Raw genomic sequence first — 53,959 nt, forward strand, 5'->3', positions numbered from 1 at the left:
GCTCGAAGAACCGCGAGGTAGCTCGTCGGGCCACGGTGGAGCGCCACCGGGCCGACCTGTGAGCTACCTCGCGGTCTTCCGAGCTACCTCGCGGATCTCTGGACTACCTCGCGGGGACGACGCGCGGGGCGTCCGGCCCGGCGAGGACGGCGGCGAGGATCGCCTCGATCGCGAACGCGGTCTCCTCCGCGAGGTCGACGGCGTCCGGGTCCAGGAGCCACTGCACCTGGAGGCCGTCCATGACGCCGATGACGGCGCTGGCGGCGCTGCGGGCGCGTGCCTCCTCGAGCGCCACGCCGCGCTCCTGCGCCACCTGCCGCAGCGCCGTGGTGATCTCGCCGCGCAGCACCGTGAAGCGCTCGGTGACCCAGGCGGCCGCCGGGTGGCCGTCGGTGACGGACTCGCCCGTGAGCACCGAGTAGGCCTGCACGATGCCGCGCCGGTCGGCGTTGATCCGCGCGGTCGTCATGAGGTGGCGGAACAGGTCGAGTCCGCCGGGGATGTGCTGCCCCTCGAGGTGCTCGACGTCGACCCGGTCGCGGTACTCCAGCACGGCCCACAGCAGCTTGTCCTTGCTGCCGAAGTGGTGCAGCACGCCCGCGTGCGTGATGCCCACCTGCTCGGCGACGTCGACCAGCGACCCCGCGTGATAGCCCTTCGAGCCGAACACGCGCGTCGCCGCGCCGAGGATCTCCTCGCGCCGCTCGGCCTTCGAGGGGCGGGTCCGTCGCGGGGTGCTGCCGTCTGCCATGGCGTCACCATACTGTGACCTTCGTCTACTTACTTACCTGTCAGTAACTGTGCTTCACTGGGCGCCAGTCGACGCCGACCAGGACGAGGGAGTACCGCCGCGTGTCATCGCAGACCGCTGTCAACAGCACCGACGCCAGCACCGACGCCAGCACCGAGATCGAGATCGACGCGCTCGTCGACCTCCTCGGGGTCGACGAGAAGGCCGCCCTCGTGGTCGGCGCGTCCATGTGGGCGACCCGCGCCGTCGAGCGGATCGGGCTCGAGCCCGTCGTCATGTCGGACGGCCCGGTGGGGGTGCGCGACCCGCAGGGCCACGGCACCTCCGCGATGCTGCCCGCGCCGTCGGCGCTCGCCGCCACGTGGGACGTCGAGCTGGCCCGGCGCACGGGACGGCTCTTCGCGGCGGAGGCCCGCCGGCACGGGGTGGACGTGGTCCTGGCGCCGCAGGTCAACCTCCAGCGCACGCCCGTCGGCGGGCGGCACTTCGAGTGCTACTCGGAGGACCCGCACCTCACGGCCGAGGTCGCCGTCGCCCTCGTCACGGCGGCGCAGGAGCGCGGGGTCGGGATGTGCGTGAAGCACTACGTGGCCAACGACTCCGAGACGGACCGCACGCGCTACCTCGCCCGCGTCGACGAGCGGACGCTGCGGGAGGTGTACCTCGCGCCGTTCGACCGCCTCGTCGCCGCCGGTGCGTGGAGCGTCATGGGCGCGTACAGCGGGGTCGACGACGGCACCGTCGCCGCGCCCGCCCTCGAGCACCGCCCGCTGCTCACCGGCGTCCTCAAGGAGGAGTGGGGCTTCGACGGCCTCGTCGTGAGCGACTGGGTCGCCACGCAGTCCGTCGCGCCCGCCGTGCGCGGCGGCCTCGACCTGCAGATGCCCGGGCCCGACGGGCCGTGGGGCGACGGCCTGCTCGCCGCCGTCCGGTCCGGGGAGGTGGCCGTCGCCGACCTCGACGACAAGGTGCGCCGCCTGCTGCGGCTCGCGCACCGCGTCGGGCGGCTCGCGCTGCCGGGCGGACCTGTCGTCGACGGCGGGCCCGTCCCGGCCGAGGACCCGGTGCCGCTGCTGCGCGAGCTCGTCGGACGCTCCGTCGTCGTGCTCAAGAACGACGGCCTGGTCCCGGTCGCGGACGGGCCCGACGGCGCGCCCCTGCGCGTGGCGCTGCTCGGGGCGCACGCCGTGGAGCCGTTCTTCCAGGGCGGTGGCTCGTCGTTCGTCGTGCCGGACCGCCTCACGTACCCCGCCGAGGCGCTGCGCGCCGCGCTCCCGGCGGGCTCGGTCGTCGATCTCGTCGCCGGCTCGCGCGTGCTGCGCAACCCGCCGGCGCTCGACCCGGCCCGCTGCACCGACCCCGTCACCGGCGCGCCGGGCGTGCGCCTGGAGTGGCTCGCCGCCGACGGCACCGTCCGCCGCGTCGAGACCCGCGGTGCCTGGGACGGCTGGTGCGCCGACGTCGGCCCCGACGACGCGACCCTGCGCCTCAGCGCACGGGTCCGCACCGACGAGCCGGGCACCCACGAGCTCGGGGTGGGCACGGTGGGGGCGCACCAGGTCACGGTGGACGGCAGGACGGCCTCCGCCGGCGACGTCGTCGTGGACGAGGACGTCATCCTCGCCTCGGGCCACAACCACCCGATCGCCTCGACCCTCGCCGTCGAGGGCGGCGCCGACGGCACCCTGCTGGAGGCGGAGCTGCAGGTGGTGCACCCCGTCGGCTACGACCGGTTCGTGCGCGGCGCGCTGGTGCACCGGCTGCCCGGGCCGACGGCCGAGGACGAGCTCGAGGCGGCGGCCGCCGCGGCCAGGGAGGCCGACGTCGCCGTCGTCGTCGTGGGCACCACGCACGAGGTCGAGTCCGAGGGCTACGACCGCGCCGACCTGGCGCTGCCCGGCACGCAGGACGAGCTGGTGCGGCGCGTGCTCGCCGCCAACCCGCGCACCGTGGTGGTCGTCAACGCCGGTGCGCCGGTGCTGCTGCCCTGGTACGACGAGGCGCCGGCCGTGCTGTGGGGCTGGCTGCCCGGCCAGGAGGCCGGGACCGGCCTCGCGGACGTGCTCACCGGAGTCACCGAGCCGTCCGGCCGCCTGCCGTGGACCCTGCCCGCCCGGGCCGCGGACGTGCCCGTGCCGCACGCGATCCCCGCCGGCGGCGTCGTCGACTACGCCGAGCGGCTCGACGTCGGCTACCGCGCCTGGGAGCGCCGCCTCGACGCCGGGCCGGGGGCGGGAGGCCACGAGCCCGCCGCCCCGTTCGGGCACGGGCTCGGCTGGACGACGTGGGAGTACGAGGCCGCCGACGCCGTACCTGCCAGCGCAGGGGAGGACGTCGTCGTGCGCGTCGCCGTGCGCAACACCGGCACGCGCCCGGGGCGCGAGGTCGTGCAGGTCTACGTGACCCCGCCCGCCGGCACGGTCGCCACCGATCCCGAGCGCCCCGTGCGCTGGCTCGGCGGCTTCGCCGTCGTCGACGCCGCGCCGGGAGAGCGCGCCACCGCCGAGGTGCGCGTCCCCCGGCGCGCCCTCCAGACGTGGGACGCCGCCGCCGGCGGCTGGACCACCCCGCCCGGCACCTACCGGCTCACCGCGAGCCGCTCGGTGCGCGACCCCCGGCTCGACGTCGACCTCGTCGTCGCGCCCGACATCCAGCCCTGACCATCCAGCCCTGACCATCCAGCCCTGACCATCCAGCACCGATCACCTACCCATCGCCCCGCCATCGGCGGCGGGGCTCGTGCAAGGAGGCACACCGTGAGAATCCGCAAGCTCAGCACGGCGGTCGCGAGCGCCGCGGTCGTGGCCCTGCTGGCCGCGGCCTGTGGCGGCGGCGCCGGCGGGAACAGCCCGTCCGCCTCTTCCGGCGGCGTCGGCACGGAGACCCTGACCGTCGGCATGCCCAACGGCGTGCAGACCCAGAACCAGTCGCCGTTCGCGACCGGCTCGTCCGCGCTCTCCCTCGGCTACGCGTTCGTCATCTACGAGCCGCTCATGATGCGCAACCAGGCCAAGCCGTCCGAGGACCCGGAGCCCTGGCTCGCCGAGAAGATCGAGTGGAACGAGGACTACACGCAGGCCGTCATCACGCCGCGGTCGGGCGTGACCTGGTCGGACGGTGAGGACTTCACCGCGGACGACGTCGCGTTCTCGATCCAGCTCCGGATCGACCACGAGGGCCTCAACGCGGCCGCGCTGCCGTACGACAAGGTCGAGACCGACGGCACCACCGTGACCGTGTCGTTCACGGCCCCGCAGTACGTCAACCAGTCCAAGCTGTACGACCTGCTCATGGTGCCGGAGCACCTGTGGAAGGACGTCGACGACCCGACGACGTTCACGAACGAGGAGCCCGTCGGCACCGGCCCCTACACGCTCGAGTCGTGGACGCCGCAGGCGGCCACCGTGAAGGCGCGCGACGACTACTGGGGCGGGCAGCCCAAGGTCCCGGAGATCCGGTACTCGTCGTACAACGACAACAACGCCCTGACGACGGCCCTCACCACGGGCGAGGCGCAGTGGGGCTGGACGTTCATCGCCGACTACGAGAACGTCTACATCGCGCAGGACCCGGAGCACTACCACCAGTACGCCGCCGCCGGCCTCGGCATCGACGCGCTGTTCCTCAACAACGAGAAGAAGCCGTTCGACGACGTCGCCTTCCGGCAGGCGCTCAACATGGTCGTCGACCGGCAGGAGCTGGTGGACGTCGCCACCTCCGGCGTCAACCCGCCGCTGACGAACGCGACCGGCCTGCCGCTGCCCGCGGGAGAGCCGTTCCTCTCCGACGCCTACGCGGACACCGACCTCGCCGTCGACGTCGAGGGGGCCAAGGCGCTGCTCACCGACGCCGGCTACACCTGGGAGGGCGAGAAGCTCGTCGACCCGGACGGCGAGAAGGTGACCTTCGAGCTCACCAACCCGGCGGGCTGGAACGACTACCTCACCGCGCTCGACCTCATCAAGAACGCGGCCGCGACGCTGGGCGCCGACGCCACGGTCAACCCCGTCAACCAGGACGGCTGGTTCGCCGACGTCATCCCGCCGGGCGACTTCCAGGCCACGCTGCACTGGACCGACGGCGGCGCGACGCCGTGGGACATGTACGCCGACCAGTTCGACGGCGCGCAGTACAAGAAGCTCGGCGAGCCGGCCACGTGGAACTTCGGCCGGTTCCAGGACGACGCCGCGACGAAGGCGTTCGCCGACTACGCGGCGGCGACCGACGACGCCACGCGCCAGGCCGCGATGGACACGATCCAGCAGGTCTACGTGGAGCAGGTGCCCGCCATCCCGATCTGGTCGCGCCCCGCCACCGCGCAGTACTCGTCGCTGAACTACGTCGGCTGGCCGTCCGAGGACGACCCGTACAACCAGCCGCAGCCCACGGGGGTCCAGGCCGCCCAGATCGTCATGCACCTGGAGCCCGCGTCCTGATGTCCCTCCACACCACCACCCCCGGGGCGCCTGCCGGCGCCCCGGGGGGCACCCCCAGCACCGACCCCGGCGCGCCCGTGCTCGAGGCCGTCGGGCTCACGAAGCACTACCTGGTCAAGGGCGGCGGCCGAGGCTCCGGGCGCGGCGCCGTCGTGCACGCCGTCGACGGCGTGGACCTCGCGCTGCACGCCGGCCGCGTCGTGGCCCTCGTCGGCGAGTCCGGCTCCGGGAAGTCCACCGTGGCGCGTCTGCTCTCCCAGCTCCAGCCCGCCACCGCGGGCCGGCTGCTGCTCGGCGGCACCGACGCGCGGGCGCGCGGACGCCGCGCGTTCCGCCGCTACGTGAACCGCGTCCAGATGATCTTCCAGGACCCGTTCTCCTCGCTGAACCCGGTGCACCCCGTGCGGTACACGCTCACGCGGGCGCTGCGCATCCACCGCGGCCGCCTGCGCGGGGACGAGCTGGAACGGGCCCTCGCCGAGCTGCTCGAGCGCGTGCACCTCACGCCCGCCGAGCGGTACGTCGACAAGTTCCCGCACGAGCTGTCCGGCGGGCAGCGCCAGCGCATCGCCATCGCGCGGGCGCTCGCGGCCGACCCGGAGGTGCTGCTGGCCGACGAGCCCATCTCGATGCTCGACGTGTCCATCCGGCTCGGCATCCTCAACCTGCTCGCCGACCTGCGCGACCGGCTGCACCTGGCGATCCTCTACATCACGCACGACATCGCCTCGGCGCGGTACTTCGCGGACACCACCCTGGTCATGTATGCGGGGCGGGTCGTGGAGTCGGGGGACAGCGAGTCGGTCACCCAGGACCCGAAGCACCCGTACACGCGGCTGCTCCTGGCGTCGGCCCCCGACCCGGAGAACCTCGCCGAGCGGCCGGCGGGCGCCCCTCGCGGGGAGCCGCCCAGCCTGGTGCGGCCGCCCTCGGGCTGCCGCTTCCACCCGCGCTGCCCGTTCGCCACCGACCTGTGCGCGGCCGAGGCGCCGCCCCTGCTCGACGTCGGCAGTGGGCCGGCGGGCGAGCCCCGGCAGGCCGCCTGCTGGGGGTACGCCGACCGCGCCGACGCCCCGGTGCTGACGCCGACGGGAGGGGACGCATGAGGTTCGTGCTGCGCCGCGCGCTGTTCTACCTGTTCACCGCCTGGGCCGCCATCACCATCAACTTCTTCGTGCCGCGCCTGCTGCCGGGCGACCCGGTCACCGCCCTCATGGGGCGCATGCAGGGCCGGATCGACTCGAACGCCGAGCAGTCGCTGCGCGTGCTGTTCGGGCTCGACCAGGACATGTCGCTGTGGGACCAGTACGTGCACTACTGGCAGATGCTGCTGCACGGCGACCTCGGGCTGAGCTTCACCCACTTCCCGACACCCGTGTCCGACATCGTCACGCAGGCGCTGCCCTGGACGGTCGGCCTGGTCGGCATCGCCACGATCATCGCGTTCCTGCTCGGCACGGCCGTCGGCACCGGCATCGGCTGGCGACGCGGCACCTGGGCGGACTCGCTGCTGCCGATCACGACCTTCTTCTCGGCGGTGCCGTACTTCTGGCTGGGCCTCATCGCCATCGCGGTGTTCGCCGTCAACCTCGGCTGGTTCCCGTCCAACGGCAGCTACGACCGCGGCATGGTGCCGTCGCTGAGCTGGGAGTTCGTCGGCTCGGTGATCTACTACGGCACCCTGCCCGCGCTGACGATCGTCGTGTCGTCGATCTCGGGCTGGATCCTCGGGATGCGCAACATGATGGTCACCGTCTCCAGCGAGGACTACGTCACCGTGGCGCACGCCAAGGGCCTGCCCGCGCGGGCGGTCGTCGTGGGGTACGCGGCGCGCAACGCGATCCTGCCGCAGGTCTCCAGCTTCGCCCTGGCACTCGGCTTCGTCGTCGGCGGCACTCTCGTCATGGAGATGGTCTTCAGCTACCAGGGCATCGGCTACACGCTCTACCAGGCGGTCTCCACCCACGACTACCCGCTGATGCAGGGCTGCTTCCTCGTCATCACGCTGTCCGTGCTGGTCGCCAACCTCGTGGCGGACTTGGCCTACGCGGCGCTCGACCCCCGCACCCGGCAGGAGGGCTGACATGGCCACATCGACCACCGCGATCGAGGTCGCGGCACCCACGGGGCCGGACGACGTCGGGCAGGGCGTCGCGCGCCCGGGCCGGCGCCCCCGGCTGCTGTTCCTGCGCAACTCCAAGGCGCTCGTCGGCATCGCGATCCTCGTGTTCTTCGGGATCCTCGCCGTCGTCGGGCCGTGGATCGCGCCCTACGACCCGAACCAGGTGAGCACCGCCCTGCTGCAGCCGCCGTCCGGCGCGCACTGGCTCGGCACCGACCACACCGGGCGGGACATCCTGTCGCAGATCATCGTCGGGACCCGGGGCGTGCTGGTCGTGGGCCTGGTCGCCGGGCTCGGGGCCACCGTGCTCGGCGTGCTCGTCGGCGTCACGGCCGGGTTTGTCGGCGGGCTGGGCGACGAGGGGCTCTCGGCGCTGTCGAACGTGTTCCTCGTCATCCCGCAGCTGCCGCTCATCATCATCATCGCGGCGCAGCTGCCCAGCGCCGGCGGCATCACCGTGGCGCTCGTCATCGGCGTCACGGGGTGGGCGTGGGGCGCGCGCGTGCTGCGCGCCCAGACGCTGTCCCTGCGGAAGCGGGACTTCGTCGAGGCGGCGCGGGCCACGGGCGAGCGCACGTGGCGCATCGTGCTGGCGGAGGTGCTGCCCAACCTCACGGCGATCATCGCCGCGGGCTTCGTCGGCACCGTGACGTTCGCCGTCCTCAGCCAGGTGACGCTCGCGTTCATCGGCATCACCCCGGTGAGCGAGTGGAACTGGGGCACCATCCTGTTCTGGGCCCAGAACAACCTGGCGCTGCAGCGCGGCGCGTGGTGGTGGTTCGTGCCCGCCGGCCTGTGCATCGCGCTGCTGGGCATGGCGCTCACCCTGATCAACTTCGGCATCGACGAGCTGGTCAACCCGCGCCTGCGCAGCACCGGCATGCACGCCCGCACCCTGCGCCGCCGTGGCATCCGCCCGCGCGTCGGCTTCACCCCGGTGGTGAGGCCGGCGCGCCCCACCGAGCCCACCCAGGAGGAACGATGAGCGAGCCCGTGCTGGAGATCCGCGACCTGCACGTGGACTACGGCTTCGGCGACGACCCGACGCACGTGCTGCGGGGCGTGGACCTGACCCTGCACCGCGGCGAGGTGCTCGGCCTGGCGGGGGAGTCCGGCTGCGGCAAGTCGACGCTCGCGTACGCCGCGACCCGGCTGCTGCCGCCGCCCGGCCTCATCACCGGCGGGGAGGTGTGGCTCACCGACCGCGAGGGCCGGCGCAGCGACGTCCTCGGCCTGACCGACGCGCAGCTGCGCGCCGCCCGCTGGCGCGACGTCGCCATCGTGTTCCAGGGCGCGATGAGCTCCCTCAACCCGGTCTTCCGGATCGGTCGGCAGCTCACCGACGGCATCCGGGCGCACCGGCCCGGGCTGTCACCCCGGGACCTCGAGGCGCGGGCGGCGGAGCTGCTCGAGATGGTCGGCATCTCCGCGGACCGCCTCCGCGCGTACCCGCACCAGCTCTCGGGCGGCATGCGGCAGCGCGTGATGATCGCGATGGCGCTCGCCCTGGAGCCGCAGGTGTTGCTCATGGACGAGCCGACGACGGCGCTCGACGTCGTCATGCAGCGCCAGATCCTCGAGCAGATCATGGAGCTGCGCGACCGGCTGGGGTTCTCCGTCGTCCTGATCACCCACGACGTGTCCCTGCTGGTGGAGGTCGCGGACCGCATCGCCATCATGTACGCGGGCGAGATCGTGGAGGAGGCCACCGCGCAGGAGGTCTACCGCAGGCCGCGGCACCCGTACTCCGCCGGCCTGCTCGGCTCGTTCCCCCCGCTGCGCGGGCCGCGGCGCGAGCTGTCCGGCATCCCCGGCGCCCCGCCCGACCTCCAGCGGCTCGGCGCGGGCTGCCCGTTCGCGCCGCGCTGCCCGCACGCGATGGACGTCTGTCGCGACGTGCGCCCCGTGCTGGGGCCGCCGCGCACGGGCGAGGAGCGGCGCGTCGCGTGCCACCTGCACGACGCCGGGCTCGTCGCCGCGGGCTCGGGCGGCCTGCCGCCGGAGCTCGCCCGCTGACCGGTCGTCGACACCCCCGGGAGGTATGAAGTTTCGTGGTCGGGCAAGGGGCGCCCTCGGAGGTCTGGATCGGCGTCTGACCTGCCGCTATGTTGCACGCGGGCTCGACTGGAGGCGGTGTGCGCGTGGGCGCAGGAGTACGGCGGTGGATGGCGTCGATCGGTGCGGCGGTCGCGCTCGCCCTGGTCGCGACGGGGCTCGTCGTCCCGCCCGCGACGGCGGACGACGCCGGCGGCGACGCCACCGTCGTCGTCCCGACGGAGGAGCGCTGGTGGGTGGGGCAGGACGTCACCCTCGAGGTGACCGTCACCCAGGACGGCGCGCCGGGCATCGGCCAGGTCACCTGGATGGCCGACGGCTACAGCTCGTCCCAGTGGCGGGCCTCCCTGACGGACGGTCGGGCCACGATCGTGGTCCCGACCGTCGACGACGCCGCCGGCCTGCACCGCGTCGTGGTGCGCCACGTCGACACGTCCGCGGCCGTCGACCCGGCCACCGGTCAGTACCCCGTCCGGTCGTGGGGCGCGGCCGATATCGAGCTCGCCGACCCCACGGTCCCGCTGCTGAACGCGACGTCGTGGCACTACGGCGACGCGCACGAGCTCCGCTTCGACCTCACCGGCACGGACGAGCCGAGGGAGGGCGAGGTGACCGTCGACCTCGGCGGCGGGGTGGAGCGGTCGGCGCCGCTGGTGGACGGTGTCGCCGCGTTCGCCCTCGACGGCACGGAGGTGGCCCGCTGGCGGACCCTCCGGTTCGTGCACAGGACCCTCGCGGGGGAACCCGTGTCGAGCTGGGGGGCCCGGGTGCAGGCCACGAGCAAGCCGGTCACGGTGAAGGCCACGGTGCCGTCCTCGGTCCGCTACGGCTCGGACGTCGTCGTGCCGGTGCGCGTCACGTCCACGCTCGGGACGCCCGTGGGGCGCGTGTCCGTCACGCGCAGCGGCGACGGGAAGTCGCTGGCCTCCGCCGCCGTGGTGGGCGGGAAGGCGACGCTGCGGTTCCCGGCGAGCAGGCTCGCGTTCGGCTACTCGTACCTGGCAATCGAGTTCGACGGCGCCCCGGAGTACGAGGAGCACGTCGACCGGTGGCACACGCTCGTCGTCCGCCCCCGGGCGACGTCCGTCGCCGTGTCGACCGGGAGGACGTGGACCTACGGCAAGGGGCGCCGGATCGCCGTGACCGTCTCCTCGCCCGGAGCCACGCCGACGGGCCGGGTCGAGCTGTGGTCGTACGGCAAGAAGCTGCGCACCGGCACGCTCGCGAAGGGGAAGGCGTCGCTGTACGTCCCCGCCACCGGCGTGAAGGCGCAGGGCGGTGAACCGCAGTACATGGTGGTCAAGTACGTCGGGCCGTCCACCTTCGAGCGGTCGCAGCGGGCCTGGAGCCAGAAGGTCGCCGAGGCGCGGCCGAAGGTCACGTTCCGCATGGACCGCACGTCGTTCCCCGCCGACTGGTCGGACCGTCGCTCGGTCCGCGCGACCGTCACGGTCACGACGGCGGGGCTCCCCGAGCGCGGCCGCCTGTGCCTCTGGACGCGCGACCCGCAGTCGTCCCAGTCCCGGTGGGCCGGCTGCTGGACCAACTGGTCGTGGAAGGTCGACGACGGGCGGCGGACCCTCCGTGTGCCCGGGGTGCTGCTGTCGGGCTCGCCCGGGAAGTCCTACATCAAGGTCCAGTACACCCCCAAGGACCAGAGCGTCCGCCAGGTCTTCTCCAACACCGTCACGCTGAGGCACACCCGCCCGTAGCGCGCGGAGAGGTCCCCACGCCGCGCATACGTTTCCGACACACCGGAATGGGTAGCGTGGCCCCGTGCTCACCGAGACGCGCCCCCCGACGCCGCCGACCCCCTCGCAGGGGACGGCGGGCGTCGGCGCGCCGATCCTGCCGGTCGGCGCGTGGCGTGGACGTCGGACCGTCCCGCAGGCGCGGGCGGCGCCGCGCGTCGCCGCCGGGGTCGTGGCCGTCCTCGCCGTGCTCGGGGTGTGGCTCACCTGGCGGTTCTTCGTCGCGACGACCGCGGGCCAGCGCGTCGACGAGCTCGCGTTCGGCGGCGCGACCTACGGCCAGGGGCGCCTGTGGCAGGTCGCCGAGCCCGTGCTCGACGTCGTCTCCGTGGCGTTCGTCGTCGCGGGGGTCGGGGTGGCGATGCTCGTCGCCCTGGTGCGGCGCCGCTGGGTGCTGGCGCTGCAGGTCGCGGTGCTCGTGGCCGGCGCGAACGTCACGACCCAGGTGCTCAAGCACGGCGTCCTCGACCGGCCCGAGCTGCTGCCCGGGTGGACCGGCCCCAACACGCTGCCCAGCGGGCACACCACCGTGGCCGCGTCCGTGTCGGTCGCGCTGCTGCTCGTCACGCCGCGGGCCTGGCGGCCGGTGGTCGCGATCCTCGGTGCCGCCTACACGGCGGCCACCGGCGTCTCGACGCTCGTGGGGCAGTGGCACCGGCCGTCGGACGTCGTCGCCGCGGTGCTCGTCGTCCTGGCGTGGGGGGCCGCGGTCTGCGCGCTCACGCCCGCGTCGTCGACGGACGAGCCGCACCGACGGGGCGGGTCCTCGTCGGCACCGGGGTCGTACGTCGTGGCAGGCCTGCTGCTCGCCGCGTCGGCGGTCGGCGTCGTCGTCTCCGGCGGCACCCTCGTGGGGCTCGTCACGAACGGCGACCCGGTGCCCCTGTCGCCGGACCTCACCGCGTACGCGGCGGGCGTCCTGGGGGTGCTCGCGGTGACCGCGGCGGCGTTCGCGGCGCTCCTCGTGCTCCGGCAGCTCACCGCGCAGCCCCGCCGCACGTCTCGGTAGAGTGCCGCCCGGCGGCCGTGTCGGGGAAGTGACGAGCAGATGTCGTACCGTGACATGACCGGTCGGCCGGCCACCATCACCACCGCAGCAGCACGCCGCCCGCACCGCCGCAGCACCAGGGAAAGCAGGAACGGATGCCCCAGCCACGCAAGCTCGTGATCGTCGAGTCGCCCACCAAGGCCCGCAAGATCCAGGGCTACCTCGGTGACGACTTCGAGGTCGAGGCGAGCGTCGGGCACATCCGCGACCTGCCGCAGCCGCGCGACCTGCCGACGGACATGAAGAAGGGCCCGTACGGCAAGTTCGCCGTCGACGTCGACAACGGCTTCGACCCCTACTACGAGGTGCACGCGGACAAGAAGCAGAAGGTCCGCGAGCTGAAGAAGGCCCTCAAGGAGGCCGACGAGCTCTACCTCGCCACCGACGAGGACCGCGAGGGCGAGGCCATCGCCTGGCACCTCATCCAGGAGCTCAAGCCGAAGGTCCCGGTCAAGCGGATGGTGTTCCACGAGATCACCCGCGAGGCGATCCTGCGGGCGCTGGAGAACACCCGCGAGCTCGACGAGGACCTCGTCGACGCGCAGGAGACCCGCCGCATCCTCGACCGCCTCTACGGCTACGAGGTCTCGCCCGTGCTGTGGCGCAAGGTGCGCCAGGGCCTCTCCGCGGGCCGTGTGCAGTCCGTCGCGACGCGGCTCGTCGTGGAGCGCGAGCGGGAGCGCATGGCGTTCGTCCCCGCCGACTACTGGGACGTCACCGGGCAGTTCGCGCCGACCGAGGGCGACGACTCCGGGCAGGCGTTCCGCGCCCGCCTCACCGGGCTCGGGGCCGACCGCGTGGCGTCCGGCCGCGACTTCGACGACCGCGGCCGCCTCAAGGTGCGCACCGGCGTGGTCCAGCTCGACGAGGCGTCGGCGCGCGCCGTCGTCGCGGGCCTCGCGGACGCCGCCTTCGCCGTCCGGTCGCTCGAGACCAAGCCCTACTCCCGCAAGCCGGCCGCGCCGTTCACCACCTCGACGATGCAGCAGGAGGCCGGTCGCAAGCTCCGCATGAGCGCGCGCCAGGCGATGCGCACCGCGCAGGCGCTGTACGAGAACGGCTACATCACCTACATGCGGACCGACTCGCCGTCGCTGTCCGCGGAGGCCACCGACGCCGCGCGTCGGCAGGCGGCCGAGCTGTACGGCCCCGAGTACGTGCCGGGCGCCCCGCGCCTGTACGCGTCCAAGAGCAAGGGCGCGCAGGAGGCGCACGAGGCGATCCGCCCCGCGGGCGACTCGTTCCGCACCCCCGCCCAGGTGGCCCGCGAGATCTCCGGCGACCAGTTCAAGCTGTACGAGCTGATCTGGAAGCGCACCGTGGCCTCGCAGATGGCCGACGCCAAGGGGTCGACGGCGTCCGTGCGGCTCGCAGCCTCGCTGACTGGCGCCGCGGGCGAGCTCGTGGGCCGCGACGCCGTGTTCTCGGCGTCCGGCACCGTCATCACCTTCCGTGGCTTCCTGGCCGCGTACGAGGAGGGCACGGACGTCGCCGAGGGGGACGGCGCCGGCGCGTCGGGCAAGGACGCGCGGCTGCCGCGCATGGCCGAGGGCGACCCGCTGCGCGGCGACGACCTCGCCGCCGAGGGGCACTCGACCACGCCGCCCGCCCGCTACACGGAGGCGTCGCTGGTCAAGGCGCTGGAGGAGCTCGGCATCGGGCGCCCGTCCACGTACGCGGCGACCATCTCGACGGTCCAGGACCGCGGCTACGTGCGCACCAAGGGCCAGGCGCTGGTGCCCACCTGGCTCGCGTTCGCCGTCGTGAAGCTGCTCGAGGAGCACTTCCGCTGGCTGGTCGACTACGACTTCACGGCCGAGATGGAGGCCGACCTCGACCAGATCGCGTCGGGCAGCCGGGACCGCGTGGCCTGGCTGACGCGGTTCTACTTCGGCGACGGCTCGGGCGACAGCACCGGCTGGGGCCTGCACGAGCTGGTGGAGAACCTCGGCGAGATCGACCCCGTGGCGATCAACTCGGTCGAGATCGGCGAGGGCATCCGGGTGCGCGTCGGCCGGTACGGCCCGTACGTCGAGGACCTGGGCGCCGAGGTCGAGGAGGGGCAGAGCCCGCCGCGCGCGTCCATCCCCGACGACGTCGCGCCCGACGAGCTCACCGTGGCGAAGGCGCGCGAGCTGCTGGCCGCCGGCGCCGAGGACGGCAAGGTGCTCGGCACGGACCCGGTGTCGGGCAACGAGATCATCGCGAAGAACGGCCGCTACGGCCCGTACGTCACCGAGGTGCTCGACCTGCCGGAGATCGACCCGAGCCTCTCGGCGGCGGCGCAGAAGAAGGCGAAGGCCGCGCAGCCGAAGCCGCGCACCGGGTCGCTGCTCAAGTCGATGACGCTCGAGACGGTGACGATCGACGACGCGCTGAAGATCCTGTCGCTGCCGCGCGTCGTGGGCACCGACCCCGAGTCGGGCGACGAGATCACCGCCCAGAACGGCCGCTACGGCCCGTACCTCAAGAAGGGCACGGACTCGCGGACCATCGCGTCGGAGGAGCAGCTCTTCACCATCACGCTGGACGAGGCGCTGAAGATCTACGCCGAGCCGAAGCGCGGGCGGGGCGCCCGCGCGGCCACCCCGCCGCTGCGGGAGCTGGGCGACGACCCGACCAGCGGCAAGCCGATCGTGGTCAAGGACGGCCGCTTCGGCGCGTACGTCACCGACGGCGAGACCAACCGGACGCTGCCGCGCGACCTGACGCCCGAGAGCATCACGCCCGAGCGGGCCGTCGAGCTGCTGGCGGAGAAGCGGGCGGCCGGTCCGGCCAAGAAGCGCACGACGACGCGCAAGCCCGCCGCGAAGAAGCCTGCGACGAAGAAGCCGGCCGCCAAGAAGTAGCGCGACGGCGCTCGCACGACCTGAGGCGGTCAGTCCTCGCGCTCGACGAGGTACACGTGCCCGTCGGGGCGGGTGACGCGCTGCAGCGAGCGGCGCAGCGCGGCGTCGCGGGCGAGGTCCTCCGCGCTGGGCGGGATCGGCGGCGTACGGCGGATCGACGCGGGCCCGAAGAACCTCAGGAGGCTCTCGGTGACCTTCATGCCCCAGGTCCGGTCGTCGTCCTCGCGGCGTGCCATGACACTCCCTCAGCAAAGCTTGGTGGGCCAACCATTGGTGCGCCAACTATATGCCGACTCGTAGGGTGGGCGCATGGACCTGCCCGCCGACCCGCTGCGCCTCGAGGCGCAGGTGTGCTTCTCGCTCTCGGCGGCCGCCCGGGCGATGGTGTCGATCTACCGCCCGATCCTCGAGCCGCTCGGGCTCACCCACCCGCAGTACCTCGTGATGCTCGGGCTGTGGCAGGACGACCGCGCCGGCGCGACGACGACGGTCACCGGGCTGAGCGCGCGGCTCCTGCTCGACCCGGGCACGCTCTCGCCGCTGCTCAAGCGGCTGGAGCGCCAGGGGCTGCTGGAGCGCCGCCGCGGCGCCGGTGACGCGCGCGTCGTCGAGCTGCACCTCACCGCGGCGGGTCGCGCGCTGCGGGACCAGGCGGAGGAGGTGCCCGCGAAGGTGGTCGCGGCGAGCGGGCTGAGCCTGGTGGAGCTGGAGCAGGTGCGGGACGTCGCCAACCGGGTGGTGGCGGCGTCGGGCGGCGTCCCGGCCTGAGACCCGACCCTCCGCGGGTCGCCGTCCGGCGGGTACCGTGTCGGCCATGACCGACGTCACACCCGCCTCGTTCGCGCCCGGCCTCACCACCGACGACCTCGCCGGGACGGTGCCCGACCCGCGGACCGCTCCGGCCGTGCGCTGGGGCGTGCTCGGCGCCGGCAACATCGCCGGGTCCTTCTCCGACGGCGTCCGGCAGCACACGGCGGCGTCGGTCGTCGCGGTGGGCTCGCGCGACGTGGCCAAGGCCGAGGCGTTCGCGGCGGCCCACGCGCCGGGCGCGCGGGCGCACGGCGACTACGACGCGCTGGTGACCGACCCCGACGTCGACGTCGTGTACGTCGCGACGCCGCACTCGCACCACCACGAGCACGCGCTGCTGGCGATCCGGGCGGGCAAGCACGTGCTCGTCGAGAAGGCCTTCACCCAGGACACCGCGCAGGCGCGCGAGGTGCTCGACGCCGCGCGCGCGGCCGGCGTCTTCGTCATGGAGGCGATGTGGACGCGGTTCCTGCCGCACGTCGCGGCGCTGCGCGGCGTGATCGCGCGCGGCGAGATCGGCCGCGTCGTGGGCGTGATCGCGGACCACGGCCAGCAGTTCCCCTTCGACCCCGCCCACCGGCTCTACGCGCCGGGCCTGGCCGGCGGCGCGCTGCTGGACCTCGGCGTCTACCCGGTGTCCTTCGCGCACGACCTGCTCGGCGCGCCCCAGACCGTCACCGCGGTCGGCGCGCTCACCGAGACGGGCGTCGACGGCCAGATCGGCATGGTGCTGGGCTACCCCGGCGGCACGCAGGCCACCCTGTCCACCACGCTGTGGGCGCGCACCGCGAACACGGCCGTGATCTCGGGCACCGAGGGACGGATCGAGGTGGCGCGCACGTTCTACGCGCCGACGTCGTTCACGGTCGAGCGGCACGACGGCGCCACCTGGGCGTACGACGGCTTCCGCGGCGAGGGCAAGCAGTACCAGGCCGCCGAGGTGGCGCGCCGCGTCGCGGCGGGGGACGTCGAGAGCCCGCGCATGTCGTGGGACGGCACGCTCGAGGTCATGCGCACCATGGACGACGTCCGCCGCCAGGTGAGCGTCGTCTACCCGGGGGAGTGACCCGGGCCCTCGGCGGGGACGGTCAGCGCAGGTCGCCCGGCACGAGCCGGCGGCCGGAGACCTCGCTCGGCGCGATGCGGATCCACACCGTCTTGCCGTCCTCGAGGTAGCTGACGAGCCCGGTCGTGCGCGCCTCGGCCAGGTCGTCCTCGTGCTCGAGGATCTGGGCGCGGCCCTTGACCACGACGCTCCACGCCCCGTCGTCGCCGATCTCGTCGGCCTCGAACGCGACCCGAGGGCTGATCGTCACCTCGGCGAGCTTGGTGCCGGGCTTGGTGCGCAGGAAGATGCGCTGGTCGGCGACCGCGAAGCTCACGGGGAAGATCTCCGGCTCGCCGGCCACCGACGTGACCAACCGGCCGATCTTCTGCCCGGCGAGCAGCGACCAGGACTCTTCCTCGGTGAGCACGGTCTGGGACGGCTGCGGCTGGGTGGACATCGAACCTCCTGCGTGTCGAGGGATCACTGCCATCGTGCCCCCGCACGGTGCCCGGCGCTACGGCGGGCGGCGGTGTCGTCGGTCACGGCTAGGGTGTCCGGCGTGAGCAGCGCACCCGGGTACTTCGTCTCGTTCGAGGGCGGCGACGGCGCCGGCAAGTCCACGCACGTGCGCCTGCTGGGCGAGTGGCTGCACGAGGTCACGGGCCGCGAGGTCGTCGTGACGCGGGAGCCCGGCGGCACGGACCTGGGCGCCACGCTGCGCCGGGAGGTGCTGCACGGCGAGGACCTCGACCCCCGCACGGAGGCCCTGCTGTACGCGGCGGACCGCGCCCACCACGTCGCCACGGTGGTGCGGCCGGCGCTCGCGCGCGGGGCCGTGGTCGTCACCGACCGCTACCTCGACTCCTCCGTGGCGTACCAGGCCGGCGGCCGGGAGCTGTCGGAGGAGGAGATCGAGGCGCTCTCCCTGTGGGCCACGGCCGACCTGCTGCCCGACGTCACGGTGCTGCTGGACCTCGACCCGCTGGTCGGGGCCGCCCGGCTGTCGGGCGAGCCGGACCGGCTGGAGCGGGCGGGCGACGAGTTCCACCGCCGCACGCGGGAGACGTTCCTGCGCCGGGCCGCCGCCGACCCCGAGCGCTGGGTCGTCGTGGACGCCTCGGCGAGCCTGGACGACGTACAGGCACAGGTGCGCGTGGACGTCGCCGCCCGGCTCGACCTCACGCCCGTGGTCGAGGAGGCCGCGACCGTGCAGGACACCGAGGGGGACAAGGCCGGGGAGGGTCGCGCGTGAGCGTGTGGGACGACGTCGTCGGCCAGCCGGACGCCGTCGCCACGCTGCGCCGCGCCGCCACCGATCCGGCCGCGATGACGCACGCGTGGCTGCTCACCGGCCCGCCCGGCTCGGGCCGGTCGGTCGCGGCGCGGGCGTTCGCCGCGGCGCTGCAGTGCACCGGCACCGACGGCGAGACCGGTGGCTGCGGGCGGTGCCGCGCGTGCACGACGACGCTGGCCGGCACGCACCCGGACCTCACGGTCGTCGCCACGGACAAGGTCGTCATCACCATCGACGAGGTGCGCGACCTCATCATGACCGCGGCACGCACGCCGTCCTCCGGCCGCTACCGCGTGATCGTCGTCGAGGACGCGGACCGCATGGCCGAGCGCACCACCAACGTGCTGCTCAAGGCCATCGAGGAGCCGCCGCCGCACACCGTCTGGGTGCTGTGCGCCCCGAGCGCGCAGGACGTGCTGCCCACCATCCGGTCCCGATGCCGTGGCGTCGTGCTGCGCGTGCCGCCCGCGCAGGACGTCGCGGACCTGCTGGTGCGCCGCGACGGCATCGACCCGGCGGTCGCGCTCACCGCGGCGCGCGCCGCCCAGTCGCACGTCGGGCTCGCCCGCCGGCTCGCCCGGGACGCCGACGCGCGCGAGCGTCGCGACGCCGTCCTCGAGATCGCGCGGCGCATCCGCGGCGTCGGGGACGCCGTGCTCGCCGCGGGGGAGCTGGTGGACGTCGCGAAGGCCGAGGCCGTGGCGGCCACCATGGAGCGCGACGCCGTCGAGAAGGCGGAGCTGATGCGCGCCCTCGGCGTGCAGGACGGCGACACCCTGCCGCCCCGGCTGCGCTCGCAGCTCAAGCAGCTCGAGGACGACCAGAAGCGGCGCGCCACGCGCCGCCAGCGCGACGTGCTCGACCGGTCGATGGTCGACCTCCTGTCCCTGTACCGGGACGTGCTCGTGGTGCAGCTGGGCGCCGCGGTCGACCTCGTGAACGCCGAGCACGACGGCACCGTGCGCGCGCTCGCCGCGGACTCGACGCCCGAGCAGACCATCCGCCGGATGGACGCGATCGGCGTCGCCCGCGAGCGGCTCGAGGGCAACGTGGCGCCGCTCCTGGCGCTCGAGGCGATGGCCGTCGCGCTCCGCCCCCAGGGGTGACCACCCCGCGCGGGTCTCGCGGGCGACAGTTGCCTCATCACCCCTTCATGCGGTGAGGTGTTCCGCGGCGGGGGCCATGGTGGCCCCATGACCAGACTGGGGGTTGGCATGAGGATCCTGCTGCTCGTCTCGGCGTTCAACGGGCTCACACAACGCGTGTGGGGGCACCTGGCGGACCGGGGCCACGACGTGGGCGTCGAGCTGGCGCCGGCGTTCGGCTCGCCGGAGGAGCTGACGGCGCGGGTGGAGGCGATCGGCCCGGACCTGATCCTCGCGCCGTTCCTCAAGCACCGGGTGCCCGAGGACGTCTGGCGGCGCTGGACCACCGTCGTCGTGCACCCCGGACCGGTGGGCGACCGCGGTCCGTCCTCCCTCGACCACGCGATCCTCGACGGCCGCGACCGGTGGGGCGTGACCGCGCTGTCCACGGTGGAGGAGATGGACGCCGGCCCGGTGTGGGCGACGTCGACGTTCGCGCTCCCCACGGTCCCCGTCGCCAAGAGCGCCCTGTACAACGGGCTCGTGGCCGACGCCGCGCTGGCGTGCGTCGACGAGGTGCTGCGCAAGGTCGCGGCGGGGGAGGACCCGACGCCCGCCGACCGGCTCGAGCGCGAGGTGCCGGGAACCGGCGAGCTGCCGCTGCTGCGCCGGGCGGCGTTCGAGCTCGACCTGTCCCGCCCCGCCGCCGAGCTGGCGCGCACGATCGCGGCGGCCGACGGTGCGCCCGGCGCCCCCGCGACGCTCCAGGGCGCGCGCTACTGCCTGTTCGACGCCGTCGCGGTCCCCGAGCCGGTGGACCCGCTGGCCGCCCCCGGCATGGTGGTGGGGCGCGACGAGGACGCCGTGGCGATCGCCACCGGCGACGGCACCCTGTGGGTCGGGTACGCCGCGACCCTGGCCGAGAAGCGCGGCACCAAGCTGCCCGCGTCGTGGGTGCTCGACGTCGCCGGCGTGCCGTTCCGCCCGGCGCCGGCCGCTCTCGCCGAGTCCGTGTACGAGCGCGACGGCGACGTCGGCTACCTCACGATCCGGTCGTACAGCGGCGCCATGCACACCCAGCAGTGCCGCCGTCTCACGACCGCGGTCGAGAAGGCCCTGACGGAGGACACGCGGGTGCTCGTGGTGCGCGGCACCGAGCACGCGTTCTCGAACGGCATCCACCTGGGCGCGATCGAGGCGGCCGCCGACCCGGCCGCCGAGGCGTGGGCCAACATCCAGGCCATCGACGACCTGTGCGAGGCGATCGCCGCGGCCGACCAGCTCACCGTGGCCGCGTTCACCGCGAACGCGGGCGCGGGCGGCGTGATGGCGGGCCTGTGTGCCGACGTCGTCGTCGCGCGCGACGGCGTCGTGCTCAACCCGTACTACGACATGGGCATCTTCGGCTCCGAGCTGCACACGTGGACCGTCGCGTCCCGCCTCGGCGAGGTCGACGCCGACCGCCTGCTCAGCGCGAAGCTGCCGGTGTCCGTCGCGGAGGCGGCGCGGACCGGCCTGGTGGACGCCGTGGGCCCGCGCGACCCGGAGCGGTTCGCCGGGTGGCTGGCGGACCGGGCCGCCGCGCTGACGACGCCCGAGGGCCGGGCCGAGGCCGCGGCCACGGCCCAGGTGCGCGCGCCCCGCCGTCCGCTGTCGTACTACCGCACGATCGAGCTCGCGGAGATGGCGCGCGACCTCTTCGACGACCGGCGCGGCTTCGCGGCCAAGCGACGCGACTTCCTGCGCAAGGCGGCCCCGCAGGAGACGCCCGAGCGGTTGCGGTTCGCGGACGTCCGCGAGACGGTCGCCCGGTGACGGATCGCACCCTCCGCGCCCTCCGCGGTCCCCTGCTGGCCGGCGCCGTGGCCGCCCTCGCCGTGCTCGTGACGGCCTGCGCGTCCGGTGGTTCACCGGGCAGCGGGTCGACGTCGGGCTCGCCCGCGCCGTCGTCGCCGGCAGCGCCGTCGTCGAGCCCTTCACCGAGCTCGCCGGCCGGCCCCTCATCCAGCCCGGCACCGTCCGACGGCGCGGCCGCACCGGAGCCCGGGGAGCACGTGCGCGGCCTGCCCGACGGCGCCGAGGGGACGTTCGACAGCCCCGCCGGGGCCGCCTGGTCGCCCACCCCCGGTGTGCTGCTGGTGGTGACGTACGGGTCGAGCTCGTGCCCGCGGGTGGCGGAGGCCGAGGCCGCCTGGGACGACGCGCACGAGGTGGTCGTCGTCGGCATGGTGGAGCCGGACCCGGGTCCGTGCACGATGGACTACGCGCCGACGACGAGCGCCGTCGCCGTCCCGTCCGACGCCGACGCGGGGACGCCGGTGACCGTGCGCCTCGGGGACCTGGGCGAGGTCGAGGTGTCGCCGCGCGCGAAGGACGCCACGGCAGGCCCCGTGGCCTGGGTCCCGGCCGCGGGCTGAGCACGTCGGACCGGGGTCCGCGGCGACGGTAGGTTGGGCGGGTGATTTCCGACGAGCGCCGCCCGACCGCCCGCCGCACGACCTCCCTCCGCGCGAGTCTTCGTCGCTCGAGCCTCCGACGCTCGGGCCTGCGCGGCGCCGCCGCCGTCGTCGCCGCGGCCGTGCTGCTCGCCGGGTGCACGTCGCCCGCCAAGGAGCAGTCGCCGGTGGGCCCGGCCTCCGGGCCCGCCGCGTCGCAGGCCCCCGAGGGCTTCGAGCAGTACTACGGGCAGTCGCTCGAGTGGGAGGACTGCGAGGACGGCCTGCAGTGCGCGACGGCGTCGGCGCCGCTGTCCTGGCAGGACGCGGACGCGGGCAGCATCGAGCTGTCCCTGGTGCGCAACCCTGCGGACGGCAAGGACCCGGAGGGCTCGCTGCTGGTGAACCCCGGCGGGCCGGGTGCGTCGGGCGTCGACTTCGTGCGCGGCGACGCGCAGGGCGGTGGCGCGACGTTCGGCAAGCGGCTGCAGGACGCGTTCGACATCGTCGGGTTCGACCCGCGCGGCGTGCAGCGCTCCACCCCGCTCACGTGCTTCGACGACGCCCGCAAGGACGAGTCGCTGGCCAAGGACTTCGACCGCAGCACCGACGCCGGCCTCCAGGCGATGCAGGAGGAGTACGAGGCGTGGAACGCGGCATGCGCCGAGAACTCGGGCGAGGTCCTCGGCCACGTGGACACGCAGAGCGCGGCGCGCGACATGGACATGCTGCGCGCGGTGCTCGGCGACGACGCCCTGAACTACCTCGGCTTCTCCTACGGCACCCAGCTCGGCGCGACCTACGCGGGGCTGTTCCCGGACCGCGCCGGCCGTCTCGTGCTGGACGGCGCGATCGACACCACGCTGAGCTCGGAGGAGATCTCCCACGGGCAGGCGGTCGGCTTCGAGAACGCGCTGCGGGCCTACGTGCAGGACTGCCAGGCGGGCGCGGACTGCCCGCTCACCGGCTCGGTCGACGACGGCATGCGGCAGATCGGGCAGGTGCTGGACCACGCCTTCGAGCGGCCGTACCCCACGTCCAGCTCGGGGCGCACGGTCACGCAGAGCCTCGCCTTCTACGGCATCGCCGTCACCCTCTACAACCAGGGCAGCTGGCCCGCCCTCACCCAGGGCCTGGACGAGGCCATCAACGAGGGCACCGGCGACGTGCTGCTCTACCTGTCCGACCAGTACTTCGACCGGAACGCGGACGGCAGCTACTCGTCCAACTCGGAGGAGGCCCTGCGCGGCGTGAACTGCCTGGACGACCGGGCCACGACCGACGTCGACCAGATGCGGGCCGACGCCGCAGCCATCGAGAAGGACGCGCCGACGATGGGCTCGTTCTTCGGCTACGGCGGGCTGACCTGTGCGGGGGCGGAGTACCCCCAGGTGGAGCAGGAGTTCGACCTGGAGGCGAAGGGCGCGCCGCCCATCGTCGTCGTCGGCACGACCAACGACCCGGCCACGCCGTACGTGTGGGCCGAGGGGCTGGCGAGCACCCTCGACTCCGGCGTGCTGCTCACCTACCAGGGCGAGGGCCACACCGCCTACCAGCCGTCGCGGGGCTGCGTGGCCGACGCCGTCGAGTCCTACCTCGTGGACGGGGACGTGCCGGCGGACGGCACCACCTGCTGACGGCTCGGGCTCAGACCGACACCTCGGCCGGGCGCTTCGCGCGCGCCCAGTGCCGCAGGGCGAGCACGCCCAGCACGGAGATGACGACGAGTCCGAGGACGTAGAACACGGTCGACCACGTCGAGGCGTTGTCGGACGCGACCGGCAGCAGCTGGCCGTAGGCGAGCTCGTAGTGCACGCCGCCCGTGACCTTGAGCGCGAGGTAGGCGGAGATGAAGCCCATCGAGTCCCACAGGGCGTGCAGCGCGACCACCGCGAGGTAGGCGAGCACGACGCCGCCCGTGAAGCGGTACCTCCCGGCCGCCGACGCCGCGCCGAAGATCGCCGCGCCGAGGATCGCCGTCCACAGCACGTGCCCGACCGGCGTGAGCAGGCCGCGCACCGCCTCCGTCTGCAGCAGGGCGTTGAGGTCGATCTGGCCCAGGCGGGTGAGGCTCGCGTTGAACGCGTAGCCCGCGGACTCGAAGGCCGCGAACCCGGCGCCGACCGTCGCGCCGAGGAGAGCGCCCTTGAGCCCCGTCTTCTCGGCGACCCGCGCGCCCACCACGAGGAACACGGCGATCTTCACGGCCTCCTCGATCGCGCCCACGCCCACGTAGATCCACAGCGACGGCGACAGGTGCGACTCCAGGATCGACGCGCCCAGCACGCCGAAGATGCCGCCGAAGAAGAACGCCCCCAGCAGCAGCATGATGTCGATCGAGCCGTGCGCCTTCTCCACGACGAACAGCACCACGCTGAACGGCACGAGGAAGCTGCCCAGCAGGATCACCGTCGGGATGAGGTTCGAGTTCTGGGTGCTGAACGTCACCACGGCGGTGACGGCCCACAGCAGGATGCCGAGGACGAGCGTCTTCCACCACCACCCTCGGCCCGTGGTGATGACCGTGCTCTGCGTCGTCGTGGGCTGCATGGGCACGAGTATGCGGAGGTCAGCACGGCCTGTCGCGCGGAAGCGGCGCGGCCCGGAGCCTGCGGTTTTGGAGACGGCCCCGCGCGTCGGGTACTGTAGGCGCGCCCGTTGATCCGGTCCCGCACCGGTGCACGGCACGCCGCCTTAGCTCAGTCGGTAGAGCGATTCACTCGTAATGAATAGGTCATCAGTTCGATTCTGATAGGCGGCTCAGCACGGAAGGCCCGGAACCTCGCGGTTCCGGGCCTTCGTCGTCCCGCGGTGCTCAGCGCACGGGCGCGCTGCTGCGGCCGTGCGTCCGACCGCTCAGCTCGGCGTCGAGGGTCTCCTGCGCGACGCGCATCTGGTCGGCGAACTCGGGCTGCTGCAGGCGCTGCCACACGAGCTCCTCGGGCACGTCCTCGACGTGGCTCACGACCCACCAGACGTTGCCGAACGGGTCCTTGACGCGTCCGCCGCGCTGACCGAAGGCGCTGTCGGAGAGGTCCGTCACGACCTGCGCGCCCGCCGCGACGGCCTTCGCGAAGGTTGCGTCGGCGTCGGGCACGAAGACGCGCAGCAGGCTGGGCATGGCGGGCCACTCGGGGCGACGGTCGAACCCGAGCAGGACGGTGTCGCCCACGCGGGTCTCGCCGTGGCCGATCGAGCCGTCCTCGGTGGCGACGCGGGCGATCTCCTCGCCGTCGAACACCTCCGTGACGAAGTCGAGGAAGGCGCCGGTGTCGTCCGTGACGACCCACGGGGCCACGGTCGTGTAGCCGTCCGGGGCGGTGCTCTGACGTGCGGTCATGGTGCTCTCCCGTCGTGGTGCGTGCAGCTGATAGCCCCACGCTAGGCACGAAAGAGGACTGTTCCTGTCCGCGATCGGCGAGAGGATGTCGCCATGACGGGACCCACCTCGCGCGTGCTCGCCCTGCTGTCGCTGCTCCAGACCGCCCGCGTGTGGTCGGGCAGCGAGCTGGCGCAGCGGCTCGACGTCACCCCGCGCACCGTGCGCCGCGACGTCGACCGCCTGCGCGAGCTGGGCTACCCCGTCGAGGCCACGCTCGGCGCCCACGGCGGGTACCGCCTGGTGGCCGGCACCTCCATGCCGCCCCTGCTCCTGGAGGACGACGAGGCCGTGGCCGTCGCGCTCGGCCTGCGCACCGTCGCCGTGCACGGCCTCCCGGGCCTCGAGGACGCGGGGGTCCGCGCGCTCACCAAGCTGAGCCGGTCCTTGCCGTCCCGGCTCCGGCACCGCGTCCGGACGCTCGGCGCGAGCGCGATGACCTGGGAGCGGCCGGCCGGGGGAGCCGTGGATCCCGACGTCCTCACCGTGCTGGCCGGTGCGGCGGCGAACCGCGAGCGGGTCCGGCTCACCTACGAGGCCCGGGGCGGCGGTCGCGGGCCACGGCACGTCGAGCCGCAGCAGCTCGTCGTCGTCCGACGGCGCTGGTACCTCGTGGCGTTCGACCTCGACCGCGACGACTGGCGGACCTTCCGTGCCGACCGGGTCAGCGACCCGCGGGCCACCGGGGCGCCGTCGCGTCACGAGCTGCGCGCCGCCGACGTCCCCGCGCACCTGGAGCGGGCCGAAGCGGCGATGGCGCCCACGGTGCGGGCGGACGTCACGCTGCGCCTGCCCCTCGCCGTCGCCCGGGAGCGCCTGGCCGACCACCTCGGCGACGGCACGCTCGCCGCCGACGGCGACGGCACGCGGTGGCGCAGCGCCCCGGACACGGTCGCGTGGCTCGCGCTGCGTCTGCTGGCGGCAGACTGCGGCTTCGTCGTGCACGGGCTGCCCGAGCTGCGCGCGCACCTCGACGACGTCCACGAGCGGACGCGTCCTCCGGGTACGAACGGCACGGACGGCGCGACGGCGCCGTGACCGCGGACCTGCCGCCGGAGTCGGGGGAAGGGTCGGGGTCGTGACCCGCTAGTCGTAGTCCGGGTTGTTGATGGTCGGGATGTCGATGTCGATCGGCTTCGTGGGCTCGAGGTAGAGCAGCGCGACCTTGCGCAGGAGCTCGTCGAACAGCCAGTAGACGGCCGGCGAGCCGGGGACGAGGAGCCCCAGCTCGCGGGCGCGCACGAACGGGATCCAGGCCGCCGAGATCGTCGCGTCGAGCACGGGCCGGCGGGGCAGCTCGAGCATGTCGGTCACCCTGTCGCCGAGCATGTACCGGGTGACGGCCTCGAAGGCGGGCTTGGTGACCAGCGTGAAGTCGAGGTTCTCGCCCAGCTTGACGAGCTTGTCGGCGATGAGCACCCCCTCGTCGGTCCTGGCGAGCAGCGGGACGAGCACCTGCTCGCGCTGCGCCAGCGCCTCGTCCCAGCTCGACGGGATGTACTCGTCGAGCACGCCGAGCATGTGGCCCGTCACCTGCCACAGGTGCAGGTAGGCGTCGGCCTCCGCCGAGGAGATCGGCACCCTCCACTCCACGAGCTTCTGCCAGACGGAGGAGGCGAGGCTGTGCCAGGTGACCATGACGTCGAACTGGCTGATCGGCACCCGCTCGTCGGCGACGGCGGACCAGTGCGGCGACTGCGGCAGCAGGTGGCGCACCGCCGCGTGGACCAGGCGGGTCTTCACGCAGGTGACGATCATCTTCCCGTCGGGCCGGTAGGCGTGGTGGGCGCCGATGTCGTAGCCGAGCTTCGCGGTCTTGGCGATGCGGTCGGTGAGGTCGGCGCCGCCCTTCGAGTACCAGACGGCCCGGGCCTCGCGCGGGATCGCGGCGCTCATCATGCCGCTGTTCATCCCGTACAGCACACCGAGGTAGAGGCCCCGCTTCGTCGTGAAGGTGAACGCCTTGTCGAGCCGCGAGTGGTCGACCCACGAGGGCAGCTCGCGCGCCCGCGTGACGAGCGCCTCGACGTCGGCGGGAAGCCCGGCCGGGATCGCCTGGCCGTTGGTGGTCCAGGAGGCGAGCGCCGCGTTCACCGCGGGCACCCCGCCCGTGTCGAGCAGGTTCGCGAGCACCGGGTCGGCCAGGTCGTCCCACACCTCGCGCGGGTCGCGGCCGGTGCCCGTGCCGGCGACCGACCCGGACGACGACCACGTCCATGCGTGCGCGGGGGCCGCACCGGCGAGCGCACCGAGCGCCCCGATCGTCCCGCCTGCCCTGAGAAGACTCCGTCTGCTGATCTCGCCCACGTCGAACCCCTTCGTCCGCGGATCGTCGACGCCGCCTGTCTCGCCCCCCTGTCCCGCGGCGCCGTCCGAGCCCTCGTGATGTGGTCTCCGATCCACCCCAGCGTGAATCGCGATTAACTTAAGCTCAGACCGCGGCCGCGGGCAACCGGAGGACGCGATGCGGGGCCGCCACCCGGTGGGCAGGTGTGGTCAGGCCGACCGGGATGCGTGCATCGTGGCTCGGAGCCACGGTGGGGGCATGGCCACGGTGAAGTACGTGGCGTCGACCAGGTGCCTGGTGTGCGGTCAGGGGATCGCGGCGGCGGTGGTCCATGCGGAGTCGGGCGCGGAGTCGGGCGCGGAGTCGGCCTCCAGTAGATCCGTCAGCCACACGATCATCGCCAACACCGGGTGGCACCTCCCGTGCCGGGGGCACGAGGACGCGCTGGAGGAGCTCTCCGCGCAGTGCCCCGAGTGCGACGACGGCTGAGGAGGGCGTCCGCGGCCTGATCGACGCGACGGGCGGCACGACGCAGGGGGGTCGTGGCGCGTGGCGCGGCCGTGCCCGGGGCCCGGCGGTCAGGACGTGCCGCGCGACGACGTCGGGCGGTAGGCGGTGCCGAGGCCACCGGAGATGGTGGCGAACAGGCCCGCGACGGCGCCGCCGACGGCGGTCACGGTCTGCGCGGACCCGGGCGCCACGGCGGCGGTGATGGTGGACGCGGCAGTGGCGAGCGCGCCGACGACGAGCGCGACGACGTACGCGTAGGTGCGTAGCCGCGGTGACACGGTGGCGTGCCCGGTGGCGCCCGTGACCACCGGCGGCTCGGCCACGGCAGGGGCGGGAGCCGGGACGGGTGCGGCGGAGGTCGGGGCAGCCGCCGTCGGGGCGGTGACGGATGCGTCGATGGCGGACATCGGGCGTCTCCTCGGTGGTGCGTCGGGTCGGGAGAACCGGCCCCTGCATGGAACGACGGCCGCACGGACCGTCTGATACCGCTGCTCCCGGCGCCGCGTGCCGCGCCCCCGCCTCGACGGACGAACCGGGGCGAAGTGCGTCCTCGCCGCGCGCATCCTCCCGGGTCGTGCGATCTTCCGTACAGCCGCGCGATCTCCGCGCTGCCGGGCGACGCCGACGCGTGCGCCCGTCGCGTCCGGGGGAGGGCCATGGGAGCGGGAGTCGCGCCGGAGCAGCAGAGCGTGCCGCCGGACTGGGTGCCGGTGGAGCGCCGCTGGCTGGGGATGGACCGCGTGACGCTGCTGCCCGCGGCGATCGTGGTCGTGCTGGTCGCGGTGGCGATGTGGGGGCTGCCGGCCCTCGACCGGAGCGTCCCGGTGGACGACCCCGCGAAGGCGGGCGACGTCATCCGGGTCGACGGCGTCGAGTTCGACCCCGCCGCCGGGTGGAGCATCGACTCGGGCGTGCTCGCGTCCGAGCCCCCGGAGTCCGGCGGCTTCCCGAACACGGCCCAGGTGTCGAAGGACGGCTTCACGTTCTCCGTCGTCTCCGACACGTTCGACGGGACGCCCGCCGAGCTGATGGCGCAGCTGCAGAAGAACAACGAGCGGCTGAGCGACGGCGCCACCATCGACATGGGCCAGGTGGAGACGTTCCGGACCGCCCAGGGCGAGCGAGGGGTCGCCGGCCGGTTCACGTTCACCGGCGGGACGGGGCTCGTCGCGGCGTACGTCTTCGACGGCACCGGCGTGGAGGTGGTCCTCACCGGTCCCCACGAGACCGACGACGCGGAGCTCGAGTCCGACGTCGTGGGCATGATCCGCTCGATCCGTCCCGTCACCTCGGTGGAGGCGTCATGACCCGCACGGAGCTGCTCGACCGGCGGGCCCAGGTCGTCGACGAGGTCGGCTGGGGCCGGCGCGTCTCGTGGGTCCAGCCGCGCAACGCGTGCCTGTGGGTGTTCGTGGCCGTGATCGCGTACGGCCTCTGGTTCGCCGTCTCCCAGGTGCGCAGCCAGGGTCCCGCCTACGGCGAGCCGCTGAGCATCTCGGCGGCGATCTTCGCCGCGTACGCGGTGCTGTTCTGGTGGTTCACCACCCACATCGACCGGTACTCCCGCCAGCCGCTGGACCTGCGGGTCGCCGCCTTCCTCTGGGGCGGGTTCGCCGCCACCTGGGCGATCGCGCTGCACGGGAACGCGGCCCTCCTGAGCCTCTACGCCAAGCTGGGCGGCCCGGCGTTCGCCGTGGACTGGGGGGCGGGCCTCGCGGCGCCGCTCATGGAGGAGTGGGGCAAGGGCGCCGGGGTCCTGCTGCTCCTGTTCATCGCGCCGCGCGTGCTGCGCACCGCGTTCGACGGCTTCGTCGTCGGCGCGTTCGTGGGCCTCGGCTTCGAGATCCTCGAGGACATCCTGTACGCGCTGAACTCCGCGCCGGAGGGGTTCGGGGTCGACCCGGTCGGCTCCAGCCTGAACACCGTGGTGCTGCGCCTCGCCACCGGGTTCACGTCGCACATCCTGTACTCCGCGATCTTCGGCGCCGGGGTGGTCTACCTCGTGGGCACGGTCGCGCAGCGTCGGCGCGTCGGGCGCGGGCTGCTGTTCTGCCTCGTCGCGATGGCGCTGCACTGGGCGTGGGACAGCACGGCGGCGCTGGCGGGCGGGGGCCCGCTCATCCCGGTGATCCTGGCGGTGCAGGTCGTCGTCGCGATCGCGGTCGTGCTGGTCGTCTTCCACGTGACGGTCGGCCCGGAGCGGGCGGCCATGCGGGACCTGATGGCGCCCGAGGTCGAGGACGGCACCCTCACCCCGGAGGAGGCCGACGCGCTCGCGGGCGCCTGGAAGCAGCGGCGCGCGTACCGTCGCGGCGGCGGCCTCCGCGACCGTCGCCGCCGGGGGCACCGCCTGGAGGCGGCCAAGGACCTCGCGGACGCGCTGGGCGCGGCCCAGGGGCGCGAGACCGAGCGCGTGGCCTTCGCCCGGGCGGAGCTCGGCCGGTTCCGGGCGGACGACGGGGCGCCGCACCCGGAACCGTGACGCCGGGACCTCACCGCACGAGGCAGGGTCGCTTCGGGTCGAACTCCCAGCCCGGCACGAGGTACCGCATCGCGACGGCGTCGTCCCGCGAGCCCAGCCCGTGCTCGAGGTACAGCGCGTGCGCCTCGGCGAGGCGGTCGGGGTCGAGCTCGACGCCGAGGCCCGGCGCGGTCGGCACCCGGATCTCGCCGCCCGAGATCTCGAGCGGGCGGCGGGTGAGCCCCTGGCCGTCCTGCCAGATCCAGTGCGTGTCGAGCGCGGTGATCTCGCCGGGGGCGGCGGCGCCCACGTGCGTGAACATGGCGAGCGAGACGTCGAAGTGGTTGTTGGAGTGCGAGCCCCAGGTGAGGCCGAGCTCGTGGCACAGCTGCGCGACGCGCACGGAGCCCGCCATCGTCCAGAAGTGCGGGTCGGCGAGCGGGATGTCGACGGCGTCCGACCGGATCGCGTGCCCGAGCTCGCGCCAGTCGGTGGCGATCATGTTGGTCGCCGTCGGCAGCCCGGTGGCGCGGCGGAACTCGGCCATCACCTCGCGGCCGGAGAACCGCCCTTCGGCGCCGCACGGGTCCTCGGCGTAGGCGACGACGCCCCGCATCCGTCGTCCGAGCCGGACGGCGTCGTCCAGGAGCCAGCCGCCGTTCGGGTCGAGCGTGATCCGGGCGTCGGGGAAGCGTTCCTTGAGCGCGACGACGGCGTCGACCTCGGCGTCGCCGGCCTGCACGCCGCCCTTGAGCTTGAAGTCGCGGAAGCCGTACCGCTCCCGCGCGGCCTCGGCGAGGCGGACGACGGCGTCGGGGGCCATGGCGGCCTCGCGGCGCAGCCGGGACCAGGCGTCCGGGCCGTCGGGCTCGCGCAGGTAGGGCAGGTCGGTGGCGTCCGGGTCGCCGACGTAGAACAGGTAGCCGAGCATCGGGACGGCGTCGCGCTGCTGCCCCTCGCCGAGCAGCTCAGCCACCGGGACGCCGAGGGCCTGCCCGTGCAGGTCGAGCAGCGCGGACTCGAGCCCGGTCACGGCGTGCACGGTGGTGCGCAGGTCGAACGTCTGGTTGCCGCGCCCGCCCGCGTCCCGGCCGGCGAACCGGGCCGCGACGCCCCGCAGCACGGACCGGAACCGCGCGACGGGCTGCCCGACGACGAGGGCCGCGGCCTCCTCGACCGTCGCGCGGATCTTCTCCCCGCCCGGCACCTCGCCGAGCCCGGTGCGGCCCTCGGAGTCCTCGACGAGCACGACGTTGCGGGTGAAGAACGGCGCGTGCGCGCCGGAGAGGTTGAGCAGCATGGAGTCGTGCCCCGCGACGGGCACGACCCGCACGCGGGCGACGGTCGGGGCGCTCACCGGGCACCCTCCGCGCCGGCCGCGGGCCGGAGCACGCCGTCCACGCGCCGGGTGAGGTGCCACGGGTTGTCCGGCCGCACCGGCTCGGGCAGCAGGAACTCGGGCAGGTCCTGGTAGGCGACGGGCCGCAGGAACCGCTCGATCGCCAGCGTCCCGACGGACGTCGTGCGCCCGTCCGACGTCGCGGGGAAGGGGCCGCCGTGCACCATCGCGTGGCCCACCTCGACGCCGGTCGGCCAGCCGTTGGCCAGGATGCGGCCGGCCTTGCGCTCCAGCGCGGGCAGCAGGCGGGCGGCCGTGGCGCGGTCGGACTCCCTGAGGTGCAGCGTGGCGGTGAGCTGCCCCTCGAGGCGGCCCACGGCGGCGAGGAGCTCGTCGTCGTCGGCGTAGCGCACCACGAGCGAGGCGGCGCCGAAGATCTCCTCCTCCAGCACCGGGTTGGCGAGGAAGGTGGCGACGTCGGCGACGAAGACCGACGGCGCGGGCGCGTTGCGCGCGGCGCCGGGCGTCCCGGTGCCGGCGAGGGCGACGCCGTCCTGCGCGGCGAGGGCGTCCACGCCGTCGTGCCACGCCCGGGCGATGCCGGCGGTGAGCATGGTCTGCCCGGTGGTGGCCTCGGCGGTGCGGCGGACGGCGTCGACGAACGCGTCGCCGTGCGCCGAGCGCGGCACGAGCACGATCCCCGGGGCGGTGCACAGCTGGCCGGACGACCCGGTCACCGACGCCAGGTACGCCGCGGCGAGCGCGTCGGCGTCGCCCCCGTCGTCCGGGTCCAGGGCGCCCGGCAGCACGATCACCGGGTTGACCGAGCTCATCTCCGCGAACACCGGGATCGGCACGCGGCGGGCGGCGGCCGCGGCCACCAGCGCGAGCCCGCCGGAGCGGGAGCCGGTGAACCCGACCGCCTGGATCACGGGGTCGCCCACCAGCGCCTGCCCGACGCGCGCGCCGGGGCCGTAGACGACGGAGAAGACGCCGGGGTGCAGGCCCTCGGCAGCGACGGCGTCGGCCACGGCGCGGCCCACCAGCTCGCCGGTGCCCGGGTGCGCGCCGTGCGCCTTGACGACCACGGGGCAGCCGGCGGCCAGCGCCGAGGCGGTGTCGCCGCCGGCCACCGAGAACGCGAGCGGGAAGTTGCTGGCGCCGAACACGGCGACGGGGCCGACGGGGACCTTCCGCTGGCGGAGGTCCGCGCGGGGGAGCGGGGTGCGGTCGGGCAGGGCGGGGTCGACACGGACGCCGCGGTGGTCGCCCTGGCGCACGACGGCGGCGAACAGGCGTAGCTGCCCCGTGGTACGGGCGAGCTCGCCCGTCAGCCGGGCCTCGGGCAGGCCGGTCTCCCGCATCGCCCGCGCGACGATCGCGGTCCCGGCGGCCTCGAGGTTCGCGGCGACGCGCTCGAGGAAGCGGGCGTGCGGCTCGGGGGCCAGCGCGGAGAAGGACGCGAAGGCCTCCTCCGCGGCGGCCGTGGCGTGCGCGAGCTGGTCGACGGAGAGGAGCGAGTAGGCGGGCTCGAGCGCCTCGTCGGTGGCGGGGTCGTGGGCGACGGCCGTGCCGGCGGCGCCGACCAGCGGCTCTCCGGCGACGATCGAGTGCCCGGCGAGGACGGCGGTGACGGTCATGGGGTTCCCTCCTGGGTGCGCAGGTCGGTGCGCGGGTGGGTGCGCGGGTGGGTGCGGGTGGCCGGTCCTCGGGTCAGCGGGTGAGGGCGACGTCGGCCGGGCGGACGCCGGCGGCGTCGACGAGGGCGCGCAGGTCGTCGACGTCGCGCTCGGTGAGGTCCTGCAGCGGGGGCCGGACGCCGCCGAGGTCGCGCCCGACGGCCCGCAGACCGCCCTTGACGATCGAGACGCCGTACCCCTTGGCCCGGTCGCGGATGTCGAGGTAGGGCAGCACGAACCGGGTGAGCTTCTCGGTGACGGCGGCGCGGTCGAGGTTCCGCACGTCGCGGTAGAACTCGAGCGCGAACTCGGGCACGAAGTTGTACATCGCCGACGAGTAGGTGCTCATGCCGAGCTGCAGCAGCGGCAGCGCGAACGTCTCCGCGGTGGGCAGGCCGCCGAGGTAGAAAAGACGGTCGCCGTTGGTGGCGACCACGCGCGTGAGCTGCTCGATGTCGCCGAGGGCGTCCTTGAAGCCGATGAAGTTCGGGTGCCGCTCGGCCAGCCGGGCGACCGTCTGCGCGGAGTACACGGCGTTGGCGCGGTTGTAGACGATGACGCCGACGCTCGTCGCGGCGCACACCGCGGAGGCGTGCTCGAGCAGGCCGTCCTGGTCGCAGTCGGTGAGGTACGGGGGCAGCAGCAGGACGCCCTCGGCGCCCGCCACCTCGGCCGCCCGCGCGTTCTCGACAGCCTGGGCCGTGTTGCCGGCGGCGCTGCCGAGCACGGGGGTGGCACCGTCGGCGGCCTCGACGGCGAGCGCCACCACGCGCGCGGTCTCGCCCGGCGTGAGGCTGAAGCCCTCGCCCGTGCCCCCGGCGGCGAAGAGCCCGCCGATCCCGAAGCTCGTCTGCCACGCGATGTGCTCGGCGTACCGGGCGCCGTCGACCTCGCCGTCCGCGGTGAACGGGGTGACGGGGAACGAGAGCAGGCCCTCCTTGAGGGTGGCGGCGAGCTCCGAGGGTGAGTACGTGGCCACGATGGCCCCTCCTGGTGACAGACGTCGGCGGTGACAGTTCGTCGGACAACCTAAGAAGCGCTCATGATGCCTGTCCAAGCCCGGAATGGCATCGGTTCATGCTGTGCGGGTATCGCCCTCCTGGGTGCGGATCAGTCGTGCACCGCGCGGAGGTGGCGCACGAGCTCGTGCAGCGCGGGGTTCTTGGAGCCCCGGTCCCAGAGGGCGTGCAGCTCGACGACGGCGTGCGGCACGTCGGCCAGGTCGCAGAAGCGGACGCCGGTCAGGCCGAGCAGCCGGGCGGACTCGGGCACGAAGGCGACGCCGCGCCCGGCGCCGACCAGCGAGCACATGGTGAGGATCTGGCTCACGACGTGCACCACGTTCGCGTGCTCCACGTCCACGTACCGCACGACCATGTCGTAGAAGTACCGCGCCTTCGTCGGGTGGTGGCCGATGAGCGGGACGTCGCGCAGGTCCGCCGTCCCGACCGGCCTGCGCAGCGTCGCGAGGGGATGTCCCTCGGGCACCACCAGGACGAGGTCCTCCGACAGGAGCAGGTGCGAGTCGAGCCGCGGGTCGTCGAAGGGCGGGCGGCCCAGGGCGAGGTCGAGCTCCCCGCGCCGGATGGCCTCGAGCTGCTCGACCGTCACCAGCTCCTGCAGGTCGAGGTCGACGTCGGGCATGACCTCGGCGATCTCCTGCACCAGCGTGCCGAGCAGGCTGAAGCCCGTCGCCGCGGTGAACCCGAGCCGCAGCACGCCCGCGCGGCCGGCCGCGATCCGGCGGGCGAGGGCGGGCGCGGCGTCGGCAGACGTCAGCAGCCGGCGCGCCTCGACGAGGAAGACCGCGCCGGCGGTGGTGAGCTCCACGTGCCGGTTGTCCCGCTCCAGCAGCGCCACGCCGACGGCGTGCTCGAGCTTCTGCACCTGCCGGCTCAGCGGGGGCTGCGTCATGCTCAGGCGCTCGGCGGCGCGGCCGAAGTGCAGCTCCTCCGCCACGGCCACGAAGCAGCGGACCTGGTCGAGGGTGTACGCGGTGCTCATCCCGGGTCTCCTTGATGCCTTCATTGGATCAAGCCATGCAGATTGAGGCTTAGACAGGCATCGTATGGCTCCCTAGAGTCGTCGCCCGACCGGACTTGACGCGGCGACGACGCTCGCGCCGCTCGATCGAGATCTCAACGAGGAGAGCTGTGATGAGACTTGCCCACCGCCGTGCCGTCGCCGGTGCCACCGCCGCGGTCGCCGCGCTCACCCTCGCCGCCTGCGGCGGCAACGTCGCCGGGGGATCGGGCGGCGCCGGGGGGTCGTCGGACTTCCCCTCCCGCCCCGTGACCCTCACCGTCGGGCAGGACGCCGGCGGCTCCACCGACCTCATCGCCCGGGCGCTCGCGGACGGCATGGCCACCGACCTCGGCGTCTCGGTGCCCGTCGTGAACCGGGCCGGCGCGAACGGCGCCGTCGCCACGCAGGAGGTGGCGGGCAAGCCGGCCGACGGCTCGAACCTCGTGCTGCTCAACGCGTCGCTCATCACCATCACGCCGCTCGCGGTCTCGGAGGACGAGGCCGTCTCGCTCGACGACGTCGACGTCCTCAAGGGGCTCTCGCAGGACGACTACGTGCTGGTCGCGAGCAAGAAGTCGGGCTTCGAGAGCCTGGACGACCTCCAGGCGGCGTCCGGCAAGGTCACCTACGGCACGACGGGCGTCGGCACGGGCTCGCAGCTCGCCCAGGCGGTGCTCTTCGCCCAGGCCGAGATCGAGGGGACGAGCGTGCCGTTCGACTCCGGCTCGCCCGCCCTCACCGCCGTCGTCGGCGACCAGGTGCAGGTCGCGACCATCCAGCTCGGCGAGGCCAAGCCGCAGCTCGACGCCGGGAACGTGGTGCCGCTGCTCGCGTTCTCCGCCGAGCGCAACCAGTTCCTGCCCGACGTGCCCACCGCCGTCGAGGAGGGCTACGACGTGCCCGTGTCGCAGTACCGGGCGCTGGCCGCGCCCAAGGGGCTGCCGGAGGACGTCAAGGCGCGGCTCGTGGAGTCCGTGGACGCCGCCGTGGCCGAGGACGCGTACACGTCGTTCAACGAGAACAACCTGCTCACGCCGCACGAGATCAGCGGCGAGGAGGTCGTCGAGGAGTGGACGGCGCTCGCCGAGAAGTACCAGGACCTGACCGCGGAGTACGACATCTCGCTCGCCGAGTGAGCGGCGAGCCCGCCGGAGGAGACCGATGATGACCGCGCCGCACCCCCCGAACCCTGAGCCCGCCGTCGCCGCCGAGCCCGCCGCCGAGCCCGAGGTGCACGACGACGGCCCGCCCCCGGCCGGCCCGGTCGCCAACCTCGGCGCGGGCCTCGTCACCCTCGCGGTCGGCGTCGGCGGGGTGGTGGTCGCGCTCGCCCTCGGGGTGGGCACGCCCGCCCAGCCCGGCTCGGGCATGTGGCCGCTGGTCGTGAGCGTGGCGCTCGTCGTGCTCGCGCTGGCGCAGCTCGTCGTGGGCCGGGCCGGCGGCGACGGCGAGCGGTTCACGCGCCACTCGTGGATGCCGCTGGTCGGGCTCGCGACGCTGCTCGGCCTCGTCGCGCTGCTGCCCGTGATCGGCTTCGAGATCCCGTCCCTGCTGCTCAGCCTCGTGTGGATGCGGTTCCTCGGCGGCGAGTCGTGGCGCACGTCGGTCGTGTGCTCGCTGGGCGCCGTCGTCGCGCTGTACCTCGTGTTCGTGGCCGCGCTCGGCACCAACGTGCCGCACCTGTTCTGACCCGCCCGACCGTCTGAAGGAGACGTCACGTGGACAACCTGCAGAACGTCATGGCCGGGTTCGAGGTCGTGCTGGAGCCCACGAACCTGCTGTACTGCCTCGTCGGGGTGCTCATCGGGATGCTCATCGGCGTGCTGCCCGGCCTCGGCCCGGCCGCGACGATCGCGATCCTGCTGCCGCTCACCTACGGGATCGAGCCCGTCACCGCGATCATCATGCTCGCCGGCATCTTCTACGGCGCCCAGTACGGCGGCACCATCACCTCCGTGCTGCTGCGGCTGCCCGGCGAGGCGAGCTCGGTGGTCACCGTGCTCGACGGGCACGCGCTGGCGCGGCAGGGGAAGGCCGGCACCGCGCTGGGCATCGCCGCCATCGGGTCGTTCGTCGGCGGCACCGTCGCCATCGTCGGGCTCACCTTCCTGGCGCCGGTCGTCGCGAGCTTCGCCCTCGACTTCGGGCCGCCCGAGTACGCGGCCCTCGCGCTGCTCGGCATCCTGCTCGTCTCGACGATCGCGTCCGGCGCGCGGGTCAAGGCCCTCGTCGCGGCGGCGATCGGGCTGCTGCTCGCGACCGTGGGCCGCGACGCGTTCACCGGCACCGAGCGGTTCACCTTCGGCAGCCTCGACCTCGCCGACGGGATCGACTTCGTGCCCGTCGCGATGGGCCTCTTCGGGCTCGGGGAGATCCTCTACAACCTCGAGGAGCGGCACCGGGCCGTGCACGCCCCGGGCAAGGTGACGAACGTCTGGCCGTCGCGCGCCGACCTGCGCGAGTCCTCCGGCGCCGTGACCCGCGGGTCCGTGCTGGGCTTCTTCCTCGGCATCCTGCCGGGCGGCGGCGCGACCATCGCGTCGATGGCCGCCTACGCGGCCGAGAAGAAGCGGGCCAAGGACCCGTCGCGCTTCGGCAAGGGCGCCATCGAGGGCGTCGCCGGGCCGGAGACGGCGAACAACGCCGCCGCCACCAGCTCGTTCATCCCGCTGCTCACCCTCGGCATCCCCGCCAACGCCACGATGGCGCTGATGTTCGGCGCCCTGCTCATCCAGGGCATCACGCCCGGCCCGCAGCTCGTCGATCAGCACCCCGAGCTGTTCTGGGGCGTCGTGAACTCGATGTACGTCGGCAACATCCTGCTGCTGATCATGTCGATCCCGCTGGTGGGCGTCTTCGTGCGCATCCTGCGGGTGCGGGCCGCGATCCTCGCCCCGATCACCGCCCTCATCACGATGATCGGCGCGTACACGATCAACAACTCCGCCTTCGACGTGCTGCTCGTCGTCGTCTTCGGCGCCGTCGGTTACCTCATGAAGAAGTTCGGCTTCGAGCCCGGCCCGCTGGTGCTGGCCTTCGTGCTCGGCTCCCTGCTGGAGGAGAGCGTGCGGCGCTCGCTGCTGATGTTCGGCGGCGACCCCTCCGGGTTCGTCTCCCGGCCCATCTCCGCCGTGCTGCTCGCCCTGTTCGTCGTCGTCGCGGTCTGGCCCCTCGTGCAGTCCGCCCGTCGCCGTCGGCCCGCGCAGGCGCCGACCCCCGACCGAGAGGAAGCGTCCGTATGAGCATCGTCGTGGGATACGTCCCCACCCCGGTGGGGGAGGCCGCCGCCACGGCGGCCATCACCGAGGCCCGGCTGCGGGGCGAGGACCTGCTCGTCGTGAACTCCGCGCGCGAGGGGTCGCTCGTCGAGACGACGGTCGCGACGGACGACGACCTCGACCGGGTGCTCGCCGCGGCGTCCGATGCCGGCGTCGCCGCCCGGGTGGTGCGCGGCACGCACCGGGACGACTTCAGCGACGAGATCCTCGAGCTCGCCGAGCGGCACGACGCGACCCTCATCGTCATCGGGCTGCGGCGTCGCAGCCCGGTGGGGAAGTTCATCATGGGCTCCGTCGCGCAGCGGATCCTGCTGCAGGCCGAGCACCCCGTGCTGGCGGTCAAGCCGGCGTCGTAGCCGTGCTCACCGCGGGCGCGGGGCCGCGAGCTTGTCGAGGACGACGAGGTAGCGGCACGACGACCGCGTCGCGTTGACGAAGGTGCAGTCGGCCGGGGCGCCGAGCTGGAGGCAGTCGCCGGGGCCGAGGTCGTGCACCTGCTCGCCCTCGACGAACCGCAGCGCGCCGTCGAGCACCCAGATCTGCTGGTCGACGAACCGGTACGACTCGGCGGGGTAGGTCACCTCGGCGCCCGGCGGGAGCTCGACCTCCACGAGCTCCAGCGCGGCGCTCGCCGGCGGGGACACCGCGCGCCGGACGTACCCCGTCCCCGCGTCGGTCCACGTCGGCTGCTCCGCCCGGCGGGCCAGCCGCCTCGTGTCACCCTCGGCGCGGGCCACGAGCTCGGACAGCGTCATGCCGAGCGCCGCCGCGAGCCGGCCGAGCAGCGCGGCGGTGGGCTGGGCGTCCTCGCGCTCGATGCGGGAGATCATCGCGCGCGAGACGCCCGACGCCTCGGCGAGCGCGGCGACGCTCAGCCCGCGGTCGGCCCGGGCGGCCTGCAGGGTGTGGGCGAGGGCGGCGCCGAGGTCGTCGGTCACGCGCCACCCGCGAATACGATAGTCAACACGATGGCTACTATATGCGCATGATCCTGCGCGACGCCGTCCACGCCGACCTCGATGCCCTCCTGGAGATCCACAACGCGGCCATCCGCACGTCGACCGCGATCTGGACGGACGACGAGGTGCCGCGCGCGGAGCGGGAGCGGTGGTTCGGCGCCCAGGCGGCCGCGGGGAACCCGATCCTCGTGGCCGACGACGACGGCGCGGTCGCCGGGTACGCCACCTACGCGCAGTGGCGCGCGAAGTTCGGCTACCGCCACACGGTGGAGGACTCGGTCTACGTGGCCGAGGGGTACCAGGGCCGTGGGCTGGGCCGGGCGCTGCTGGTCGAGCTCGTCGCCCGCGCCCGTGCCGCCGGGCACCACGTCATGCTCGCCGACATCGAGGCGGGCAACGCCGCGTCGGTCCGGCTGCACGAGTCGCTCGGGTTCGCGCACGTCGGGCGCTTGCCCGAGGTCGGCACGAAGTTCGGCCGGTGGCTGGACCTGGCGATCCTCGCCCTGCCGCTGGGCGGTGCGGGGCGCGCGCCCGAGAGCGCCGGCGCGCAGGCGGGCTGAGCCGCCGGTCAGCGGCCGCCCGACTCCGCCAGCAGCCGGCGCCGGGAGCCGGCCAGGTGCACGCGCATCGCTGCCGCGGCGGCGAGCGGGTCCCGGGCGGCCAGGGCGTCGAGGATCGCCTGGTGCTCCTGCGTGACGGTCGCGAACCGCCGCGGCGTGCCGTCCTCCGTGCCCGGGGGAGGCGTGGCGGGCGAGCCCAGGCGGCCGCGCGGCATCGCGATCATCTGGGGGCCGAGCCGGTCCAGCGCCTCCAGGAGGTACCGGTTCTGCGCCGCCTCCGCGACGAGCCGGTGGAACGCGAAGTCGTGCTGCATCGCCGTCGCCGGGTGCCCCTGGGCGCCGTCGAGGTCCCGCAGGCGGGCGGCGAGCGCGTCGAGGTGGGCGTCCGACCGGCGCTCCGCGGCGAGGGCGGCCGCCTGCGTCTCGACGCCCAGGCGGAAGTCGACCAGGTCGAGCCGGTCCTCGAGCGAGCGCGCGAGGGGCACGTCGTCGCCCTCCCCGGCCGGCGGCGCCAGCGCGTAGCTGCCGCTGCCGCGCCGGGTGTGGACGAGTCCCTCGAGGTTCAGGCGGGCGATCGCCTCGCGCACGACGGTGCGGCTGACCTGGTGCTCGGCGGCGAGCGCGGTCTCGCTGGGCAGCTTCTCGCCGGGGGCGATGCCGCCGTCGACGATCCGCGCCCGCAGCGCGGCGACGAGCGCGCCGCTCAGGGTCGGGGGCATGGGCTCATGCTTCCATCCGCCGCACCCCGGCCGTCGCGCCCCGGCCGGCGCTCATCGTGACCCGACCAGCACGCTGTCCGTGGTCCAGGCCCGCGCCTGCTCCGTGAGGGTGACGCCGAGCCCGGGACGGTCCGGCACGAGCATCCGGCCGTCCTTCGTCTCCAGGCGCTCCTCGAACAGCGGGTCGAGCCAGTCGAAGTGCTCCACCCACGGCTCGCGCGGGTACGTGGCCGCCAGGTGCAGGTGGATCTCCATCGCGAAGTGCGGCGCGAGGTCCAGCCCGGCCTGGTCCGCGAGGGTGAGCAGCCGCAGGAACTGCGTGATGCCGCCGACGCGCGGGGCGTCGGGCTGGATGATGTCGCAGGCCCGGGCGGCGATGAGGCGCTCGTGCTCGGCCACCGACGCGAGCATCTCGCCGGTCGCGACCGGCGTGTCCAGGGCGGCGGCGAGGGCCGCGTGGCCTTCGGCGTCGTAGGCGTCCAGGGGCTCCTCGATCCACACCAGGTCGTAGGGCTCGAGCCGGCGGCCCATGCGCAGCGCGGTGGTGCGGTCCCACTGCTGGTTGGCGTCGACCATGAGCGGGACGTCGGCGCCGAGGTGCGCGCGCACCGCCTCGACGCGGGCCAGGTCGGTGCGGGTGTCCGGCAGGCCGACCTTGATCTTGATGCCGCCGATGCCCTCGGCCAGCGACCGCGACGCCCGGTCCTTGACCTCGTCGATGCTCGCGTGCAGGAAGCCGCCGGAGGTGTTGTAGGTGCGCACGGAGTCCCGGTGCGCGCCGAGCAGCTTGGCCAGCGGCAGGCCGGCGCGCTTGGCCTTGAGGTCGTACAGGGCGATGTCGACCGCGGCGAGCGCTTGCGTCGCGACGCCGGAGCGGCCCACGGAGGCGCCGGCCCACAGCAGCTTCGTGTACAGCTTCGCGATGTCGTTGGGGTCCTCGCCGATCGCCGCGTCGGCGACCTCCTTGGCGTGCGCGTACTGGGCCGGCCCGCCCGCGCGCTTGGAGTACGAGAAGCCGAGGCCTGCGTGGCCCTGCTCGGTGGTGATCTCGGCGACGAGGAACACGACCTCGGTCATGGGCTTCTGCCGCCCGGTGAACACCTTGGCGTCGGAGATGGCGGTGGCCAGCGGCAGCGTGAGCGTCGAGAGCTGCACGGACCGGATGGCGTCGGGCTGGTAGGGCATGGCGCTCCCTCGCGTCTGCGGGCCGCCGTCGCGGCCGGGCCGGGCTCGTCCCCGGCGTCAGGTGAGCATACAAGTCGTGAACCTGTATGACTACCTTGCGTCGATCGGGCGCCACCACATGGTGAGCACGGCTTCCGCGGGCGCGTCGTCGAGGGCGCGGTACCCGTGCCGGGAGTCCGCGCGCCACCGCAGCGACTCGCCGGTCGCGAGCTCGGCCGGCGCGTCGAGCGGTCCGACCTCGGCCCGGCCCCGCGTGACCAGCAGGTGCTCGGTGACATGGGCGCCGTGCGCCTCCGAGCGGTGCATGGTGCCCGGGTCGAGCCGCAGGGCGTAGACCTCCACGGTGGCGTCGTCCGCCTGCGTCGCCGCGAGCAGCCGGGTGCGGATGCCGGGGGAGGACACCTCGGCGCCCGCCTGCTCCGCGAGCAGCCACGACATCGGGACGTCGAGGGCGCCGGCGAGGGCGTAGAGCGTGGCGAGGTTCGGGTTGCGCGACCCGGCCTCGATCTCCGACAGCGAGCCCTTGCCGATCCCGGCGGCGCGGGCGAGGGCGCCGAGGGAGAGCCCTCGGACGGCACGGGCGGCGGTGAGGCGCTCGCCGATGAGCGCGGAGAGCTCGGCAGATCGCACGAGGCCACCCTAGCGTTCTGTTTGCGGAACGCCGCCGACGGGGCCTACCGTTCCGTTCGTGGAACGCTCGCTCGCGCAGCCCGTCGGCGTCGGGATCGTCGCCGCCCTGGTCGGCTTCACCAGCTCGTTCGCGGTCGTGGTCGCGGGCCTGGGGGCGGTGGGGGCCACCTCGGACCAGGCGGCGTCCGGCCTCCTCGCCCTGTGCGTCGTCCAGGGGCTCGGGATGATCTGGCTCAGCCGCCGTCACCGCGCCCCCCTGACGCTGGCGTGGTCCACCCCCGGCGCCGCCGTCCTGGTGGGCGCGGGCGGGGTCGCCGGCGGCTGGCCCGCCGCCGTCGGGGCGTTCGTGGTGTGCGGCGCCCTGATCGGGCTCACCGCGGCCTGGCCCGCGCTCGGCCGGCTCGTCGCGGCCATCCCCGTGCCCGTGGCCCAGGCCATGCTCGCGGGGGTGCTGCTCTCCCTGTGCCTGCAGCCGCTGGTCGCCGTCACGGCCGCGCCGCTGCTCGTCGCGCCCGTGATCGTGCTGTGGCTCCTCCTCGCCCGCCTGGCGCCGCGGTGGGCCACCCCGGCGGCGTTCGTGCTCTCCGTCGCCGTCGTCCTGGGGACGGTCGCCGCGGGGGACGGGACGCTCGCGCTGCGGCCGCCGGGCCTCGCCCTGACGGCGCCCGCGCTCACGCTGCCCGCGATCGTGGGGATCGCCCTCCCGCTGTACGTCGTGACGATGGCGTCGCAGAACGTCCCGGGGGTCAGCGTCCTCGCCTCCTTCGGCTACACCGTGCCGTGGCGGGAGACGCTCCTGGTCACGGGCGCCGGCACGGTGGTGGGCGCGTTCGCCGGCGGCCACGCGGTCAATCTCGCCGCCATCACCGCGGCGCTCCCGGCGTCGGCCGAGGCGCACCCCGACCCCCGGCGCCGCTGGGTGGCGACGCAGAGCGCCGGCTGGGCCTACCTGGTGCTCGCCGTCCTGTCGCCGCTGGTCACGGCGCTCGTCGCGGCGGCCCCGGCGGGGGTGTTCGAGACGGTCGCCGGCCTCGCGCTGCTCGCCACCTTCGGCTCCGCCCTGTCCGCCGCCCTCCGCGACGAGCAGCACCGGGTCGCCGCGACGGCCACGTTCCTCACGGCGGCGAGCCCCCTCGTCCTGCTCGGCGTCGGGTCTGCCTTCTGGGCCCTCGTCGTGGGGCTGGCGGTGTGGGCGCTCCTGACCGCGCGGCCGGCACGCCGTGCCCACCGCCGGGCTGCTGGCGGTGGGGGCGCAGGAGCGCGACAGTGGTGGCCATGGCGAGCAACGAGGTGAAGTTCAAGATCGACGTCCCCACCGAGCTGGAGGGAGGCGTCCCGGCGGACTTCGCGTCGCTGTGGCACACGTCGACGTCGTTCGTCATCGACTTCGTCGCGGCCACGAAGCCGCCGCAGCCGGTGACCGACCCCGACACGGGAGCGGTCACCGGCCGCGTGGTGCCGGGGCGGGTGGTCTCGCGCGTGCGCATCCCCCCGCAGCAGGTGTTCGAGCTGGCGCGGGCCCTCACCCAGCAGCTCGACGCGTGGGAGCGCGAGACGGGGAAGAAGACCGACGGCTCCGCCGGCTGACCGGCGGCGTCAGAGCGCGCGCTCGGGCCGGGCGAGGATCCCCGGCACGAGGCGGGCGCTGAGCGCCGCCGCGCCGCGGACGGCGAGGAACCCGAGCGCGAACACGGCCAGCGCGGTGACGATCGCGACCGGCTGGACGAAGATCGCCATCCCGACGAGGGGGAAGAGCAGCACGGCGGCGCACAGCGCCGACCCGCCGGCCACCATCCACAGCGCCGACATCACGGCGCGGCGGGAGGCCTCGCTCATCACGTCCCGCGGCACGCCGAGGCGGTCGAGCGAGACGTGCACCGCCGCGCGGTCGAGGGTCGAGGCGGCCTGGTTGATGCCCACCGAGCAGGCGACCATGAGGAACGAGACCGCCACGGTGACGAGGACGCCGGTCGAGACGTCCTGCATGAGCCACCGCTCGTCGGCGTCCATGCCCTCGGTCGAGGTCATGTCCGCCATCGCGAGGCCCACGGCGCCGAAGACGCCGACGAAGCTGGTCATCGCGACGCCGCTCACCTGCCGCCAGGCAGCCTTCGGGTCCTCGAGCACCATGCGCGCGGCCAGCAGCCGCGGCACCGTCTGCGCCTTGCGCGCCTGGCGTCGCGCCCGCACACGCACGAACCACGGGCCCAGGGCGTCGAGGGCGAGCAGCATGCCGCCGAAGATCGCCGCGAGCGTGCCGACGATCGCGACGATGCCGCCCAGCTCCCCGAGCACCCCCAGCACCTGCATGAGGCCGAGCCCGACGACGAGCACGCCGACGGCGATCACGACCCGGACCCAGTGCGCGGTGCCCGGGCGCTGGCGTGTGCGCACGCCCAGCGGCGTCACGACGACGGCACGCAGCCCGACGACGGCGCTCGCGGCGGCGAGCAGCGCGACGCCGAGCACCGCGAGCGGCAGCCACCACCACGGCACCCACATCTGGGCGCCCAGCGCCTCGCCGCGGAAGTGCAGCAGGCCCACGAGCGGCGCGAGGACCGCGTAGAGCACGACGCCGAGGGCGGCCCCGACCAGCGCCGTCACGGCCGCCTCGAGCACCGTGAGCGCCGTGATCGTGCCGGTGGTCGCGCCGAGCAGGCGCAGGGACGCGAGCCGCTCGTCGCGCCGTCGGGCGGCGAGGCGCGCGGCGGACGCGCCCACCGTGGCGAGGGGCACGAGCAGCAGCACCACGGCGATGACGGCGAGCGTCTCGTAGGTGGAGGCCAGGTCGTCGTCCCAGCCGAAGAAGGCCTGCGCGCCGCCCAGCACCACGAGCAGCAGGGCGGTGACCACCGCGAAGCTCGCCACGGGCAGGGCGGTGGCCAGGCGGTCGTCGTCGCGCCGCCGCCGGAACAGCGGGGCGAGGTGGACGGCGGTGGCGAGCGCGCCCGCGGGGCGCGCGCCCGGGACGGCGGACGGCGCGGGCGCCGGGGCGGTGGCGGTCATCGCGACACCTCGGCGGCGTCGGCGGCCGCCGCGGGGGCGGCGGTGTCCGAGACCACGCGGCCGTCGCGCAGGACGACGGTGCGGGCGCAGCGGCGCGCGACGTCGGCGTCGTGCGTGACGACGACGAGCGTGCGGCCCTGCGTGGTGGCGGAGAGCAGCAGGTCCAGCACCTCGACGGACGTGGCGGAGTCCAGGGCGCCGGTGGGCTCGTCGGCGAAGATCAGCCGGGCACCCGTGACCTGGGCACGAGCGATCGCGACGCGCTGCGCCTGCCCGCCGGACAGCTCGCCGAGCCGCCGCTGCTCGAGCCCGGCGACGCCCAGGTACTGCAGCCACTGCGCGGCCTCCGCCTCGGCCTGCCCGCGCGGCACCCCGCCGAGCATCCGGGCCACGGCGACGTTCTCGAGCGCGGTCAGCTCGTCGAGCAGCAGGCCCTGCTGGAACACGAAGCCGAGCTCCTCGCGCCGCAGCCGCGACCGGGCCGCGTCGTCGAGCGCCTCGACGCGCACCGGCCCCTGCCCCGACGCGAAGGTGACCGACCCGGCCGTGGGACGCAGGATGCCCGCGAGGCAGTGCAGCAGCGTCGTCTTGCCGGAGCCGGACGCGCCCATGATCGCCACCGACTCGCCGGCGGCGATGTCGAGGTCCACGGCGTCCAGGGCGGGCGTGACCCCGCCGGGGTACTGCATCGTCAGTCCACGCGCGCTCAGCAGAGGTGTCATGACACCCAAGGTGCCCGCGTCGGCGGGCCCGCCGCGTCGGACCACGAGCGGATTCCGCGCCGGCGGGGGTCCCCCTGCGGTATGACACGGCTCGGGGAGAACCACGAGACGCCCGCCCCTACGGTGGGGCCATGACGACCGACGCCCACGCGGGGGCCACGGGCCCCGCCGATCTGCGCGCCCACCTCGACGCCCGCCGCGGGGTGTGCCCCGTGGACCACGACGGGCTCGGCACGTGGACGCTGCTGCGGCACGCGGACGTGGTCGCCGCCGCGACCGACCCGGAGACGTTCTCCAGCGCGGCCGGCCGGCACCGGGCGATCCCCAATTCGCTCGACGGCGCGGAGCACGCGGCGTACCGGGCCGTCGTCGACCGCTACCTCACGGACGCCGCCGTCGCCGAGCAGGAGGAGCAGTGCCGCGCGCACGCGGCGGCGATCGTCGCCGCGCTGCCGCGCGGGCGCACGGTCGGCGCCATCGCGGACCTCGGCGCCCCGTTCGCGGTGCGCACCCAGACGACGTGGCTCGGCTGGCCGGCCGAGCTGGAGGGGGCGCTCGTCGCGTGGATGGCGGACAACCACGACGCCACCCGCTCCGGCGACCTGACGCGCACGGCGGCCGTCGCCGCGCGGTTCGACGAGCTCGTGGGGTCGCTGGTGCGCGAGCGGCGCGAGGCCGGGGACGCCGCGCCCGACGACGTCACCACGAGGCTGCTGCACGAGACGGTCGACGGCCGCCCGCTCACGGACGCCGAGGTCGTCTCGATCCTGCGGAACTGGACGGCCGGCGACCTGGGGTCCCTGGCGGCGTGCCTCGGGGTGGTCGTGCACCGGCTCGCCACCCACCCCGACCGGCAGGACGTCACCCGCGAGCGCGTCGCTCGCGGCGAGCACGCCGCGATCGAGGCCGCCATCGAGGAGGTGCTGCGCATCGACGACCCGTTCGTGTCGAACCGGCGGCGCGCCACCCGCGACGTGGAGATCGGCGGCCGCACCGTCCCGGCCGGCGACCGGGTGCTGCTGAGCTGGACGGCCGCGAACCGCGACCCGGAGGTCTTCGGCGACCCGGACGCGTTCCGCCCCGAGGAGAACGCCGCCGCGAACCTCGTGTTCGGCGTCGGGCCGCACGTCTGCCCCGGCAGGGCGCTCACCCTGATGGAGCTGCGCGTCGCGGTCTCCGAGCTGCTGGCCGGCACCGAACGGATCCTGCCCGCCGACGACGAGGCGCCGGTGCGCGAGGCGCCGCCCGTCGGCGGCTGGGCGCGGGTCCCCGTCGTCCTGAAATAGGCTCGGCGCATGGCTTGGAGCTTCGGACGACGTCGGCCCACCACGTACCTGCTGGGGGAGCCCGCCGACCCGTACCCGGCCCAGGCGCCGGAGGCGGCGCGCGGCCGCGTGCTGCGGATCACGGAGATCGGCGAGCCGGTGCTGCACACCCCCGCCGCGACCGTCGAGACGTTCTCCACGCCGGAGCTCGCGCGCCTGGTCGACGACATGTTCGCCACGATGGAGAACGCCGAGGGCGTGGGGCTGGCGGCGCCGCAGGTCGGTGTCGGGATCCGCCTGTTCGTCTACGACGTCACCGACGAGCGCGGCGACCGGCACGTGGGGCACGTCGTCAACCCCGTGCTCGAGATGGACCACGACGCCGAGCCGGAGACCGAGGACGAGGGGTGCCTGTCGGTGCCCGGCGCGTACGAGCCGCTGGAGCGGCCCGGTGCCGCCACCGTGCGGGGCGTCGACCAGCACGGAGGCCCGGTGCAGCTCTCCGGCCGCGGGTTCCTGGCCCGCGCCTTCATCCACGAGGCGCAGCACCTCGACGGCACCCTGTACTGGGACCACCTCTCGCCCGAGCTGCAGGCGGACGCCCTGCGCCAGCGCGACGAGGAGCGGGCCGACATCCTCGCGGGCCGGCACGAGCTCGCCGTCGAGCTGGGCAAGAAGCCCGCCGAGTACCCGGCGACGCCGGCGGGCGGCCGCTGACCGGACGGGTCGAGCGTGCCGACCTGATCCTCAGCACCGCGGTGCGAGGATCGAGCCGGCACGCCCGGTGCGGGTCCGGGGCGTCAGCCCAGCATCCCCGGGGCGATGGAGAAGAACTCCTTGACGCCGTCGTCGAGGCCGGTGGTGCCGAAGCCGATGTCCTGCGCGATGCGGGTGAACTCGACCTCCACGGCGCCGGCGCCCTCGGGCGGCGGCGGGGGAGTGTCGCCGGCCACCTCGGACAGCTGCTCCCAGTACTCGAGGATCTGCTTGTCGAGGCCCTCCGGCTCGAGGGCGTCGAGCGCGGGCTGGGAGATCGGGGCGCCGCGCGAGAGGCCGAACTCCTTGCTCACCTCGGGGTCGTTGGCGATGAAGTCGATGAACTTCGCCGCCTCCTCGGGGTGCTCCGAGTTCGCCGACATGGACAGCTCCAGCGACGGCTTGAGGTACAGGCCCCGGTTGCCGGGATCGTCGGCCGGCGGCAGCGTCATCGCGAACTCGCCGCCCGCGCTGCCCTCCGAGAAGCGCACCAGGAAGTTGTAGAAGCTCAGCTCGCTCGCCGTGACGCCCGACCCCAGCACGTCCGCGCCGTTGAGCTGCTCCTGCCGCTTGGGGTCGATGAACCCGTCGTCGTCGAACAGCGGCGTCGCGCGCTCCCACCACGCGGTGAGGTCGGCCTCCGTGAAGCCGAGCGCGCCGTCCGCGGTGTAGAGCGACTTGCCCTGCTGCGCGAGCCAGATCTCGAAGACCGTCCAGATCTGCGTGTACTGCGTCGACCCGCTCACCTTCGGGTCGTGGTCCGCGCCGGCCTTGCCGACCTGGGACAGGACGGCGTCGTACGCGTCCCAGGTGAGGTCGCCGTCGGGCACGTCGACCCCGAGGTCCTTCAGGAGACCCGTGCTGAAGAAGTTCGCGATGCCGCCCGTGCTGGTCGGGATGCCGACCAGCCTGCCGTCCACCTTCGCGGCCGGCATGACGTTCTCCGGGAACGTCGAGATGTCGATCGTGCCGTCCGCGGCGAACTCGTCGAGCGCGGCGATCTGCCCGGTGCCGCCGTACTGCGACAGGTACGAGACGTCCATCTGGAACACGTCGGGCAGGCTGCCGCTCGCGGCCTCCGTGTTCCGGGACGTCCAGTAGTCGGCGAACGACGCGTAGGACGACTGGATGGTGACGTGCGGGTTCTTCTCCTCGTACAGGTCGATCGCCTTCTCGTACCGCTCGGCGCGCGACGCGTCGCCCCACCACGCGAACGTGAGGGTGACGTCCTCGTCGCCGCCGCCCGAGGCGTCGCCGCCGCTGCAGGCGCCGAGCGCGGCGACGGCGCCGACGGCGAGGAACGCGACGCCGGAGCGTCGGAGCTTTCTCGTGGACATGAGGGCCTCCTTGCACACATGTGCCGTCGGACGACGGTCGTGACGGGACAGATGCTGGCAGGCGGACGGTCGTGCCGAGCGCGAGCGGACAAAAGCGCGCATCGGTGGACATGCGGGCGCGCGGGAGAGGTCAGAGCGTGCGCGCCCAGTCCGCGACGGCGGCCGCGACGTCGTCGTCCTTGCCGCGCACGTCGTGCGCGCCGGGCAGCGTGATCGTCGTGACCGGGCCGGGGATCGACGCCGCGTGCTCGGCCAGTTCGTCCGGGCTGCCGAAGGGGTCACGGTCGCCCGAGACGAACAGCACGGGGACGTCGAGCTGCGGGAAGTGCTCGACCCGCAGCCTCTCGGGCTTGCCCGGCGGGTGCAGCGGGTAGCTGAGCAGCACCAGGCCCGCCGCGGGCAGGCCCTCGGCCACCGCCATCGAGCACATCCGTCCGCCGTACGACCGGCCGCCCAGCAGCAGCGCGTCGGTCCCGACGCCGAGCGACCCGGCGAACCGCGCCGCCTCGTCGCGCAGGTGCGCGACGGCGACCGGCGGCCGGTCGGGCATCCGCTTGCCCGCCAGCCGGTACGGGAAGTCCACGCGTTCGGTGGGCAGCGGCGGGTCGAGCGCGGCCAGCCGCCGCTCCACCGCCACGAGCGTGTGGTGGTCGCGGCTCGCGCCCGCGCCGGGCGTCAGGATCAGCCCTCGGGGCGTCGTCGTGTCGGGCACGGGTCCAGTGTCACCCGCTCCGCCGAGGTCGTGCCCGACCTGCCGAGGTAGCGCGAGATCCCGCGAGGTAGTCCGGACCAGGCCGAGGTAGCGCGAGATCCCGCGAGGTAGTCCGCGTGACAGAGCGATGCCCGGGATGTCGCCATCTGTCCGCGGTCGGGTTACGCCTCGGCGTGGGCGCGGGGCGCCGCACCGAGGGCGGGGCCGGTGTCGTCGGGTCGGGCTAGCGTTCGGGGATGAGCGACGTCGAGCGGAGGACCGTCCCGGACACGATCGAACCGGGGAGCACCGTGCGGGGTGAGGACTGGTACGGCCGGGACCTCTCCGGCCGCACGTTCGAGCGGGTGGAGCTCGTGGAGGTCGACCTCACGGAGGTGACGGCCACCGGCGCCACCTTCGAGGAGTGCACGTTCCGCGGGGCGCGGTTCAACGCGTCGGCGTGGCGGGAGTCCGCGTTCACGGGGTGCACGTTCGGCCGCACCAACCTGTTCGACGCGTCGTTCGAGGGCTGCAAGCTCGTGGGCTCCCGCTTCGACGACTGCCGCTTCGACCTGCTGCGGGCGGAGCGCGGGGACTGGTCCTTCGTCACGCTGCGCCGGGCGGCGATGGACGGCGTCCACCTCGAGGGCCTGCGGATGCGCGAGGCCGACCTCGACGGGGCGCGGCTGTCCGGGGCCACGGTGATCGGCGTGGACCTGTCGGGCGCGGAGCTGGCCGACGTCGACCTGCGCGGGGCGGTGCTGCGCGGCACCGACCTGTCGGCGCTGGACCCGCGCGCGGCCCGGCTGACCGGCGCCGTCGTCGACCCGGCCCAGGCGGTCGTCCTCGCCGAGTCGCTGGGGCTCGTCGTCACGCCCTGAGGCTCCCGCCGTCCTGCTCCGTGGGCGGCTCCGGGGTGGGCCTCGTCACATCGCGGGCACCTTCGCGCAGGTCATGGCGCGGCTCTCGGGAAAGGCGTCTCCGAGGTCACAGCGCGGGTCGGTTTACATCGTTTACATTCTCCCGTGGAGCAGCACCGCTGCGCGCTGCCGGACCAGAGCAGGACACCGGAGGACGAGACACCATGCAGGCCGAACTGACGGACCAGGTCACGGTCAACCCGATCGTGCTGCAGCGCGCCGACCCGTGCGTGCTCCGGCACGAGGGCACCTACTACTTCACCGGCTCGCACCCCCGGTACGACCGCATCGTGCTGCGCCGCGCCGACCGCCTCGAGGACCTGCAGAAGGCCGAGGAGGTGACGATCTGGGAGCGGCACGCCACCGGCCCGCAGTCGCAGCTCATCTGGGCCCCCGAGATCCACCGGGTGCACGGCGCCTGGTACATCTACTACGCCGCCGCCCCCGTGGACCACGGCACCGTGGACGCCCCGAGCGAGAACGAGACGTTCAACCACCGCATCTTCGTGCTGGAGAACACCGCCGACGACCCCTTCGAGGGGGAGTGGATCGAGCGCGGCCAGGTGGACACCGGGTGGGAGTCGTTCGCGCTGGACGCCACGAGCTTCGTGACGGACGGCGAGCAGTACCTCGTCTGGGCGCAGCAGGACCTCACGGTCCGCGGCCACTCCAACCTGTACATCGCCCGCATGGCGAACCCGTGGACGCTCGCCACCCCGGCGGTCGAGCTGACGCGCCCCGAGTTCGACTGGGAGACCAAGGGCTTCTGGGTCAACGAGGGCCCGTCCGTCCTCGTCCGGAACGGCCGCGTCTTCCTCACCTACTCCGGCGCCGCCACCGGCATCGACTATGCGATGGGCCTCCTCACCGCGGACTCGGGCGCCGACCTCCTCGACCCGGCGTCGTGGACCAAGGGCACCGAGCCCGTGTTCGTCAGCGACCCGTCCGTGGGCCAGTACGGCCCCGGCCACAACTCGTTCACCGAGACGCCCGACGGCGACGCCGTCCTCGTCTACCACGCGCGCACCTACACCGAGATCTCCGGCGACCCGCTGTGGGACCCGAACCGCCACGCCCGCGCGCAGGTGCTGCCCTTCGACGCCGACGGCAACCCCGTGTGGGGCACGCCGGTGCCCGACACCCGCCCCACCCCGACCTCGACCGAGGTCCTCCCCGCCGACGGAGCCTTCTGATGAGCACCACCACCGCGACCCCCGACGGCGCCACCAAGCCCCGCGCCCGGGACTCGCTGCGCAAGCCCGCGTTCTGGAACTTCGGCGGACTGTTCTTCTTCTACTTCGCGATCTGGCAGCTCGCCTTCACGTTCCTCAGCCGCTGGCTGGAGACCGAGGCCGGGATGTCGCACGGCAACATCGGTCTGCTGAACTCGGTGATGGCGTTCACGGCGTTCTGCCTGCAGCCGTTCTACGGCTTCATCCAGGACAAGCTCGGCTTCCGCAAGAACCTCTTCGCCTTCGTCGTCCTGGTCGGCGCGATGATGGGGCCGTTCTTCGCGTTCGTGTTCACGCCGATCGTCAACGCGAACCAGGTGCTCGGCGCCGTCGTCGGCGGCATCTTCCTGTCGCTGACGCTCAACGCGGGCGTCGGCATCGTCGAGACCTTCAACGAGCGCAACGCGCGGGCTAACGGCTTCGAGTACGGGCACGTGCGCCTGTTCGGGTCGGTCGCCGGCGCCACCGCGTCCCTCGTCGGCGGGTTCATCTGGGCCTCGAACCCCGACAACATCTGGTGGGCCGGGACCTTCTCCGCGATCGTCCTCGGGGTGCTCCTCTTCGTGGCGCGCACCCCCAAGCCGGGTGAGCCCGGGTACGCGGCGGTGAGCGGCGACGCCGACGGAGGCGCCCGCACCAAGGTCTCCCTCGCCACCGTCAGGGAGCTCCTCACGAACCGGTCGTTCGTCGGCTTCATGGTGCTGATGTTCGGTACGGCGGCCCTCTACGACGTGTTCGACCAGCAGTTCCCCAACTACTTCGCGCAGTTCGTCACCGGCGGCATCGACTCGCAGGTGCTGTTCTCCCGCGTGGTGTTCGTGCAGATCCTGCTCGAGGCGGTCGTCATGATCGCGACGCCGTTCCTCATCAACCGGATCGGCGCCAAGAACGGCCTCCTCCTGTTCGGCCTGGTCCTCGTCGTGCGCGTGCTCGGCTCGGCGTTCTTCACCTCCACCGAGATGCTGGTCGTCTGGCGGCTGCTCGCCGCGATCGAGATGCCGCTCATGCTGATCTCGGTGATGAAGTACCTGACTCGCATGTTCGACGTCCGGATCTCGGCCACGGCCTACATGCTCGGCTTCAACATGGCCAAGCAGATCGGCATCGTCATCTTCTCGTGGGCGTTCGGCGCCGCGTACGACACGATCGGCTTCGGCCACTCGTACATCGTCATGGGCGTCGTCGTGGTCGTGGTGACGATCGTCGCGAGCGTCCTCATGCGTGACGACCGCCGGCACGCCCTGCCCGACGGCACACCGGCGCCGGAGGGCGCCTCCGCCTGACCGTCCCGCCCGGCCGAACATGCGGTTGCGCACGTTCTGACGCGTCAGAACG

51 protein-coding genes and 1 tRNA gene are annotated in these 53,959 nt (G+C 74.0%); 33 read left to right on the forward strand and 19 right to left on the reverse strand.

Translation table 11 applies throughout. The features are described from left to right. Positions 1-103: 103 nt before the first annotated feature. Complete coding sequence (locus ACFQ80_RS13265) at positions 104-751, reverse strand: TetR/AcrR family transcriptional regulator (RefSeq protein ID WP_430552402.1); 648 nt, start codon at positions 749-751, stop codon at positions 104-106. Between the two features lie 101 nt (positions 752-852). Between ACFQ80_RS13265 and ACFQ80_RS13270 the strand changes: the two genes are divergently transcribed. The 9 genes from ACFQ80_RS13270 (at position 853) to topA (ending at position 15,012) form a co-directional block, all read left to right on the forward strand. Continuing rightward, positions 853-3,411, forward strand: a complete 2,559-nt coding sequence (locus ACFQ80_RS13270; RefSeq protein ID WP_430563972.1) for a beta-glucosidase — start codon at positions 853-855, stop codon at positions 3,409-3,411. 96 nt (positions 3,412-3,507) lie between these two features. Further along, positions 3,508-5,187 (forward strand): ABC transporter substrate-binding protein, encoded by a 1,680-nt coding sequence (locus ACFQ80_RS13275; RefSeq protein ID WP_430563973.1) that lies wholly within the window; start codon positions 3,508-3,510, stop codon positions 5,185-5,187. Beyond that, entirely contained in the window at positions 5,187-6,293 is a 1,107-nt protein-coding gene (locus tag ACFQ80_RS13280) for an ABC transporter ATP-binding protein (RefSeq protein ID WP_430563974.1), read from the forward strand. The genes ACFQ80_RS13275 and ACFQ80_RS13280 overlap by 1 nt, the downstream gene beginning before the upstream one ends. After that, a complete protein-coding gene (locus ACFQ80_RS13285; protein ID WP_430552406.1) occupies positions 6,290-7,270 on the forward strand; it encodes an ABC transporter permease in 981 nt (326 codons plus the stop codon). Before ACFQ80_RS13280 ends, ACFQ80_RS13285 begins: the two co-directional genes overlap by 4 nt. Before the next feature lies 1 nt (position 7,271). Next, complete coding sequence (locus tag ACFQ80_RS13290) at positions 7,272-8,294, forward strand: ABC transporter permease (protein WP_430563975.1); 1,023 nt, start codon at positions 7,272-7,274, stop codon at positions 8,292-8,294. Next, a complete protein-coding gene (locus ACFQ80_RS13295) occupies positions 8,291-9,325 on the forward strand; it encodes an ABC transporter ATP-binding protein (RefSeq protein ID WP_430563976.1) in 1,035 nt (344 codons plus the stop codon). The genes ACFQ80_RS13290 and ACFQ80_RS13295 overlap by 4 nt, the downstream gene beginning before the upstream one ends. Positions 9,326-9,474: 149 nt before the next feature. Continuing rightward, a complete protein-coding gene (locus ACFQ80_RS13300; RefSeq protein ID WP_430563977.1) occupies positions 9,475-11,076 on the forward strand; it encodes a hypothetical protein in 1,602 nt (533 codons plus the stop codon). Between the two features lie 64 nt (positions 11,077-11,140). Further along, the gene (locus ACFQ80_RS13305; protein ID WP_430563978.1) at positions 11,141-12,124 is read left to right on the forward strand and encodes a phosphatase PAP2 family protein; all 984 of its coding nucleotides are present in this window, start codon (positions 11,141-11,143) and stop codon (positions 12,122-12,124) included. A 134-nt stretch (positions 12,125-12,258) separates the two neighbouring features. After that, positions 12,259-15,012 (forward strand): type I DNA topoisomerase, encoded by a 2,754-nt coding sequence (topA, locus tag ACFQ80_RS13310; protein WP_430563979.1) that lies wholly within the window; start codon positions 12,259-12,261, stop codon positions 15,010-15,012. Positions 15,013-15,041: 29 nt separating this feature from the next. On the opposite strand, the gene ACFQ80_RS13315 is transcribed toward topA, so the two are convergent. Further along, entirely contained in the window at positions 15,042-15,248 is a 207-nt protein-coding gene (locus ACFQ80_RS13315) for a hypothetical protein (protein WP_430552412.1), read from the reverse strand. A gap of 73 nt (positions 15,249-15,321) precedes the next feature. Here ACFQ80_RS13315 and ACFQ80_RS13320 point away from each other — a divergent pair, with 73 nt between their 5' ends. Both ACFQ80_RS13320 and ACFQ80_RS13325 read left to right on the forward strand, forming a co-directional pair. Beyond that, entirely contained in the window at positions 15,322-15,780 is a 459-nt protein-coding gene (locus tag ACFQ80_RS13320) for a MarR family winged helix-turn-helix transcriptional regulator (protein WP_430563980.1), read from the forward strand. A gap of 46 nt (positions 15,781-15,826) precedes the next feature. Beyond that, positions 15,827-16,888: a Gfo/Idh/MocA family protein gene (locus ACFQ80_RS13325; protein WP_430563981.1), complete on the forward strand. Its 1,062-nt coding sequence runs from the start codon at positions 15,827-15,829 to the stop codon at positions 16,886-16,888. Positions 16,889-16,910: 22 nt separating this feature from the next. Here ACFQ80_RS13325 and ACFQ80_RS13330 read toward each other — a convergent pair whose 3' ends face one another. Further along, complete coding sequence (locus ACFQ80_RS13330) at positions 16,911-17,327, reverse strand: pyridoxamine 5'-phosphate oxidase family protein (RefSeq protein ID WP_430563982.1); 417 nt, start codon at positions 17,325-17,327, stop codon at positions 16,911-16,913. A gap of 102 nt (positions 17,328-17,429) precedes the next feature. Between ACFQ80_RS13330 and tmk the strand changes: the two genes are divergently transcribed. From tmk to ACFQ80_RS13355, 5 genes are all read left to right on the forward strand, one after another. Beyond that, positions 17,430-18,122 (forward strand): dTMP kinase, encoded by a 693-nt coding sequence (tmk, locus tag ACFQ80_RS13335; protein WP_430563983.1) that lies wholly within the window; start codon positions 17,430-17,432, stop codon positions 18,120-18,122. Beyond that, positions 18,119-19,270, forward strand: coding sequence for a DNA polymerase III subunit delta' (locus ACFQ80_RS13340; RefSeq protein ID WP_430563984.1), 1,152 nt, complete (start codon positions 18,119-18,121; stop codon positions 19,268-19,270). The genes tmk and ACFQ80_RS13340 overlap by 4 nt, the downstream gene beginning before the upstream one ends. 108 nt (positions 19,271-19,378) lie before the next feature. Continuing rightward, on the forward strand, positions 19,379-21,064 hold the full coding sequence (locus ACFQ80_RS13345) for an enoyl-CoA hydratase-related protein (RefSeq protein ID WP_430563985.1): 1,686 nt from the start codon (positions 19,379-19,381) through the stop codon (positions 21,062-21,064). Continuing rightward, on the forward strand, positions 21,061-21,666 hold the full coding sequence (locus tag ACFQ80_RS13350; protein ID WP_430563986.1) for a hypothetical protein: 606 nt from the start codon (positions 21,061-21,063) through the stop codon (positions 21,664-21,666). Before ACFQ80_RS13345 ends, ACFQ80_RS13350 begins: the two co-directional genes overlap by 4 nt. Positions 21,667-21,707: 41 nt before the next feature. After that, positions 21,708-23,321: an alpha/beta hydrolase gene (locus ACFQ80_RS13355; RefSeq protein WP_430563987.1), complete on the forward strand. Its 1,614-nt coding sequence runs from the start codon at positions 21,708-21,710 to the stop codon at positions 23,319-23,321. A 10-nt stretch (positions 23,322-23,331) separates the two neighbouring features. On the opposite strand, the gene ACFQ80_RS13360 is transcribed toward ACFQ80_RS13355, so the two are convergent. Beyond that, a complete protein-coding gene (locus tag ACFQ80_RS13360; protein WP_430552421.1) occupies positions 23,332-24,234 on the reverse strand; it encodes a PrsW family glutamic-type intramembrane protease in 903 nt (300 codons plus the stop codon). A 138-nt stretch (positions 24,235-24,372) separates the two neighbouring features. On the opposite strand from ACFQ80_RS13360, the gene ACFQ80_RS13365 reads away from it, so the two are divergent. Continuing rightward, positions 24,373-24,445: transfer RNA gene (locus tag ACFQ80_RS13365), tRNA-Thr, on the forward strand. Between the two features lie 54 nt (positions 24,446-24,499). On the opposite strand, the gene ACFQ80_RS13370 is transcribed toward ACFQ80_RS13365, so the two are convergent. After that, complete coding sequence (locus ACFQ80_RS13370; RefSeq protein WP_430563988.1) at positions 24,500-25,024, reverse strand: VOC family protein; 525 nt, start codon at positions 25,022-25,024, stop codon at positions 24,500-24,502. 93 nt (positions 25,025-25,117) lie between these two features. Here ACFQ80_RS13370 and ACFQ80_RS13375 point away from each other — a divergent pair, with 93 nt between their 5' ends. Continuing rightward, the gene (locus ACFQ80_RS13375) at positions 25,118-26,101 is read left to right on the forward strand and encodes a helix-turn-helix transcriptional regulator (protein ID WP_430563989.1); all 984 of its coding nucleotides are present in this window, start codon (positions 25,118-25,120) and stop codon (positions 26,099-26,101) included. 48 nt (positions 26,102-26,149) lie between these two features. Here ACFQ80_RS13375 and ACFQ80_RS13380 read toward each other — a convergent pair whose 3' ends face one another. After that, positions 26,150-27,370: an oxygenase MpaB family protein gene (locus tag ACFQ80_RS13380; RefSeq protein ID WP_430563990.1), complete on the reverse strand. Its 1,221-nt coding sequence runs from the start codon at positions 27,368-27,370 to the stop codon at positions 26,150-26,152. A 238-nt stretch (positions 27,371-27,608) separates the two neighbouring features. Between ACFQ80_RS13380 and ACFQ80_RS13385 the strand changes: the two genes are divergently transcribed. After that, positions 27,609-27,839: a hypothetical protein gene (locus tag ACFQ80_RS13385; protein ID WP_430563991.1), complete on the forward strand. Its 231-nt coding sequence runs from the start codon at positions 27,609-27,611 to the stop codon at positions 27,837-27,839. Between the two features lie 89 nt (positions 27,840-27,928). Here the strand turns inward: ACFQ80_RS13385 and ACFQ80_RS13390 are convergent, their stop codons facing one another. Continuing rightward, positions 27,929-28,267: a hypothetical protein gene (locus ACFQ80_RS13390; protein ID WP_430552426.1), complete on the reverse strand. Its 339-nt coding sequence runs from the start codon at positions 28,265-28,267 to the stop codon at positions 27,929-27,931. 249 nt (positions 28,268-28,516) lie between these two features. On the opposite strand from ACFQ80_RS13390, the gene ACFQ80_RS13395 reads away from it, so the two are divergent. Both ACFQ80_RS13395 and ACFQ80_RS13400 read left to right on the forward strand, forming a co-directional pair. Further along, positions 28,517-29,167 (forward strand): hypothetical protein, encoded by a 651-nt coding sequence (locus ACFQ80_RS13395; protein ID WP_430563992.1) that lies wholly within the window; start codon positions 28,517-28,519, stop codon positions 29,165-29,167. Beyond that, complete coding sequence (locus ACFQ80_RS13400) at positions 29,164-30,342, forward strand: PrsW family intramembrane metalloprotease (RefSeq protein WP_430563993.1); 1,179 nt, start codon at positions 29,164-29,166, stop codon at positions 30,340-30,342. Before ACFQ80_RS13395 ends, ACFQ80_RS13400 begins: the two co-directional genes overlap by 4 nt. A 10-nt stretch (positions 30,343-30,352) precedes the next feature. Here ACFQ80_RS13400 and ACFQ80_RS13405 read toward each other — a convergent pair whose 3' ends face one another. The 4 genes from ACFQ80_RS13405 to ACFQ80_RS13420 form a co-directional block, all read right to left on the reverse strand. Further along, on the reverse strand, positions 30,353-31,621 hold the full coding sequence (locus ACFQ80_RS13405; RefSeq protein WP_430564010.1) for an enolase C-terminal domain-like protein: 1,269 nt from the start codon (positions 31,619-31,621) through the stop codon (positions 30,353-30,355). Positions 31,622-31,674: 53 nt separating this feature from the next. Beyond that, the gene (locus tag ACFQ80_RS13410; RefSeq protein WP_430563994.1) at positions 31,675-33,300 is read right to left on the reverse strand and encodes an aldehyde dehydrogenase (NADP(+)); all 1,626 of its coding nucleotides are present in this window, start codon (positions 33,298-33,300) and stop codon (positions 31,675-31,677) included. A gap of 73 nt (positions 33,301-33,373) precedes the next feature. Continuing rightward, positions 33,374-34,318, reverse strand: coding sequence for a 5-dehydro-4-deoxyglucarate dehydratase (locus tag ACFQ80_RS13415; protein WP_430563995.1), 945 nt, complete (start codon positions 34,316-34,318; stop codon positions 33,374-33,376). A 131-nt stretch (positions 34,319-34,449) separates the two neighbouring features. Next, positions 34,450-35,343: a LysR family transcriptional regulator gene (locus tag ACFQ80_RS13420; protein ID WP_430552431.1), complete on the reverse strand. Its 894-nt coding sequence runs from the start codon at positions 35,341-35,343 to the stop codon at positions 34,450-34,452. 149 nt (positions 35,344-35,492) lie between these two features. Between ACFQ80_RS13420 and ACFQ80_RS13425 the strand changes: the two genes are divergently transcribed. The 4 genes from ACFQ80_RS13425 to ACFQ80_RS13440 are packed head-to-tail and all read left to right on the forward strand — an operon-like array spanning position 35,493 to position 38,998. Further along, on the forward strand, positions 35,493-36,500 hold the full coding sequence (locus ACFQ80_RS13425; RefSeq protein WP_430552432.1) for a tripartite tricarboxylate transporter substrate binding protein: 1,008 nt from the start codon (positions 35,493-35,495) through the stop codon (positions 36,498-36,500). 28 nt (positions 36,501-36,528) lie between these two features. After that, positions 36,529-37,053: a tripartite tricarboxylate transporter TctB family protein gene (locus tag ACFQ80_RS13430; RefSeq protein ID WP_430563996.1), complete on the forward strand. Its 525-nt coding sequence runs from the start codon at positions 36,529-36,531 to the stop codon at positions 37,051-37,053. A gap of 50 nt (positions 37,054-37,103) precedes the next feature. Continuing rightward, positions 37,104-38,606, forward strand: a complete 1,503-nt coding sequence (locus ACFQ80_RS13435; RefSeq protein ID WP_430552452.1) for a tripartite tricarboxylate transporter permease — start codon at positions 37,104-37,106, stop codon at positions 38,604-38,606. Then, on the forward strand, positions 38,603-38,998 hold the full coding sequence (locus ACFQ80_RS13440; protein ID WP_430552434.1) for a universal stress protein: 396 nt from the start codon (positions 38,603-38,605) through the stop codon (positions 38,996-38,998). Before ACFQ80_RS13435 ends, ACFQ80_RS13440 begins: the two co-directional genes overlap by 4 nt. 6 nt (positions 38,999-39,004) lie before the next feature. Here the strand turns inward: ACFQ80_RS13440 and ACFQ80_RS13445 are convergent, their stop codons facing one another. Next, entirely contained in the window at positions 39,005-39,580 is a 576-nt protein-coding gene (locus tag ACFQ80_RS13445) for a helix-turn-helix domain-containing protein (protein ID WP_430552435.1), read from the reverse strand. A gap of 47 nt (positions 39,581-39,627) precedes the next feature. Here ACFQ80_RS13445 and ACFQ80_RS13450 point away from each other — a divergent pair, with 47 nt between their 5' ends. Next, positions 39,628-40,161, forward strand: coding sequence for a GNAT family N-acetyltransferase (locus ACFQ80_RS13450; protein ID WP_430563997.1), 534 nt, complete (start codon positions 39,628-39,630; stop codon positions 40,159-40,161). A gap of 8 nt (positions 40,162-40,169) precedes the next feature. On the opposite strand, the gene ACFQ80_RS13455 is transcribed toward ACFQ80_RS13450, so the two are convergent. The 3 genes from ACFQ80_RS13455 to ACFQ80_RS13465 form a co-directional block, all read right to left on the reverse strand. After that, positions 40,170-40,880, reverse strand: a complete 711-nt coding sequence (locus ACFQ80_RS13455; protein WP_430563998.1) for a FadR/GntR family transcriptional regulator — start codon at positions 40,878-40,880, stop codon at positions 40,170-40,172. Between the two features lie 51 nt (positions 40,881-40,931). Next, positions 40,932-42,065, reverse strand: a complete 1,134-nt coding sequence (locus ACFQ80_RS13460; RefSeq protein WP_430563999.1) for a mandelate racemase/muconate lactonizing enzyme family protein — start codon at positions 42,063-42,065, stop codon at positions 40,932-40,934. Positions 42,066-42,155: 90 nt separating this feature from the next. Beyond that, positions 42,156-42,695 (reverse strand): helix-turn-helix domain-containing protein, encoded by a 540-nt coding sequence (locus tag ACFQ80_RS13465; protein WP_430564000.1) that lies wholly within the window; start codon positions 42,693-42,695, stop codon positions 42,156-42,158. Between the two features lie 58 nt (positions 42,696-42,753). On the opposite strand from ACFQ80_RS13465, the gene ACFQ80_RS13470 reads away from it, so the two are divergent. After that, positions 42,754-43,989 (forward strand): benzoate/H(+) symporter BenE family transporter, encoded by a 1,236-nt coding sequence (locus ACFQ80_RS13470; protein ID WP_430564001.1) that lies wholly within the window; start codon positions 42,754-42,756, stop codon positions 43,987-43,989. Further along, positions 43,971-44,282: a DUF3467 domain-containing protein gene (locus tag ACFQ80_RS13475; RefSeq protein WP_430552441.1), complete on the forward strand. Its 312-nt coding sequence runs from the start codon at positions 43,971-43,973 to the stop codon at positions 44,280-44,282. The genes ACFQ80_RS13470 and ACFQ80_RS13475 overlap by 19 nt, the downstream gene beginning before the upstream one ends. A gap of 9 nt (positions 44,283-44,291) precedes the next feature. Here ACFQ80_RS13475 and ACFQ80_RS13480 read toward each other — a convergent pair whose 3' ends face one another. Both ACFQ80_RS13480 and ACFQ80_RS13485 read right to left on the reverse strand, forming a co-directional pair. Next, positions 44,292-45,701, reverse strand: a complete 1,410-nt coding sequence (locus ACFQ80_RS13480) for an FtsX-like permease family protein (RefSeq protein WP_430564002.1) — start codon at positions 45,699-45,701, stop codon at positions 44,292-44,294. Further along, complete coding sequence (locus tag ACFQ80_RS13485; protein ID WP_430564003.1) at positions 45,698-46,423, reverse strand: ABC transporter ATP-binding protein; 726 nt, start codon at positions 46,421-46,423, stop codon at positions 45,698-45,700. The genes ACFQ80_RS13480 and ACFQ80_RS13485 overlap by 4 nt, the downstream gene beginning before the upstream one ends. 131 nt (positions 46,424-46,554) lie before the next feature. Here ACFQ80_RS13485 and ACFQ80_RS13490 point away from each other — a divergent pair, with 131 nt between their 5' ends. Together ACFQ80_RS13490 and def are read left to right on the forward strand one after the other, a co-directional pair. Beyond that, complete coding sequence (locus tag ACFQ80_RS13490) at positions 46,555-47,709, forward strand: cytochrome P450 (protein ID WP_430564004.1); 1,155 nt, start codon at positions 46,555-46,557, stop codon at positions 47,707-47,709. A 9-nt stretch (positions 47,710-47,718) separates the two neighbouring features. Beyond that, entirely contained in the window at positions 47,719-48,405 is a 687-nt protein-coding gene (gene def, locus ACFQ80_RS13495) for a peptide deformylase (RefSeq protein ID WP_430552445.1), read from the forward strand. A gap of 83 nt (positions 48,406-48,488) precedes the next feature. Here def and ACFQ80_RS13500 read toward each other — a convergent pair whose 3' ends face one another. Together ACFQ80_RS13500 and ACFQ80_RS13505 are read right to left on the reverse strand one after the other, a co-directional pair. Then, positions 48,489-49,781: an ABC transporter substrate-binding protein gene (locus tag ACFQ80_RS13500; RefSeq protein ID WP_430564005.1), complete on the reverse strand. Its 1,293-nt coding sequence runs from the start codon at positions 49,779-49,781 to the stop codon at positions 48,489-48,491. A 130-nt stretch (positions 49,782-49,911) separates the two neighbouring features. Next, the gene (locus tag ACFQ80_RS13505) at positions 49,912-50,493 is read right to left on the reverse strand and encodes an alpha/beta family hydrolase (protein ID WP_430564006.1); all 582 of its coding nucleotides are present in this window, start codon (positions 50,491-50,493) and stop codon (positions 49,912-49,914) included. Between the two features lie 236 nt (positions 50,494-50,729). Here ACFQ80_RS13505 and ACFQ80_RS13510 point away from each other — a divergent pair, with 236 nt between their 5' ends. The 3 genes from ACFQ80_RS13510 (at position 50,730) to ACFQ80_RS13520 (ending at position 53,907) form a co-directional block, all read left to right on the forward strand. Further along, positions 50,730-51,353 (forward strand): pentapeptide repeat-containing protein, encoded by a 624-nt coding sequence (locus ACFQ80_RS13510; RefSeq protein WP_430564007.1) that lies wholly within the window; start codon positions 50,730-50,732, stop codon positions 51,351-51,353. A gap of 203 nt (positions 51,354-51,556) precedes the next feature. Beyond that, positions 51,557-52,585 (forward strand): family 43 glycosylhydrolase, encoded by a 1,029-nt coding sequence (locus ACFQ80_RS13515; protein ID WP_430564008.1) that lies wholly within the window; start codon positions 51,557-51,559, stop codon positions 52,583-52,585. Beyond that, positions 52,585-53,907 (forward strand): oligosaccharide MFS transporter, encoded by a 1,323-nt coding sequence (locus ACFQ80_RS13520; protein WP_430564009.1) that lies wholly within the window; start codon positions 52,585-52,587, stop codon positions 53,905-53,907. Before ACFQ80_RS13515 ends, ACFQ80_RS13520 begins: the two co-directional genes overlap by 1 nt. Positions 53,908-53,959 lie beyond the last annotated feature (52 nt).

The sequence above is a fragment of the Isoptericola sp. NPDC056578 genome (assembly GCF_042793275.1).
Taxonomy (GTDB): Bacteria; Actinomycetota; Actinomycetes; order Actinomycetales; family Cellulomonadaceae; genus Isoptericola.

Bases quoted from the DNA above. Each gene is read 5' to 3' on its own strand.
- ACFQ80_RS13265 (WP_430552402.1), bottom strand. From the start codon at position 751: ATGGCAGACGGCAGCACCCCGCGACGGACCCGCCCCTCGAAGGCCGAG.
- ACFQ80_RS13280 (WP_430563974.1), top strand. From the start codon at position 5,187: ATGTCCCTCCACACCACCACCCCCGGGGCGCCTGCCGGCGCCCCGGGG.
- ACFQ80_RS13285 (WP_430552406.1), top strand. From the start codon at position 6,290: ATGAGGTTCGTGCTGCGCCGCGCGCTGTTCTACCTGTTCACCGCCTGG.
- ACFQ80_RS13290 (WP_430563975.1), top strand. From the start codon at position 7,272: ATGGCCACATCGACCACCGCGATCGAGGTCGCGGCACCCACGGGGCCG.
- ACFQ80_RS13295 (WP_430563976.1), top strand. From the start codon at position 8,291: ATGAGCGAGCCCGTGCTGGAGATCCGCGACCTGCACGTGGACTACGGC.
- ACFQ80_RS13300 (WP_430563977.1), top strand. From the start codon at position 9,475: ATGGCGTCGATCGGTGCGGCGGTCGCGCTCGCCCTGGTCGCGACGGGG.
- topA (WP_430563979.1), top strand. From the start codon at position 12,259: ATGCCCCAGCCACGCAAGCTCGTGATCGTCGAGTCGCCCACCAAGGCC.
- ACFQ80_RS13315 (WP_430552412.1), bottom strand. From the start codon at position 15,248: ATGGCACGCCGCGAGGACGACGACCGGACCTGGGGCATGAAGGTCACC.
- ACFQ80_RS13320 (WP_430563980.1), top strand. From the start codon at position 15,322: ATGGACCTGCCCGCCGACCCGCTGCGCCTCGAGGCGCAGGTGTGCTTC.
- ACFQ80_RS13325 (WP_430563981.1), top strand. From the start codon at position 15,827: ATGACCGACGTCACACCCGCCTCGTTCGCGCCCGGCCTCACCACCGAC.
- ACFQ80_RS13330 (WP_430563982.1), bottom strand. From the start codon at position 17,327: ATGTCCACCCAGCCGCAGCCGTCCCAGACCGTGCTCACCGAGGAAGAG.
- ACFQ80_RS13345 (WP_430563985.1), top strand. From the start codon at position 19,379: ATGAGGATCCTGCTGCTCGTCTCGGCGTTCAACGGGCTCACACAACGC.
- ACFQ80_RS13360 (WP_430552421.1), bottom strand. From the start codon at position 24,234: ATGCAGCCCACGACGACGCAGAGCACGGTCATCACCACGGGCCGAGGG.
- ACFQ80_RS13370 (WP_430563988.1), bottom strand. From the start codon at position 25,024: ATGACCGCACGTCAGAGCACCGCCCCGGACGGCTACACGACCGTGGCC.
- ACFQ80_RS13375 (WP_430563989.1), top strand. From the start codon at position 25,118: ATGACGGGACCCACCTCGCGCGTGCTCGCCCTGCTGTCGCTGCTCCAG.
- ACFQ80_RS13385 (WP_430563991.1), top strand. From the start codon at position 27,609: ATGGCCACGGTGAAGTACGTGGCGTCGACCAGGTGCCTGGTGTGCGGT.
- ACFQ80_RS13390 (WP_430552426.1), bottom strand. From the start codon at position 28,267: ATGTCCGCCATCGACGCATCCGTCACCGCCCCGACGGCGGCTGCCCCG.
- ACFQ80_RS13395 (WP_430563992.1), top strand. From the start codon at position 28,517: ATGGGAGCGGGAGTCGCGCCGGAGCAGCAGAGCGTGCCGCCGGACTGG.
- ACFQ80_RS13400 (WP_430563993.1), top strand. From the start codon at position 29,164: ATGACCCGCACGGAGCTGCTCGACCGGCGGGCCCAGGTCGTCGACGAG.
- ACFQ80_RS13405 (WP_430564010.1), bottom strand. From the start codon at position 31,621: ATGCTGCTCAACCTCTCCGGCGCGCACGCGCCGTTCTTCACCCGCAAC.
- ACFQ80_RS13410 (WP_430563994.1), bottom strand. From the start codon at position 33,300: ATGACCGTCACCGCCGTCCTCGCCGGGCACTCGATCGTCGCCGGAGAG.
- ACFQ80_RS13420 (WP_430552431.1), bottom strand. From the start codon at position 35,343: ATGAGCACCGCGTACACCCTCGACCAGGTCCGCTGCTTCGTGGCCGTG.
- ACFQ80_RS13430 (WP_430563996.1), top strand. From the start codon at position 36,529: ATGACCGCGCCGCACCCCCCGAACCCTGAGCCCGCCGTCGCCGCCGAG.
- ACFQ80_RS13435 (WP_430552452.1), top strand. From the start codon at position 37,104: ATGGCCGGGTTCGAGGTCGTGCTGGAGCCCACGAACCTGCTGTACTGC.
- ACFQ80_RS13440 (WP_430552434.1), top strand. From the start codon at position 38,603: ATGAGCATCGTCGTGGGATACGTCCCCACCCCGGTGGGGGAGGCCGCC.
- ACFQ80_RS13450 (WP_430563997.1), top strand. From the start codon at position 39,628: ATGATCCTGCGCGACGCCGTCCACGCCGACCTCGATGCCCTCCTGGAG.
- ACFQ80_RS13455 (WP_430563998.1), bottom strand. From the start codon at position 40,880: ATGCCCCCGACCCTGAGCGGCGCGCTCGTCGCCGCGCTGCGGGCGCGG.
- ACFQ80_RS13460 (WP_430563999.1), bottom strand. From the start codon at position 42,065: ATGCCCTACCAGCCCGACGCCATCCGGTCCGTGCAGCTCTCGACGCTC.
- ACFQ80_RS13475 (WP_430552441.1), top strand. From the start codon at position 43,971: ATGGCGAGCAACGAGGTGAAGTTCAAGATCGACGTCCCCACCGAGCTG.
- ACFQ80_RS13480 (WP_430564002.1), bottom strand. From the start codon at position 45,701: ATGACCGCCACCGCCCCGGCGCCCGCGCCGTCCGCCGTCCCGGGCGCG.
- ACFQ80_RS13485 (WP_430564003.1), bottom strand. From the start codon at position 46,423: ATGACACCTCTGCTGAGCGCGCGTGGACTGACGATGCAGTACCCCGGC.
- ACFQ80_RS13490 (WP_430564004.1), top strand. From the start codon at position 46,555: ATGACGACCGACGCCCACGCGGGGGCCACGGGCCCCGCCGATCTGCGC.
- def (WP_430552445.1), top strand. From the start codon at position 47,719: ATGGCTTGGAGCTTCGGACGACGTCGGCCCACCACGTACCTGCTGGGG.
- ACFQ80_RS13500 (WP_430564005.1), bottom strand. From the start codon at position 49,781: ATGTCCACGAGAAAGCTCCGACGCTCCGGCGTCGCGTTCCTCGCCGTC.
- ACFQ80_RS13510 (WP_430564007.1), top strand. From the start codon at position 50,730: ATGAGCGACGTCGAGCGGAGGACCGTCCCGGACACGATCGAACCGGGG.
- ACFQ80_RS13515 (WP_430564008.1), top strand. From the start codon at position 51,557: ATGCAGGCCGAACTGACGGACCAGGTCACGGTCAACCCGATCGTGCTG.
- ACFQ80_RS13520 (WP_430564009.1), top strand. From the start codon at position 52,585: ATGAGCACCACCACCGCGACCCCCGACGGCGCCACCAAGCCCCGCGCC.